This window comes from Paracoccus chinensis, assembly GCF_900102885.1.
In the GTDB taxonomy this organism is placed as follows: Bacteria; Pseudomonadota; Alphaproteobacteria; order Rhodobacterales; family Rhodobacteraceae; genus Paracoccus; species Paracoccus chinensis.
In genome coordinates this window covers 1-55,787 of record NZ_FNGE01000011.1, presented here as the reverse complement: position 1 = coordinate 55,787, position 55,787 = coordinate 1, and the positions used below count along the sequence as shown (strand labels likewise).

The following is a 55,787-nucleotide window of genomic DNA, read 5'->3' as shown; positions in this document are numbered from 1 at the left end:
GCCGCTGGACCTGTCCCCCTTGCAGGGCTAAACCCGCCGGGCCATTTCACCGCCCGGAGTCCCGCCATGCCCTATGATCCCGCCCATAGCGAAAAGCGCTGGCAAGAGGCGTGGGAAAAGGCCGGCAGCTTCCGGGCCGTCCGGGACGAGCGGCCCAAGTATTACGTGCTGGAAATGTTCCCCTACCCTTCGGGGCGCATCCACATGGGGCATGTCCGCAACTACACGATGGGCGACGTGGTGGCGCGCTACAAGCGGGCGCAGGGATTCAGCGTGCTGCACCCGATGGGCTGGGACGCCTTCGGGATGCCGGCCGAGAACGCCGCGATGGAACAGGGCGGCCATCCGCGCGACTGGACCTATGGCAACATTGCCACCATGCGCGACCAGCTGAAGCCCCTGGGCCTTTCGATCGACTGGAGCCGCGAGTTCGCCACCTGCGACGACGACTACGTGGCCCAGCAGCAGGCCCTGTTCCTCGATTTCCTCGACGCCGGGCTGATCTATCGCAAGAACGCCGTGGTCAACTGGGACCCGGTGGACATGACGGTTCTGGCCAACGAGCAGGTGATCGACGGCAAGGGCTGGCGGTCGAACGCGCCCGTCGAGCGGCGGGAACTGACGCAGTGGTTCTTCCGCATCTCGAATTACTCCGAGGAGCTGCTGGAGGCGCTGGAGACCCTGAAGGGCTGGCCCGAAAAGGTCCGGCTGATGCAGGCGAACTGGATCGGGCGGTCGCGCGGGTTGCAGTTCCGCTTCGATACCGTGAATGCGCCCGACGGTTTCGACCGGATCGAGGTCTACACCACCCGCCCCGACACGCTGATGGGGGCGTCCTTCGTGGCGCTGTCGCCCGATCATCCCTTGGCCAAGGCACTCGAGGCCGGGGATGCGCGGCTCGATGCCTTCGCCGCCGAGGCGCGCAAGATCGGCACCTCGGAAGAGGCGCTGGAGAAGGCCGAGAAGGTGGGCATCGACACAGGCATCCGCGTCCGCCACCCGCTGGACCCGAATTGGGAACTGCCGGTCTGGATCGCGAACTTCGTGCTGATGGACTACGGCACGGGGGCGATCTTCGGCTCGCCCGCGCATGACCAGCGCGACCATGACTTCGCCCGCAGATACGGGCTGCCGATCCGGGCAACCTTTGGCAAGCCCGGCATGACCGAGGCCGAGGCCGATGCGTTTGTCGCCGACGAACCCTACGTTCCGCTGAAATCCGAGACCGTCACCTATGTCCGCGGCTTCTCGGGCAAGCGTGACCAGACCGGAGAGGCGGCCGTGGACGCCGCCATCCAGCATGCCGCGACGCAGGGCTATGGCGAGGGCGTGACCAAGTTCCGCCTGCGCGACTGGGGCATCTCGCGCCAGCGCTACTGGGGCTGCCCGATCCCGGTCGTCCATTGCGAAAGCTGCGGCACGGTGCCCGAGGCCAAGCAGAACCTACCCGTCCTGCTGCCCCGCGACGTCAGCTTCGACGTGCCGGGCAACCCGCTGGACCGCCACCCGACCTGGCGGCAGGCGACCTGCCCGAAATGCGGCGGGCAGGCGAGGCGCGAGACGGACACGATGGACACATTCGTCGATTCGTCCTGGTATTACGCGCGCTTCACCGCGCCGCATGCGGCCACGCCCACGCTGCGCGAGGATGCCGACTACTGGATGAATGTGGACCAGTATATCGGCGGCATCGAGCACGCGATCCTGCACCTGCTCTATTCCCGCTTCTTCGCCCGCGCGATGGTCAAGACCGGGCACCTGCCCGAGACGGCGAAGGAACCCTTCGACGCGCTGTTCACCCAGGGCATGGTGACGCATGAGATCTATGTCGATCGGCCGAAAGGTGCACCAGTCTTTGGCACCGGTTTGGCAGCTGATCAGGAACTTGCCGAATCCAAACCCTATAGGCCTACTTACTATCTCCCTGAGGAAGTAGAGCGTCGTGAGAACGGGGTTTTCCTGCGTGCTACCGGCGAACAACTCGACGTCATCCCCTCAGCCAAGATGTCCAAATCCAAGAAAAACGTCGTGGACCCGGTGAACATCGTGCAAAGCTTCGGGGCCGATACGGCGCGCTGGTTCATGCTGTCCGACAGCCCGCCCGAGCGCGATGTGGAATGGACCGCCGCCGGGGCCGAGGCCGCAGCCAAGTTCCTGTCCCGCGTCCACCGGCTGGCCGAGGACAAGGGCGCCGGGGACCGCGAGGACGCCGACCTGATGCGCGCCGCCCATCGCGCCATCGACGAGGTGACCCGCGCCATCGAGGGCTTCGCCTTCAACAAGGCGGTGGCCAAGCTTTACGAACTGGCGAATGCCGTGTCGAAGTCGTCCGCCTCGGGCGAGCCGCGCCGCGCCGTCCTGCGGATCATGGCCGCGCTGATGGGGCCGATGGTCCCCCACCTGGCCGAGGATGTCTGGGCGCTGGCGGGCGGCGAGGGGCTATTGGTCGATGCGCCCTGGCCCAAGGCCGACCCTGCGCTGCTGGTCAGCAACGAGGTCACGCTGCCGATCCAGATCAACGGCAAGCGTCGGGGCGAGATCACCGTGCCCGCCGACATGGCTCAGGCCGAGGTCGAGCAGGCCGTGCTGGCCGACGAGACCGTGCAGCGGTTCCTGAACGGCCAGCCGCCGCGCAAGCTGATCGTCGTGCCGGGGCGGATCGTCAATGTGGTCGCGTAGGGCTGCGCTCGCTGCCGCCTGCGCGCTGGCCGCCTGCGGCTTCCAGCCGGTCTACGGGCCGGACGGCGCGGGCACGCGGCTGCAGGGCCAGGTCCACGTGGCCGATCCGCAGACGGTGGACGATTATGCCTTCCTGCGCCGCCTGACCGAGCGGCTCGGCCCCGAGCAGGCGGTGCGTTACGACCTCGGCTACCGGCTGCAGATCGCCTCGGTCGGGCAGGCGATCACGCCTGACGAGGTGACAACCCGCTATTCGCTGAACGGCACCGCCACCTACACGCTGACCGAGGCGGCCACGGGCGCGGTGGTGGCGCAGGGCGAGGTCAGCAACTTCTCGAGCTATTCGACCGAAGGCACGGTGATCGCCACCAACGCGGCCGAGCAGGATGCGCGGGGCCGGCTGGCCGTGATGCTGGCCGACCTGGTGGTGACGCGGCTTCTGGCCACGGTGCCCTGAACCCATGATCCTCAAGGGCGCCGAGATCGCGCGCTATCTCGCGCGCCCCGACCCGACCCGGCCCGCCCTGTTGATCTACGGGCAGGACGCGATGCGCGTGGCCCTGAAGCGGGCCGAGGCCGTGGCGGCCCTGACCGGCCCCGATGCCGAGGCCGAGATGCGCCTGACCCGGCTTGCCGGCGGCGACCTGCGCCGGGACGCGGCCGCGCTCATGGACGAGATCAAGGCCGTGGGTTTCTTCCCCGGGCCCCGCGTGGTGCTGGTCGAGGAGGCGAACGACGCCGCTGCCCCCGCCATTGCCGCGGCACTGGAGGCCTGGGCTCATGGCGACGCGGTGATCGTCGTGACGGCCGGAGGCCTGGGCAAGACCTCGGCGCTGCGCAAGCTCTTCGAGCCGCACAAGGCGGCTGTGGTTGCTCCCATCTACGACGACCCGCCGGGCGAGGAGGAGATTTCGCGCTGGCTGGCCGATGCCGGCCTGCGCGCCGTGCCGCCCGCCGCCATGCGCGACCTGACGGCGCTCGCGCGCGCGCTGGACCCCGGCGACTTCCGCCAGACGGTCGAGAAGATCGGGCTTTACAAATACGGCGACGAGAGCCCGCTGACCCCCGACGAGATCGCCGCACTGGCCCCAGCGACCGTCGAGACCGACGTGGATGAATTGGTCGAGGCGGTGGCCGAGGGCCGCTCGGACAGCCTGGGCGCGCTGATGCGGCGGGTCGAGACGCAGGGCATCCTGCCCGTCACGATCTGCATCGCGGCGCTGCGACATTTCCGGGCGCTGCACACGGCGGCCTCGGACCCCGGCGGGGCTGCGGCGGGAATCGGGCGGCTGCGTCCCCCCGTCTTCGGGCCGCGCCGCGACCGCATGGCGCGGCAGGCGCAGGCTTGGGGGATGCGCGCGCTCGAGGAGGCGCTGCATCTGCTGATCGACACGGACCTGACGCTGCGCTCGTCCTCGCGCGCGCCGGCCATGGCGGTGATGGAACGCGCGCTGATCCGGCTGGCGATGATGCCACGGGGGCGGCGGTGACCGAGGAGGTCCCGGCGCTGGTGATCGGCGCAGGTCCCGCCGGGCTGATGGCGGCCGAGGTGCTGGGCGCGGCAGGGCACCGGGTGGTGATCGCGGAGGCCATGCCCTCGCCCGCGCGGAAGTTCCTGATGGCGGGAAAGTCGGGACTGAATCTGACCAAGGACGAGCCGGCCGAACTGTTCGCGGCGCGGGTGGTCGGGGGCGCTGCCCCCGCGTCCCTGCGGGACGCTCCCCCGGGATATTTCGGCGAAGAAGAACTGCAGGCCGTCGTCGCGGGCTTCGGCCCGGCCGAGGTGATGGACTGGGCGCGGGGCCTGGGGATCGAGCTGTTCGCGGGCTCGACCGGGCGGGTGTTCCCGGTAGGCATGAAGGCCTCGCCCCTGCTGCGGGCCTGGTTGGCACGGTTGGCCTTGCAAGGGGCCGAGTTGCGGCTGCGCTGGCGGTGGAGGGGGTTCGAAGCCGAGGGATTGGTCTTCGACACGCCGGAGGGACCGCGCATCCTGCGCGCAGGCACTACGGTGCTGGCCCTGGGGGGAGCAAGCTGGCCACGGCTGGGATCGGATGCTGCCTGGGTGCCGTGGCTGCGCGCGACGGGCGTGGCAGTCGCGCCCTTCCGACCCGCGAACATGGGGTTCCGCGTGGACTGGTCGGCGGCGATGGCACCGCTGCATGGTGCGGCGGTCAAGGGCACGCGGCTGTCGGCGGGGGCGCTGGAAAGCCGGGGCGAATGGGTGCTGACGGCCGCCGGGATCGAGGGTGGCGCGGTTTACGAGATCTCGGCGGCGCTGAGGGATGGCGCAGAAGGCTTCGTCGATCTGGCGCCTGACCTGGATGCCGGGGCGCTGGCCGGGCGACTGGCGCGGCCGCGCGGGAAGCTCTCGGTCGGCAACTGGCTGAGGCGGGTCTTGGGCGATCCGGTCAGGGTCGCGCTGCTGCTGGAATGGGGACGTCCGCTGCCTGCGGGCCCGGCCGCTCTGGCTGCCCGGATCAAGGCGCTGCCCTTGCGGCACGCGGGACCCATGCCGATCGAACGGGCCATCTCCTCGGCCGGCGGCATCGAGGCCGGCGCGCTTTCGCCCGACCTGGAGCTGAAGGCGCGGCCGGGCGTCTTCGCCGCCGGCGAGATGCTGGACTGGGAAGCGCCGACAGGCGGCTATCTGCTGACCACCTGCATGGCCACCGGGCGGCACGCGGGACATGCCGCCGCCCGGCACCTGGATCAGGAGCTGTCGGCCGCCAGATAGGCCGGGCGCCGCCGCACACGCGCGAGATAGGCCCGCAGCCGCGCATCCTCGGGCATTGTCTGGTAGCGCTCGGCCCAGTGCAGGCAATGGCCCAGCACGATGTCCGCGATGGTGAATTCTTCCCCTGTCACCCAGGAAGTGTCGGGCAGGGACTCGGCCACGGCCGCGAAGCCTTCTGCCAGGCAGTCCGCCACCCAGGTGCGCACCTCGGGGACAGGAGGCGTTCCGTGGCCCTGCATGAAGGTCGTCCAGTTCATCAGCGGGCCGTCGATCCGTTCGCCCACGCGGTGGGTCCAGCCGTCCTGCACCGCCCGCTCGACCGAGCCGGGCGGATGGGTCAGCGCGCCGTAGCGATCCGCCAGAAACGACAGGATCGCCGTCGAGTCCTGCAGGATCGTCCCGTCGCGCAGTTCCAGCGCGGGCAGGCGGCCGCCCGGCACGGCATCGCGCGCGGCCTGGGTGAAGGGCATCACCCGGTCGTGCCGGTGAGGGATATGCAGTTCCTCCAGCATCCACAGCAGTCGGAAGGCCCGCGTGCCCCCGTAGCCGATCACCTTGTACATCCGTTCCTCGCCGTCCGACGCCTCAAGCGCTGCATCCTGCCATGCAGGCGTTAGCAAAGCGTGAAGGCAGGCCCGTTCCGTCGGCCCATTGACGGCCCGTCCGACGCAGTGTCATCTGCATCCCGTCCCCGAGGAGCGCCCATGTCCCAGTCCCGCCTGTTCACCCCGATCCTGGTCGGCGGGTGCCTGATCCTGCTGATCAACTTCACCCTGCGCGCCAGTTTCGGCGTCTTCCAGATTCCCGTGGCCGACACCTTCGGCTGGCCGCGGGCCGAGTTCAGCCTTGCCATCGCCATCCAGAACCTTGCCTGGGGCTTCGGTCAGCCGCTGTTCGGCGCCTTGGCGGAACGCTGGGGTGACCGGTGGGCGATCATCCTGGGCGCGGCGCTTTATTCGCTGGGGCTGCTGATGACGGCCGTCGCCACCACCCCCGAGGCGATGCAGCTGTGGGAAATCGCGGTGGGCTTCGGCATCGCGGGCACGGGCTTCGGGGTGGTGCTGGCGGTGATCGGCCGCGCCAGCAGCGACGAGAACCGCAGCCTCGCGCTGGGGATCGCCACGGCCGCGGGCTCGGCGGGTCAGGTCGTGGGGGCGCCCTTGGCGCAGGGGCTGCTGGCGTTCCTGCCCTGGCAGCAGGTCTTCATGGTCTTCGCCGTCCTGATCCTGGCGGTGCTGCTGTTCCTGCCGATGCTGGGCAACACCAGGCCCGCGCCCCAGCATGAGCTTGAGGAAAGCATGGGTGCCGTGCTGCGCCGCGCCTTTACCGATCCGAGTTACCTGATGATCTTCGCGGGCTTCTTTTCCTGCGGCTACCAGCTTGGCTTCATCACCGCGCATTTCCCCGCCATGATCACCGAGATGTGCGGCCCCATCGCCCCCGACGGCGGCCTTGCGGCACTGGGAATCACCACGACCTCGGCGCTCGGGGCTGTCGCGATCTCGCTGATCGGGCTGGCCAACATCGCGGGCTCGATCCTGTCGGGCTGGCTGGGGAAGAAATACACCCGCAAGTACCTGCTGGCCGGGATCTACACGCTGCGGACGGTGATCTCGGCCTGGTTCATCCTGACGCCGATCACGCCCGCGACAGTGGTGGTCTTCTCGCTGTCCATGGGCGCGCTGTGGCTGGCCACCGTGCCGCTGACCTCGGGGCTGGTCGCCCATATCTACGGACTGCGCTACATGGGGACGCTTTACGGCTTCGTCTTCCTGTCCCACCAGATCGGCTCTTTCCTGGGCGTCTGGCTGGGTGGGCGACTGTATGACGTTTACGGCGACTACACGATGGTGTGGTGGGTCGGCGTGGGCGTGGGCGCCTTCTCGGCCCTGATCCACCTGCCGGTGCGCGAGGCGCCTTCCCGCAGCCTCGCCGCCACGCCCGCCTGAGGCCTGGGCTTGCCCCAGCCGCAGGTCACGGTGCTGATGGCGCTTTACCAAGGCGAACGCTACCTGCGCGCGCAACTGGACAGCATTGCCGCGCAGACCGCCGACTGGAAGCTGGTGGTCGGGGATGACGGCTCGAATGATGCAGGGCCGCAGATCGTGCAGGAGTTCGCCCGCGAATGGCCCGGGCGCGTCGAGCTGCGCGCCGGGCCGTGCCAAGGCGCCGCCGCCAATTTCATGACGCTGCTGGCGGGCCTGCCCGAGGCGCCAAGACATGTGGCGCTGGCCGACCAGGACGACGTCTGGCACGCGGACAAGCTGTCGCGAGCCTTGGCGGCGCTGGAATCCGGCGGCGATCAACCGGCGCTTTATTGCAGCCGGGTCCAGATCTGCGACGAGGCTCTGGGGCCCTTGGGCCTTTCCCACCTGCCGGTCCGCCCGCCCTCGTTCCGGCACGCGCTGGTGCAGAACCTCGTGCAGGGGAACACGGCCGTCCTGAACCCTGCCGCTCCCGCGCTGGCCCGCGCGGGGGCGCAGGGCGCGGGAAAAGTCGTGATGCACGACTGGTGGCTCTACCAGCTGGTGAGCGGCGCCGGGGGGCGGGTGATCCACGATCCCTGGCCGTCGCTGCTCTATCGCCAGCATGGCGCGAATGTCGTGGGCGCGAATGACAGCGCAGGCGCAAGGCTGGCAAGCCTGAACCGGATGCTGAACGGCCGCCACCGCGACTGGAGCCGCGCGAACCTGCGCGAGATGCAGCGCCTGCGCAACCGGCTGACGCCCGAGAACCGCCCCCTTCTGGACGACTTCGCCGCGCTGGCCGGCCCCGGCGCATTGGCGCGGCTGCGGGCCCTGCGGCGCGGGGGCTTCTACCGGCAGGGGCAACTGTCGCAGGCCGCGCTGTGGCTGGCCGCCGCGCTGGGGCGGGTCTGACCTTGCAACCGCCTGCCCGCTGGCCCAGCCTCGCGCCGTCCTGTCCGGAGATCCGATGAGCCTGTTCCTGCACCCCGGCCTGGTGGCCCTGACACTGGGCTATGTCCTCAGCCAGTTCTACCGCGCCTTCCTGGCGGTGCTGAGCTCGACCCTGCAGGCCGAACTGGGGGCGAGCGCGGGCGATCTCGCCATCTCGTCAGGGATGTGGTTCATCAGCTTCGCGGCGGTGCAGGTTCCCGTGGGCTGGGCACTGGACAACATCGGGCCGAAGCGGACGGCGGCGGTCCTGCTGGCACTTGGCGGAGGCGGCGGCGCCGCGATCTTCGCGCTGGCCACGCAGGTCTGGCACCTGCATCTGGCGATGGCGCTGATCGGGATCGGCTGCGCGCCCGCGCTGATGGCGGCCTACTACATCCTCGCGCATGAATTTCCGCCGGCCGTCTTCGCGGGCATGACGGGGCTGGTCGTGGGCTTCGGCTCGCTAGGGGACATCCTCGGTACCGCGCCGCTGGTCGCGCTGATCCATTCGGCGGGATGGCGGAACGCGCTGTGGCTGCTGACAGGCGCCACGCTGCTGGTCGCGGGCCTGCAGATGTGGCTGGTGCGCGATCCGGCCCATGCGGCCGACGCCCCGCGCGGGCGGATAGCGGACGTGCTGCGGCTGCGCGTGCTGTGGCTGATGCTGCCGCTGATCGCCGGAAGCTATGCCGTCTCGGCCGCGATCCGGGGCCTTTGGGCCGCGCCCTACCTGCGCGACGTCTTCGACGCGGGCGACGCGGCGATCGGCAAGGCCACAATGGCCATGGGCATCGCCATGGTGGCGGGCAACCTTCTAGCGGGGCGCTTCGTCTGGCTGTGCCGGTCGCCGCGCCGAGCGGCGGTGGCGGGGCACGTGCTGGCGATCGGGGCGCTGGCGGGACTGTGCCTGCTGCCCGCGCTGTCGCTGGGGCTGTCGGTCGCGCTGCTGGCGGCGCTGGGGATGTGCGGCACCAACTACGCGCTGCTGATGGCCCATGCGCGCGGGCTTCTGCCGGTACATCTGGTCGGGCGCGGGGTCACCTTTCTCAACATGATCTCGGTCGGCGGGGTCGGGGTGATGCAGTTCGCCTCGCGCCCCGTGCACCACGCGACCGACGCGCTGTTCGCCCCGGCGCAATCCTATGCGCTGCTGTTCCTGTTCTTTCTGGTCCCCGTGGTGATCGGCATGGTCATTTACCTGAGAACGCCCGAGGCCGCGGATGCCTGACGCGAAGCAGATCGAGGTCGTGGCCCCGAACCTCAAGCGCCGGTTGTCCGGGGTGACGGCGACGGTGGTGCGGCTGATCCCCGTGCAGGCACGGATGATCGGGATCGTGGCGACCGGGCCAGGGCTGCCGCCGGACCTGCCGCATATCCCCCTGATCCGCGCGGCGACCCTGCCGCGCGAGTGCTGGCGGGTCTGGCACGCGCGGCGGAACACGGAAATGGCTTTGGGACTGATCCTGCGCCATGTCCTGCGCCGCCGCTATTGGCTGCTGTTCACCAGCGCGGCGCAGCGGCGGCACACGGGCTTTACCCGCTGGCTGGTCCGAAGGCAGGACGCGCTGATCGCCACCTCGCCCCAAGCGGCAGGCTACCTGGAACGCCCCGCGACGGTGATCCTGCATGGCGTGGACACGCAGGTCTTCCATCCTGCAAAGGACCGGGCGGCCCTGCGGCGCGAGATGGGGATGGACCCGGACGCGCTGCTGGTCGGCTGCTTCGGCCGGGTCCGGGCGCAGAAGGGCGTGGACCTGCTGGTCGAGGCTGCGCTGCGCGTCTTCCCCCGCCACCCTCGGGCACAACTTGTCTTCAGCGGGCGCATCACGGCGGATAACCGCGCCTTTGCAGATGATCTGGTGGCGAAGGCGAAGGCGGCAGGTCTGGGGGACCGCATCCGCTTTCTGGGCGAGATCCCTTGGGGCGAGGTCGTGAGGCTTTACCGCGCGCTCGACCTGTTTGCAGCCCCTGCCCGGTGGGAGGGCTTCGGGCTGACCCCGCTCGAGGCGATGGCCAGCGGCGTTCCCGTCGTTGCCGCGCGCGTGGGCGCCTACGAGACGCTGATCCGCGATGGCGAGACCGGCACGCTGGTTCCGCGCGAGGATGTGGATGCACTGGCCGCCGCGCTGGACCACTGGCTGTCCGACGATGCAGGCCGCGAGGCCGCAGGCCGCGCCGCCCGCGCCCATGTCGAGGAAAACCACGCCATCGAGTCGGAGGCGCGCGCAATCGTCGCCGTCTATCACCGCCTGCTGGATCAGGCGCGATGAACCGGCTGGGCTTTCACATCGCCCGGACATTGCGGAACGAGGCCGCCATTGCCTCGCTTTCCGTGCCGCAGGCCGAACTGCTGGCCGCCGCCGCAGGCAAGCGGGTCGCGCTGGTCGGCAACGCCCGCGCGCTATCGGACCGGCGGCATGGCGCCGCCATCGACGCGGCCGACCTGGTGGTGCGGGTCAACCGCGCGCCCATGACCTCGGCCGAAAGCCACGGGACGCGCACCGACTGGCTGGCGCTGGCCGTCCGGCTGCCCTTGGCCGACCGAGAGAGGCTGGACCCCCGGCGCATTCTGTGGATGTCGCCCAAGCGCAAGCGGCTGGACTGGACGACCGCGCGCGGCCCCGGCTTCTACCTGCATCCCCTGGACGACTATCACGCGCTTGCCCATGCCCTGGGCGCACCGCCCAGCACGGGGATCATGGCGATCGAGCTTCTGCTGCGCGCGCCCCTTGCCTCGCTGACCCTCTACGGCTTCGACTTCTTCGCCTCGCAATCGCTGTCCGGGTCGCGCAGCGCGGCGCAAGTGCCCCATGACTTCGCGGCCGAGGCCGAATGGGTCCGCGCCCGCGCCGGGGCGGACCCGCGGCTGCGGATCAGTTGAGGCCCTGCCGCTCGTCCCAGATCTCGGTCAGCGAGCGGTTGCCGATCCGCATCAGCCGCGCCAGCGTGGCCGACAGGCCGATCCCGTCGCGCCGCTCGGCACAGGCGGCCACATCGACGGCCACGCCCGCCAGAGAGGTCAGTCCCACCTGCCAGGCCAGCCGCGACAGCATCTCGGCCCGGGCCGTCAGCCCGGCCATGTCGCCCGCCATCGCGGCCTGCCGCGCATCCGCCAGCGCCTGCGCCAACTGTTCCAGCGCCACGCAGATCACGTCATTGGCCGCCGTCTCGCCCAGTTCGTCCACGATCTCGCTCAGGCGCCGCGCATCGACATGCACGGGCTCCTTCACGGCCAGAACCATCAGGTTCCCCATCACCTTGCCCCCTTCATTGTCTCACCCCGTGTCCCCACACGTTGGGCGCAGATTGCAGGGACGCGCCTAAGAAATCCTTGAGCGATCCCGCAGAAAACGCTCGAAGTTTAGGGATCGGGAGACTATCCAGTGGGCCGAGATCCGAGCCGAGGCCCTCATGACCGTCACACGTCCGCTGCCCAACTATCTCGTCCAGCGCTATCATGGCTGGCGCGCCACCTCTTTCGAGGAAAACCATGTCTGGTACCGACGACTGGCCGACGACGGGCAGAGGCCGCGCGCGATGGTGATCTCGTGCTGCGACTCGCGCGTGCATGTCACCTCGATCTTCGGGGCCGACAGCGGCGAGTTCTTCATCCACCGCAACATCGCCAACCTCGTGCCGCCCTATGCCCCCGACGGCGAGCAGCACGGCACCTCGGCCGCGGTGGAATATGCGGTCCGCAGCCTGCGGGTGGCGCATCTGATCGTCATGGGCCACAGCCGCTGCGGCGGCGTGGCGGGCTGCCACGCCATGTGCTCGGGACAGGCACCCGAGCTTGAGGACGCCACCAGCTTCGTCGGCCGCTGGATGGACATCCTGCGCCCGGGCTACGAGCGCGTGACGGGCCTGCCCCCCGAGGAACAGGTCCAGGCGCTGGAAAAGATGGCCGTCCGCGTGTCGCTGGACAACCTGATGACCTTCCCCTTCGTGGCCAGCGCCGTCGAGGCGGGCGAGCTGTCCCTGCACGGGCTCTGGCACGACATCCGCGACGGCGAGCTGATGATGCTGGCCGAGGACGACCGCTTCGTCCCGGTCTGACAAACGAAAAACGGCGCCCCTCGGGGCGCCCTTTCATTTCCACCTCGCCGGAAGGCGTCAGGCCGCGCCCAGGCCCTCGGTCGAGGCGAAGAACATCGCCTGCGACACGGCCGAACGGACCTGCTCTTCCGAATAGGGCTTGGAGATCAGGAAGGCCGGCTCGGGGCGGTCGCCGGTCAGCAGCCGTTCCGGGAAGGCGGTGATGAAGATCACCGGGATGTCGCCGAGCGAGCCCAGAAGCTCGTTCACCGCGTCGATGCCCGACGAGCCGTCGGCCAGCTGGATGTCGGCCAGGATCAGGTCGGGGCGGCGGTTGCCGGCCAGTTCGACGGCGGCCGTGTGGGTGCGGGCAACGCCCGTCACCTCGTGGCCCATCGCCTGCACGATGCCCTTGAGGTCCATGGCGATGATCGTCTCGTCCTCGATGATCATCACCCGGCCCCGGATCGCCCGGCCCATCTCGTTCAGGGCGATCTGGACCAGCTCCTCGGCCTCTTCCTGGTCGATCTGCATGATCTGGGCGATCTGGTCGTAGCGCAGCTCCTCGATCGTGCGCAGCAGCAGCGCCTCGCGCGAGTTCGCGGTCAGCCCGCGCAGGTGCGACTGGGCAACAGCCTCGCGCGAGGTCTGGTCGTCGCTGGCCACCGGCTGACCCGAGCTTTGCCAGATGGCATGGAAGGTGCGGAACAGGCCGATGCGGGTGTCGTCGCCGTTCATCAGGCTGCGGTCGCTGAGAATCGCCTCGAGCGTGGCGGCGGCATAGTTGTCCCCCGCCGTCTGGCTGCCGGTCAGGGCACGCGCATAGCGGCGCAGATAGGGCAGCTCGCGGCCGATGGATTGGGCAAGATCAGCAGCGGACATGGCGAAACCTCAAATTTATCCCCATCGGGAACCTTGACGTCCTGTAGCGGTTAGGCAACGTGCGCACAAGATTTCCGGGACCAACAAATACATGAACACGAGGCGGGAAGAACGAAAACGCGCCGCCCTTGAAAAGCAGATCGATGAGAATCTGCGGCGCGTCTATGAACAGGAAACGCAACAGGAAGTGCCTGATCGCTTTCTGACCCTTCTCGAGCGCCTGCGCGAGCAGGAGTGATGCGGATGGCAAAAGCGGCCGACAGCAAGGCCCAGTCCGGTCCCGATCCCCGCAACGAGCTGGTGGATCACCTTCCCGCGCTCAGGGCCTTTGCCCTGTCGCTGACCCGCGAAAGCGCGTCGGCCGACGACCTCGTGCAGGACACGATCGTCAAGGCATGGACCAACATCGAGAAGTTTCAGGCCGGCACCAACCTGCGCGCCTGGCTGTTCACGATCCTGCGCAATACCTTCTATTCCGCGCGCCGCAAGACACGGCGCGAGGTCAGCGATACCGACGGTATCCATGCCGCCCGCCAGGCCACCCGCCCCGAACATGACGGGCGGCTGGCGATGAACGACTTCAAGGTCGCCTTCGAGCAACTGCCGGACGAGCAGCGCGAGGCGCTGATCCTTGTGGGCGGCTCGGGCTTTTCCTATGAAGAGGCCGCCAGCATGACGGGCGTGGCCGTCGGCACCGTCAAGTCGCGGGCCAATCGCGGCCGGCGCCGTCTGGCCGAGCTGCTGCAGATGGCCGAAGGCGAGGAACTGGACATGACCGATCGCGCAACGCTGGCCGTCATGGCGGTGAACCAGCCCGTTTCCCGCTGAAGGGGAGCGGGATGCTGGGAACAGGTGCGTCCTTCACCCGGACACTCGGGTTCCGGCTGGGGATGCTGCTCAGCATTGCGATCTTGCCCATCGGCATGATCTCGATCCTGCAGACCATGCACCTGTCGCGCGAAGCGGAACGCTCGTCCGAGATCGCGATCCAGGGACGGACCGCGGCCGCCGCGGCGGGCGAACGGGCGCTGCTGCAGGGGGCCATCGGAACCGCGGATGCCCTGGGCAGTTCGGTGCTGGCGCTGCTGGGCGATCAGGCCGCCTGTTCCGAGATGATGCGCGACTTCGTCCAGCGCAGCGCCACCTTTGTTTATGCCGGCTTCACCAATATCGCGGGCCGCAACATCTGCTCGTCCGGCGATCGGGTGGTCGATCTGAGCGCCTCGCCGCATTACCAAGCCTTCATGCAGAACCCCGGGACGCTGATCACGGCCAGCCTGTCGGGTGCCGTGTCGCAGCAGTCGGTGGTCATCGTCTCGCAGCCGCTTTACCGCGACCAGGAACTGCTGGGCTATGTGGCGGTGTCGCTGTCTCATGACCTGTTGCTGTCCACCCATGCCACCGCCTACTGGACCGATGGCGCGCGGATCGTCACCTTCAACAGCGCGGGCCAGGCACTGGTCGGGGATTTCGGCAACGGCAGCGATCCGGCGTCGATCCTTCCGCAGGGCGTGACGCTGGATGCGCTGATCCCCCTGACCGACACCACCTTTCGCGCCACCTCGAACTCGGGCGAGCAGCGGGTCTTTTCCGTGGTCGCCGTCGTCCCCGACCTTGTCTATGCCATGGGCAGCTGGAGCCCGCAGCTGACCGGCATCGCCGGGCTGAACGTGTCGCGTTATGCCGCGGTGCTGTTTCCCGTGGCGCTCTGGATCGTGTCGCTGGCGGTGGCCTATTTCGCCGTCTACCGCCTGGTGCTGCGCCATGTGCGCGAGTTGCGCGGGCAGATGCGGCGTTTCGCGCTTGGGAACCGCGACGCCCCGCCGCCGATCCTGGAAAGCGCACCGGGCGAGATCCGGGATGTCAGCGAAACCTTTCACAACATGGCGCGCATCGTCATTCGCGACGAGGCCGCGCTGGAAGAAGCCGTGGCCGAAAAGACCGTCCTGCTGAAAGAGGTCCACCACCGGGTCAAGAACAACCTGCAGCTGATCGCCTCGATCATCAACATGCAGAGCCGGGTGATCGACGACACCGACGCCAAGCGGGTGCTGCGGTCTGTGCAGGACCGGGTGGCTTCGCTCGCGACGATCTACAAGAACCTCTACCAGGCCGAGCATCTGGAATCGGTCGAGGCCGACCGGCTGATCCGCGACATCATCGGCCAGATGTCCACGGCCTCGGTCGTGAACGACCAGTCCATCCAGATCGACACGCAGTTGGAACCGCTGGTGCTCCTGCCCGATCAAGCGGTGCCGCTGACGCTGCTGACCACCGAGGCTTTCACTAACGCACTGAAATATGCCGGAAAGCCGCCGGGGGCCGAGCGGGCCTGGGTCCGGGTGCAACTGCACCGCGACGAGGACGGCTGTGCGGTGATGACGATCGAGAACTCGCTTGGCAGGCCGCTCAACGAACTGGAAGGAACCGGCCTCGGCAGCCAGTTGATCGAGGCCTTCGCCATGCAGCTTGATACCGACACCGAGGTCACGACCGAAGGCAACATCTTCCGCCTGCACCTGCGCTTCCGCCCCGACACGCGCCATAACCTGCGCGAGCCGGAACCCCGGCGGGTGGTGCTGACCTCGGCCGCGCGCGAGGGCTCGCGGCACTAGGCTGCGTGCTCGGATGCCGCCTTCTTGCGCTCCTCGGTCATCTTGCGCGCCAGCGCGCGCGCCTTGCGCGCCTGCACCAGCCGCTTGTGTCGATCCAGTTCGACATTGATGAGCGCGCCCATCATCACCGAAAATCCCGCCAGGTAGAACCACATCAGCAACGCCACGACCGCTCCGATCGAGCCGTAGATGCGGTTGTAGCTGTCGAAGCGCGCCAGATAGAGGGAAAACGCCACCGAGGCCGCCGCCCAGGCCAGGGCCGCGAACAGCGCGCCCCAAGTGAAAAGCCGGGTGCGCGGGGTCTTCACGTTCGGGCCATAGCGGTACAGGATGCCGATCCCGATAATCACGATGAAGAACATCGCGGCCCAGGGCACGACGCCGATCAGCCAGCTGCGCAGCGGCCCGGGGTCCATGAAGTTGAAGGCCAAGGGCACGATGACGATGGTGGCAAGTCCCAGGATCACCACGCCCACGATAGCCAGCGTCAGCGCATAGGCCAGAACGAAGCCCACGATGGTCGAATGCGAGCGCACGCCATAGGCCGCGTTCAGCCCCCGCACCAGCGCATCCACCCCCGCGCGTGCCGCGACCGTGGCGATCACGAAGGAAATGGCCGAGGCCCAGCCCAGTTGCGTCCGCCCGCCCGAGGTCAGGGCGTCGATCTGGGCATGAAGGATCTCGGCGGCCTGACCGGGCACGAATTCATCGACGTAACGGTCGTATTCCTGAATGATCGCCGGGTCGAACCACAGACCCCACAAGGCGATCAGGGCGGCAAGGCCGGGAAAGACCGCGAACATGGCATAGAAGGCCACCCCCGCGGCGATCAGACCCATGTGGATCTTGTCCATCCGCTCGAAAATGGCGGCGACAAAGCCCCAGGACTCGCGCAGGTAGTTGATCATGCGGGGCGCCCCGGCACGCTGTGCCCGTCAACTCGCCGGGACATGGCGTTGCCACAGGGCCTTTGCGCCCATGCGGGCGACGAAGGTGGCATGGGCCTCGCGCTCGGCGGCGGTGATCCGGGGCGGCAGCGGCGCAGGCCGGGCCGAACGCGGACGGTGCTGGGTGGCGGCGGCGGGGCCTTCGGCGGTGCGCACAGGCTCGGCCACCAGCACGAGGTCGGGCTGACGGCCGCCGATAAGCTCCAGGTAGACCTCGGCCAGAAGCTCGCTGTCGAGAAGTGCGCCGTGCAGCGTCCGGTTCGAGTTGTCGATCCCCCAGCGCCGGCACAGCGCATCCAGCGACACGGGCGCGCCCGGAAACTTCTGGCGCGCCATCGCCACCGTGTCGAGCGCGCGCGACATGGGCATCGTCGGGTGACCCACGCGCCGCAGTTCGGCATTCAGGAACTTCATGTCGAAGGCGGCATTGTGGATGACCAGGCGGGCGTCGCCGATGAAGTCGATGAAGTCCGACGCGATCTCGGCAAAGCGCGGCTTGTCGGACAGGAACTCGGTCGAAAGCCCGTGGACCGCAAAGGCATCGGCCGGCATGTCGCGTTCAGGATTGATGTAGACGTGGAAGTGCCGGCCCGTGGGCAGGTGGTTCATCAACTCGACCGCGCCGATCTCGACGATGCGGTCGCCGGTGTCGGGGTCGAAGCCGGTGGTTTCGGTGTCGAGGACGATCTCACGCATGGGTCTTGGTCTTTCGCTCGGCGATCTCGGCCAGGATGGCGTCCACGGCGGCTTCCGCCTCGGCCAAGGTGGCGGTGGGGATGATCCATGTCGCGCGGGCGCGGCGGTCGGCGTCGCTGGTCTGGCGCGACAGGATCAGGGACAGGGTGCCTTCGTCCATGCCGGGACGGGCGAGGACGCGGGCATGCTGGATTTCGGGCGGGGCGGACACGACGGCAATGCCGTCCATATAGGCGTCGGCTCCCGTTTCGAACAGAAGCGGGATGTCGAGCAGGACCACGGGTGCCTCGGCGTGATCTGCAAGAAAGGCGGCGCGGTCGGCGGCGACCAGCGGGTGGACAACGGCCTCAAGCTGGCCCAGCCGGCCGGGAGCCTCGGCCAGCAGGCGCTTCAGCACGCCGCGATCAATGCCCTCGGGGCCCAAGGCCGAGGGGAAAAGCGCCGCCACCGGTGCGACGGCAGCGCCGCCCTTGGCATAAAGCCTGTGGACGGCGGCGTCGGCATCCCAGACCGGGACGCCCCGGCGCGCGAACATCGCAGCCGTCGTGGTCTTGCCCATGCCGATGCCCCCGGTCAGGCCGAGCTTGAAGCTCATCCCAGCACCGCCGCGCGCAAGGCCTCATCGACTTCGGGGCGGAGGCCGAACCAGCGCTCGAACCCCGGTGCGGCCTGGTGGAGCAGCATGCCGAGACCGTCCACCGTGGCGCAGCCGCGCGCCCGCGCAGCGCGCAGGAAATCGGTGTCGAGCGGGGTATAGACCAGGTCGGTCACCAGTGCCCCGGGCGACAGAGCATCCAGGGACAGGTCCAGCGGTGGTCCGCCCTTCATCCCCATCGACGTCGAATTGACGACCGTGGTGGCGCCTTCCAGCATCTCGTCGAGCTGCGACCAGTCATGGACGATAACGCGGGCGCCGAAATCCTCGCGGATCCGTTCGGCGCGAGCCCGGGTGCGGTTGGCGATGCGAAGTTCCGGCACGCCGGAGTCCAGCAGCGCCGCAACGACGGCGCGCGCAGCGCCCCCCGCACCGATCACCGCCGCCGGGCCAGAGGCGGGGCGCCAGCCGGGTGCCTGCTGCATCAGGTTGGCGATGAAGCCATGGCCGTCGGTATTGTCGGCATGGATCGTGCCGTCAGGGCGGAAGGTCAGGGTGTTGGCCGCCCCGATCAGCGCCGCGCGATCGGTCACGACGTCCGCAAGCGCCAGGACCGCCTCCTTGTGGGGGATCGTCACGTTGACGCCGACGAAGCCCGCGCGAGGCAGAGCATGCAGCACCTGGGCCAGATGCTCGGGCCGGACGGCCAGGGGAACATAGTGACCTGCCACGCCGTGGCGTTGAAGCCAGTGCCCGTGCAGCACGGGCGAGCGCGAATGCGCCACCGGCCAGCCCATCACCCCGGCAAGGGGTACCTGCGCCCCCGGTCTGGTTCGCCCTTCCACCACTTTCGACGCTGCGCTGTCGTCCATTCCGCACCCTCGCCGCCAAGTTCCCTTTGTCTAGCGCGCAGCGGATTTGAGGGAAAGCGCAGCATCGGAAGCGCAGCCTGTGGATAACTGCCCGGCAAAATGCAAGGCAGGCAGGGGGTGGGCTGCGGGGACAAGTTCAGGACGCATGAGGGCTGGGGATGGATGCCTGAGACAAAGAGAGAACACCTCATCTCTGTCCACAGGAAGACAACTATCCCCGATCAATCCACTGCCTGTGGATTAACAGAGTTATCCACAAGTCGATCTTGGGGTTCAAAATATTGATCTTGTTTCTTTTTCATGTGAGTCGCCGTTGCCGCTCCACAGGGTTTTCCCACAGGAAGATTCTCGGGGATTGAATCGGGCGACTCAGCAGTCTTCCGATGTCCACAGGCCCTACGACTCCATCTACCCTTCTTCTCTTTCCTTTTTTAAAGATAAGGCAGTGAAGAGAGGTCTGATGATCACCGATTGGCTTGCAAGCGTTTACCCGTGGACCAAGGCGTTCCACGTCATGGCGGTGATCTCGTGGATGGCGGGGCTGTTCTACCTGCCGAGGCTGTTCGTCTATCATGCCGAGCGCGGCACCGCGGCGGGCGAGCCGCGCGACAGCCTGCAGATCATGGAGTACAAGCTGCTGCGCGTGATCATGGGGCCCGCCTCGATCGCAACCTGGATCGCGGGACTGGCGCTGGTCTTCACGCCCGGCATCGTCGACTGGACGATGGTCTGGCCCTGGACCAAGGCGGCAGCGGTGATCACCATGACGGTGTTTCATCACTGGCTGATGATCGAGCGGAAAAAACTCGCACGTGGCGAAGGATCGACCGGTCGGCGCTACCGGATGATGAATGAGGTTCCGACCGTGCTGATGGTCGTGATCGTGCTGTCGGTGATCGTGAAGTTCTGAAGGTTTGACTCAGGGGCGCTTCCACCCTAAGTGACTCGGCGCGTCCCGTCCGGGGCGAATCTTTCCGACATGAGAACTGCCGCAGCGCCCAAACGGGCAGGTCCGGCGCATGGTGACATGATGACCGAAGAACGTCTCAACCTGGCCGACCTGAAGGCCAAGAGCCCCGCCGACCTGCTGTCGATCGCCGAGGAATGGGAGATCGAGAACGCCTCAACCATGCGCAAGGGCGAGATGATGTTCTCGCTGCTGAAGGAGCATGCCGAAGAAGGCTTCGAGATCGGTGGCGACGGCGTGCTGGAGGTCGTCCAGGACGGCTTTGGCTTCCTGCGCTCGCCCGAGGCGAACTACCTGCCCGGCCCCGACGACATCTATGTCAGCCCCGACATGATCCGCCAGCACAGCCTGCGGACCGGCGACACGGTCGAAGGCGTGATCCGCGCGCCGGGCGAGAACGAGCGCTACTTCGCGCTGACCAAGGTCGAGAAGATCAACTTCGAGAACCCGGAAAAGGCGCGCCACAAGGTGGCATTTGACAACCTGACCCCGCTTTATCCCAATGAGCGGCTGAAGATGGAACTGGACGATCCCACCCTGAAGGATCGTTCCGCCCGGATCATCGATCTGGTGGCGCCGATCGGGAAAGGGCAGCGCTCGCTGATCGTGGCGCCGCCGCGCACCGGCAAGACGGTATTGCTGCAGAACATCGCTCACTCGATCGAGAAGAACCATCCTGAGTGCTATCTGATCGTGCTGCTGATCGACGAGCGGCCCGAGGAAGTGACCGACATGCAGCGTTCCGTGAAGGGCGAGGTGATTTCCTCGACCTTCGACGAACCGGCGACCCGGCACGTGGCTGTCAGCGAGATGGTGATCGAGAAAGCCAAGCGGCTGGTCGAGCACAAGCGCGACGTGGTGATCCTGCTCGATTCGATCACGCGCCTCGGACGCGCCTTCAACACGGTGGTGCCCTCGTCTGGCAAGGTGCTGACGGGTGGTGTGGACGCGAATGCGCTGCAGCGGCCGAAGCGGTTCTTCGGTGCGGCGCGGAACATCGAAGAAGGCGGTTCGCTGACGATCATCGCCACGGCGCTGATCGACACCGGATCGCGGATGGATGAGGTGATCTTCGAGGAATTCAAGGGGACCGGTAACAGCGAGATCGTTCTGGACCGGAAGGTTGCCGACAAGCGTGTCTTCCCGGCCATGGACATTCTCAAGTCCGGGACGCGGAAAGAGGAGCTGCTGGTGGATCAGAAAGACCTGCAGAAGACCTATCTGCTGCGGCGCATCCTGAACCCGATGGGCACGACGGACGCCATCGAGTTCCTGATTTCCAAGCTGAAGCAGACCAAGACGAACGCCGACTTCTTCGAATCGATGAACGCCTGAGCATGGGATGGATACGATCTATGCCGAAGCGACGCCCCTTGGGCGAGGAGGGATCTCTGTTGTCCGCCTGAGCGGGCCAGAGGCGCATGGCATTGGCGAGGCGATTGCCGGGCCTTTGCCAGAGGCGCGCCGGGCCGAGCTGCGCTTGCTGAAGGACAGCGAGTTGATCGACAGTGGCTTGGTGATCCGATTCGATGAGGGTGCCAGTTTCACCGGGGAGCCGGTGGTCGAATTTCACCTTCATGGTGCTCCTGTCATCGTTCGACGACTTGAGGCGGCTTTGCGGAGTCGAGGAGCCCGCCTTGCCGAGGCAGGCGAGTTCACGCGGCGCGCTCTGCTGAATGGCAGTCTGGCGCTCAGCGAGGTCGAAGCGCTGTCCGATTTGTTGTCGGCCGAGAGCGAAGCACAGCGGCAGCAGGCGATGAAGATCGTTTCTGGCGATCTGGTACGCTGGACGGGGATGCTGCGGGATCACTTGATCCGGGCGGGTGCGCTGATTGAAGCTTCGCTGGACTTTGCCGACGAGGAGGTTCCTGAAGAGGTGCCTGCGGAGGTGTTCGAACTGCTTGCCCAAGTGCGGCGGGACATAAAGGTTGCAATCGCCGGCTATCCTGCTGCCGAGCGGCTGCGCGCGGGTTTCGAGGTGGCGATCGTGGGACCGCCGAATGCGGGCAAATCCTCGCTGCTGAATCGCATCGCGCAGCGTGAGTTGGCTTTGGTGAGCGAGGTCGCCGGAACTACGCGGGATGTGATCGAACTCCACACGGAACTTGGGGGCTTGGCCGTCACCTTCCTGGATACGGCGGGCTTGCGCGAAACGTTGGACATGGTGGAAGGCATGGGTGTCGAGCGCGCACTGGCACGGGCAAGTGCGGCTGATATCAGGGTCCATCTTTCCGAAGAAGGAAAGCCCGTGCCTGATCTATATCGAGACGGGGACCTCGTCCTACAGACCAAGGCTGACTTGGGCGGCGCAGGGATTTCCGCAGCGACTGGCGCGGGCGTCCGGGAAATGTTGGACGAGATCAGGAGCCGTTTGGCCGGACAAGTTGCCGGGGCGGGCCTGGTGACCCGCCAGCGACAGGCTCAGGCACTTGAGGACGCTGCGGCGGTGCTGGACGTGGGCCCGGATCAGCCTGCAGAACTGCTGGCGGAGGCAGTCCGCTCAGCATCCTATCGACTGGGCGAGGTGGTTGGACGCATCGCACCCGATGATTACCTTGACGAGATCTTCTCCCGCTTCTGCATCGGCAAGTAGGTGCTTCACGTGAAACATTATGATGTACTGGTCGTAGGCGCAGGTCACGCTGGTCTGGAAGCTGCGGCAGCTGCCGCGCGGATGGGAATCAGTGTTGCACTGGTTACCATGCGATTGGACGATGCCGGAACGATGTCCTGCAATCCGGCCATCGGAGGTCTTGGAAAGGGCCATCTCGTCCGTGAAGTTGATGCACTTGATGGCGTAATGGGCCGGCTTGCGGATGCGGCAGGCATCCAATTTCGGCTGCTCAATCGCCGCAAGGGACCGGCAGTTCAAGGTCCCCGTACGCAAGCTGACCGGACTTTGTATCGTGCTGCTGCAGGGGCAAGCCTTTCCCAGCTTGAGGGCATTGAGATCCTGCTGGGAGAGGTTTGTTCTCTTGTAATCGAGGATCACCAGATCCGGGGGGTTCTTCTTGCAGATGGTTCGCAGGTGGCCTGCGACTCAGCAGTCATTGCGGCCGGGACCTTCCTGAACGGCTTGATCCATGTGGGAGACAGTGTGCGTTCTGCCGGGCGGTGGGGGAATGATCAGGCAGCTACTCTTTCTGCAAGCTTGCTCGCGTTGGAACTTCCTCTTGGGCGGTTGAAGACGGGAACACCTCCCCGGCTGGCGCGAAACTCTATCGATTGGGAGAGCCTGCCTCAGCAGCCAGGCGATGAGGAACCGACCTTCCTGTCCTTCATGAGCGAAGAACTGACGGCTCCCCAAGTCTCTTGTGCCATCACACAGACCAACACGAAAACGCACGAGATCATCCGTAGTAATCTCGACCGTTCTGCAATGTATGGAGGCCATATCAACGGGGTCGGGCCACGCTATTGTCCGTCGATCGAGGACAAGGTGGTGCGTTTCTCGGAAAAGGAGTCCCACCAGATCTTTCTTGAACCCGAAGGGATCGACAGCGATCTTGTCTACCCTAACGGGATCTCGACCTCGATGCCGCTGGATGTGCAGCACGACTATGTTCGCTCTATCCGCGGTTTGGAGGAGGCGAAGATCGTCCAGCCGGGTTATGCCGTCGAGTATGACTATATTGACCCGCGGGCACTCCGCCCTACTCTGGAGACCAAGAACGTCAGGGGCCTCTACCTTGCGGGCCAGATCAACGGAACTACCGGTTATGAGGAAGCGGCTGCACAAGGCTTGGTGGCAGGCCTGAACGCAGCTCTTGCATCCCAAGGACGCCCTCCCGCGATCTTTAGCCGGACGGAAAGCTATATCGGCGTCATGATCGACGACCTGATTACCCGCGGGGTCACCGAGCCATACCGCATGTTCACCTCACGTGCCGAGTTCCGGTTATCGCTGAGGATCGACAATGCCGACCGGCGTCTTACCCCATGGGGAATGGAGATGGGGCTCGTGGGGCCAAACCGAGCGCACCGGTTCAGCGACAAGATGCAGCGCTTCACATCGCTAAAGAAGAAAGCCGAAGAGTTAATTTTCACCCCAAGACAACTCGAGACCAATGGCATTGCTGTCAGGCAAGATGGACGGCGGCGTTCGGCATTCGATCTTCTGGGTCAGGCCGATCTGGAGATGGAGAGGGCTTCTTCTTTTCTTCCTGCCGAGTTGACGAGCGACCGAGCTATGCTGGATCTCGTTCGAAATGACGCCTTGTACGCACAGTTCACGGATCGGCAGCAGCGTGACGCAGCCGACCTTCGGCGTCATGAAAACTGGGCACTTCCGGATGAACTCGACTACTCCGACGTGAAAGGACTTTCCCGCGAACTTCAGATCAAGCTCTCTGCTCTTCGCCCTGCGACTCTCGCCCAGGCTGCCACAATCGAAGGCATGACTCCGGCCGCCCTGACTTTATTGATCGCAACCTTGCGTAACGCACAGGATGCCGTGGCGTGAGTGCTTCACGTGAAGCAGATCTTGCAGTACTCGCCGCACTGATCCGCAAATGGAATCCGGTCATCAATCTTGTTGCTCCTTCTACTCTGAGCGACCTGGAAGAGCGGCATATCCGTGACAGCGTTCAACTAGCCAATTTGGTAGATAGACCTACTGGCCTCTGGCTGGACATCGGAAGCGGCGGTGGCTTGCCGGGGCTTGTCCTGGCTATCTGCCATCGTGATTGCGAGATCAGGCTGGTCGATTCTGACCGCCGCAAGGTTGCCTTCCTGCAGGCTGCCATTCGCGAACTCTCCCTTGAGAAATGTACTGCCGTTGCTTCGCGCATTGAGGATTTTCCCCCCGCTGCAGCTGAGAACCTTAGCGCTCGTGCGCTTGCTCCCTTGGTGCGCCTCATGCCATACCTCCACCGGCATCTTGCACAGAACGGGACGGCTTGGCTCATGAAAGGACGCAACTGGCAGGCAGAACTTGAGGCTGCCCGCGAGACCTGGAGGTTTGATGTTGTCGTGCACCCCAGTATGACTGACCCAGCCTCTGCGATCCTTGCCATCCGCGATGTTCACCATGGTTGAACGCCTGATCATTGCCGTTGCGAACCAGAAGGGCGGGGTTGGAAAGACCACCACGGCCATCAATCTGGGTGCGGCTCTAGCTGAACAAGGGCTGCCGGTCACCATTATCGACCTCGACCCTCAGGGCAACGCCTCGACTGGTCTCGGGATCGATGCCGAGAGCCGGGACATGACAAGCTATGACTTTCTGATCGGCGAATGCGATTGGGATGTGGCGCGGCGGGAAACCGCCCTCCCGAATCTTGCGGTTATCCCTGCAACGGCCGACCTCGCTTCGGCAGAGCTCGACATCGCCTCCCGTCCTCGCCGTACCCAGTTGCTTGCCGACGCACTCAGCTCGGCAGAAGGCGTGGTGCTGATTGATTGCCCCCCCGCCCTTGGTCTCCTGACCCTGAACGCGATGGTGGCAGCAGATGGCGTCATCGTGCCTCTCCAAGCGGAATTCTATGCGCTTGAAGGTCTGTCCCAACTCATGCTGACGATCCGGGAGGTGCGGGCCTCGGCCAATCCCCAGTTGCGGATCGAAGGTGTCCTGCTGACCATGGCGGACTCCCGCAACAACCTTTCGCAGCAAGTCGAGGCGGATGCGCGCAAGACGCTGGGTCCGCTGGTGTTCAAGACCGTGGTGCCACGCAACGTCCGCGTGTCCGAATCCCCCTCCTATGCCCTTCCGGTGATCCATTACGATCCAGCCTCCAAGGGCAGCGCCGCCTACCGTGCACTGGCGCAGGAACTTCTTGCCAAGGGCATCGACAGGAGAAAGGCCGCAAATGGCTGATCTGAAACCCCGCAAGGGCGGTCTGGGCCGCGGTCTTTCGGCACTGATGGCCGACGTCGAACTCGCCCCCAGCGCAGCACCGTCCAGCCCCGGCCGGGCTCCGCTTGTCGTTCCTGTCGAGCAACTCATTCCCAACCCCGACCAGCCCCGGCGCCAGTTCGAGCCCGAGGCGCTGGCCGAGCTTGCAGCCTCCATCCGCAACCGGGGCGTCCTGCAGCCCCTTATCGTGCGTCCCCATCCAACCGAACCCGATCTTTACCAGATCGTCGCCGGAGAGCGCCGCTGGCGGGCCTCGCAGATTGCCCAGTTGCACGAACTTCCAGTCCTTGTGCGCGAACTCAGCGATACCGAGGTGCTCGAGGTCGCGCTGATCGAGAATATCCAGCGCGCCAACCTCAATCCGATCGAGGAAGCCGCATCCTTCCGGCAACTAATGGACCGCTTTGGTCACACGCAGGAAAAATTGGCCGAAGCGCTCGACAAGAGCCGCAGCCATATCTCCAACTCGCTGCGCCTCCTGAACCTGCCTGATCAGGTTCAGGGCTTCGTGCGCGAAGGCAAGATCAGCGCAGGCCATGCGCGGGCGCTGATCACCGCGCCTGACCCCGTGGCCATGGCCCGCAAGGTCATCGACCGGAATCTTTCTGTTCGTGAGACAGAGGCGCTGGCGCGTCAACGGACCGAGCGGCCCGAACCGGTTGCCCGTGTTCGTGCCGAAAAGGATGCTGACACGCGCGCCCTTGAATCGGACCTCTCGGCTCATCTCAAGATGCGCGTGAGGATCGAACATGCTGGTCAGGACGGCGGGCGCTTGACGATCACATACCATGATCTCGAGCAGCTGGACCGCCTCTGCCAGCTTCTCGGCGCCGGTCTTTAAGGTTCAGGCCAAAGCCCGCAGGATCGCGTTCAGCACGGGGCGGCCTGCATCGGTCGCGCGCAGCCGCCCTTGGCTCAGATCAACCAAGCCAATTGCCACCAGATCCGCCACGGCTTCCTCGGGCAAGGGTGCGCCTGAAAGCCGCTCGTGGCGTGCGATGTCCATTCCTTCCGCCAGCCGCATCGACATCAGCAGATATTCGGTCGCCTGCTCCTCCACCGGAACAGCGACACGCGGCAACTCACCAGACCCACGCCGCACCGCCTCCAGCCAGGCTCCCGGTGCGCGGGGCGCCTCGGTCGCCCACCGGTGTCCCTCAAGCGTCAGCCGCCCGTGGGCGCCCGGCCCGATGCCGACCCAGTCGCCCTGCCGCCAATAGACGAGATTGTGCCGGCTTTCGGCACCGGGCCGCGCGTGGTTTGAAACCTCATAGGCAGGAAAGCCATGGGCGGAACACAGGTCCTGCGTATCCAGGTACATGTCAGCCGCAAGATCATCGTCGGGAAGGCCCTTCAACCTGCCCGCTGCAGCGCGCGCGCCGAAGGCCGTGCCGTCCTCGATGGTCAGCTGGTAAAGCGACAGGTGGTCCACAGCCATTCCCAAGGCTTCGCGCAGCTCGGTCCTCCAGCCTTCCCGCGTCTGGCCTTGACGTGCATAGATGAGATCGAAGCTCACACGGCCAAAGCAGCCGCGGGCCACGTCGAAGGCCGCTCGCGCCTCGGCCACGCTGTGCAAGCGTCCGAGACGCCGCAAGTCGTCGTCGTTCAGCGCCTGCACACCCATGGACAAACGATTGACACCTGCCTGCGCATAGCCAGCAAAACGCCCACGCTCGACGCTGCCTGGATTGGCTTCCAGCGTGATCTCCAGATCGTTGGAGAAGCTCCACCCCGCGCGCGCAGCCTCGATCACGCCGGCAACCACTTCGGGGTCCATCAGCGAGGGCGTTCCCCCACCGAAGAAGATGCTGCGCAACACCCGAGGCCCTGTCTCGGCCGCGAGCCGCAAGATTTCCAGCCGGTATGCCTCCAGCCAAGCACGCTGGTCGATTGAAGCCACGACATGGCTATTGAAATCGCAATAGGGGCATTTCGAGGCACAGAACGGCCAATGGACATAAAGCCCGAAACCGCCGTTCTGCCAGTCCTGATGATCGCTGTCCGACACTAGCCCAGGATCGCCTTCAGCTTGCCAAAGGCCTGTGCCCGATGGCTGATCGCGTTCTTTTCCTCGGCGGTCAGTTCCGCATAGGTGCGGTCGCCGCCCTCGGGCACGAACATCGGGTCATAGCCATGACCTAGTTGCCCGCGCGGCGGCCAGACCAGCCGCCCGGGAGCCACGCCCTCGAAGATTTCTTCATGTCCATCCGGCCACAGCATCAGCAGCGTGGCCCGGAACTGCGCCGTCCTGGGCTCGGGCACTCCGCGCGCGTCCAGTTCCGTCCATGTCCGCGTCATGGCCTGCATGAAGTCGCGGCCGTTTTCGGTTTCCGCCCAGTCCGCGGTGTAGACGCCAGGAGCGCCGTCCAGACCATCCACGGTGATCCCGCTGTCATCGGCCAGCACCGGCAGCCCGGTCGCCTTCATGGCCGCCCGTGCCTTGATGCGCGCATTGCCCAGAAAGCTCGACTCGGTCTCGGCCGGTTCATCCAGACTCATCTCGGCCGCACCCACGACCTCGACGCCATGGGGGGAAAACAGCGCCCGCATCTCCTCGAGCTTGCCGGCATTGTGGGTCGCGACCAGCAGCTTTCCTTTGGTGAACCGCCTCACGACACCGCCACCTTCTGCGCTTCGACCAACTGGGCAACACCGGCCTCGGCCAGATCCAGCAGGGCCACCATCTCGGCCCGCGAAAAGGCCGAGCCCTCCGCCGACATCTGCACCTCGACTAGGCGGCCTGCACCGGTCATGACGAAATTGCCGTCCGTGCCCGCCTCGCTGTCCTCGGCATAATCAAGGTCTAGCACCGGCTGCCCCGCATAGATGCCGCAGCTGACCGCAGCCACATGGTCCAGGATCGGGTCGCTCGTGACCAGCCGCGCTGCAAGCAACTTGTTCACTGCCAGCCGCAGCGCCACCCAGCCGCCCGTGATCGCAGCACAGCGCGTGCCCCCGTCGGCCTGGATGACGTCGCAGTCGATCACGATCTGCCGCTCGCCCAAGGCCAGCCGATCCACGCCCGCGCGCAGCGACCGCCCGATCAGGCGCTGGATCTCCTGCGTGCGGCCCGACTGCTTGCCCGCTGCCGCCTCGCGCCGGTTGCGGCTGTGGGTCGCGCGCGGCAGCATCCCGTATTCCGCAGTGACCCAGCCCTGGCCCGTTCCGCGCAGGAAGGATGGCGGTTTTTCCTCGATCGAGGCCGAACACAGCACATGCGTGTTCCCCATCCGGATCAGGCACGATCCTTCGGCATGCGCCATGATCCCCGTTTCAATTGAAATCGGGCGCAATTCGACTAACTTCCGGCCAGAGGGTCGCATATGTGGTCCTTTCTCGGCCCGATATGGGCCTTCGCCTTGATCGTCGCAAATTACAGGCCCCGTCCGGATCACCGCAACCCGAATGCCCCAGCCCGATCTGTTCGCCGACCTGAACGACCGCTCGCGCGAGGTTTTCCGCCGTGTCGTCGAGGCTTACCTGGACACCGGAGAGCCGGTGGGCTCGCGCACGCTGACGCGCAGCATGCCGGTGTCCGCCGCCACCATCCGCAACGTCATGCAGGACCTCGAACACATGGGCCTGCTGGAAAGCCCCCATGTCTCGGCCGGCCGCTTTCCGACCCAGTTGGGCCTGCGGCTTTTCGTGGACGGTCTGATGGAGGTCGGCCCCATCGGCCCCGAGGACCGCGCGCACATTGCCGAGATCATGGGCAACGTGCCCGCCGACACCGCGGCGATGCTCGACCGCGTGTCCACGGCGCTTTCCACCCTGACCCGCGGCGCCTCGGTTGTGCTGATGCCCCGCCAAGAAGAGGCGCCGCTCAAGCATATCGAGTTCGTCAGCCTTGCCCCCGATCGCGCGCTGGTGATCCTGGTCTTCGCCGATGGCCGGGTCGAGAACCGCCTGTTCACCCCGCCGCCCGGCCAGACTCCCAGTTCGCTGCGCGAGGCAGGCAATTTCCTGTCGGCACGGGGCGAGGGGCACACGCTGCACGAACTGCGCCGCGACATCGCCGATCATCTTACCCGCGCAAGGCAGGATCTCGACACGCTTGCGGCCCAGCTCGTGGAAACCGGTCTTGCCTCGTGGGATGCCGATGCCTCGGACCCCCGGCTGATCGTGCGCGGCCGTGCGAACCTGCTCGAGAATGAAGCCGCCGATCTTGATCGCATCCGCAGCCTTTTCGATGATCTGGAACGCAAGCGGGATATCGCCCGCTTTCTGGAACTGGCCGAAGAGGCACAGGGCGTGCGGATCTTCATCGGCTCGGAAAACGAGCTTTTCTCACTTTCGGGTTCCTCTCTGGTGGTTTCACCCTATATGAACGCTGATCGCCGGATCGTGGGCGCGGTTGGGGTAATCGGGCCGACGCGCCTGAATTACGGCCGTATCGTCCCGATCGTGGATTACACTGCTCAGCTGGTCGGCAAGGCCTTGTCCGACCGCAAAGGATGAAAGATGAACGACACGCTGACGCCTCATGATCTGTCCGATCTGCCGCTGGAGGAAGTTTCCGGCGACGCTCTTGCCGCGGATCCGCTGGCTGTCGAGTCCCTCGACGGCAGTGACGAGGATCCCCGCGTCGCGGTGCTGACGGCCGAGCGCGACGAGTACCGCGACCGATTCATGCGTGCGCTGGCCGATGCCGAAAACGCCCGCAAGCGCGCCGAAAAGGATCGCCGCGAGGCCGAGAACTACGGCGGCTCGAAACTCGCCCGTGACCTGCTGCCTGTCTATGACGCGCTGACCCGCGCCATCGAGGCCGCCGACCGCTCGGTTGCGCCCGAACTGGTGGAAGGGGTCGAACTGACCCTGCGCGAGCTGCAGAACGTCTTCGGCCGCCATGGCATCAAGGTCATCGCGCCCGCCGTCGGCGACCGCTTCGATCCCCTGCAGCACGAGGCGATGTTCGAGGCCCCGGTGCCCGGCACCCGCGCGGGCGACATCATCCAGGTCATGGCCAACGGCTTCATGCTGCATGACCGGCTGCTGCGCGCGGCCCAGGTCGGTGTCTCGTCTTTGCCCGCCAGCAACTGATTTCCGCTACTCCGCGGGAATACAACCTTCATCGGACTTGATCCTGCGATGATCGGCCCTAACCTTCCGGCAGGTCTAGGGAGGGCCGGTCATGGCAGACAGCGCGGGAATCAGGATCCACCCTTCGGTGGACAGCGGCGTCAGATCCGCAACGCAAGGCTTTTCGGGCGGTGAACTCACCTGCCGCTGCAGCTCGAATCCCGTAAGGGTCCGGATCAACGCGCAGACCGCCCACAACCATGTCTGCGGCTGCACCAAGTGCTGGAAGCCCGAAGGGGCGATCTTCAGCCAGGTCGCCGTGGTCAGCCGTGATGCAGTCGAGGTCGTGGAGAACGGCGACAAGCTGCAGGTCGTCAACAAGGACGCCCCGATCCAGCGCTATGCCTGCACCGCCTGCGGCACCCACATGTACGGCCGGATCGAGAACACCGAGCATCCGTTCTACGGCCTCGACTTCGTCCACACCGAGTTGTCGAACCAGGAAGGCTGGGCCGCACCCGAATTCGCGGCCTTTGTGTCCTCGGTGATCGAATCCGGCGTCAATCCCGACCAGATGCCCGCCATCCGTGCGCGGCTCAGGGAATTGGGGCTGGAACCCTATGACGCCCTGTCCCCGCCGCTGATGGATGCGATTGCAACCCACGTTGCCAAGAAGACCGGCAAGTTCAACACGTTGAACGTGTGACACCTGCCCAAGAACGCCGATTTCGGGGGCTGGCCATGCCAGCCCCTTCGGCGTGACACCCGGCCAGACGGCCCAATCTTTAAGGAGAACAGAATGAGAACTCGTGCCGCCGTCGCGCTGGAAGCCGGCAAACCGCTGGAAATCATGGAAGTGAACCTCGAAGGCCCCAAGGCCGGCGAGGTCTTGGTCGAGATCAAGGCCACCGGCATCTGCCACACCGACGAGTTCACCCTGTCGGGCGCCGATCCGGAAGGCATCTTCCCCTCGATCCTGGGACACGAGGGCGCGGGCGTGGTGGTCGAGGTCGGCCCCGGCGTCACCTCGGTCAAGCCGGGCGACCACGTGATCCCGCTCTACACCCCCGAATGCCGCCAGTGCGCGTCCTGCCTGTCGGGCAAGACGAACCTTTGCACGGCGATCCGGGCGACCCAGGGTCAGGGCCTGATGCCGGACGGCACCTCGCGCTTCTCGATGCTCGATGGCACGCCCATCATGCATTACATGGGCTGCTCGACCTTCTCGAACTACACCGTGCTGCCGGAAATCGCGGTGGCCAAGGTTCGCGAGGATGCGCCCTTCGACAAGATCTGCTACATCGGCTGCGGCGTGACGACCGGCATCGGCGCGGTGATCAACACCGCCAAGGTCGAGATCGGCGCCAAGGCGGTGGTCTTCGGTTTGGGCGGCATCGGCCTGAACGTGATCCAGGGCCTGCGGCTTGCGGGCGCCGACATGATCATCGGCGTTGACCTGAACCCCGACAAGAAGCCGATGGCCGAACGCTTTGGCATGACCCACTTCATCAACCCGAAAGAGGTCGAGAACGTCGTCCAGGAGATCGTCAACCTGACCAAGACGCCCTTCGACCAGATCGGCGGCGCGGACTACACCTTCGACTGCACGGGCAACGTCACCGTGATGCGGCAGGCGCTGGAATCGGCCCATCGTGGCTGGGGCCAGTCGATCGTCATCGGCGTGGCACCGGCGGGGGCCGAGATCAGCACCCGCCCGTTCCAGCTTGTCACCGGCCGTGTCTGGAAGGGCTCGGCCTTCGGCGGGGCGCGCGGGCGGACCGACGTGCCGAAGATCGTGGACTGGTACATGGACGGGAAGATCGAGATCGACCCCATGATCACCCACACCCTGAAGCTTGAGGACATCAACAAGGGCTTTGACCTGATGCAATCGGGTGAATCCATCCGGTCGGTCGTCATTTACTGATCCTTCAGGGATGCTTAGGTAAGACTGCGGCGGGGCCCGACCGGGCGTCCCGCCGCAATGCTGAAAGGATGATTCCATGCTGCGCCCCTTCCCGCCCCACCGCCTGAACGACGACGACGACGACGAGGAAGAGGACGAGCCGCGCGAGGACCGCCAGAAGGGCGAGGATCTGGGCCTTCCGCAAAGCCCCTCGATCGACAAGCTCTATTTCCAGTCGCGCACGGTGATCGTTGCGGGCACCATCAACGACAAGCTTGCGCAGCGCACCGTCTCGCACCTGCTGGCCTTGGCCGAGGACAGCGACAAGCCGATCAACATGCTGATCTCCTCGCCCGGCGGTCATGTCGAATCGGGCGACATGATCCATGACGTGATCAAGTTCATCCGCCCCACCGTCCGCACCATCGGCTCGGGCTGGGTGGCATCGGCGGGCGCGCTGATCTTTGTCGCGGCGAAAAAGGAAAACCGCTTCTGCCTGCCCAACACGCGCTTCCTGATCCACCAGCCCTCGGGCGGGATCGGCGGCACGTCCTCGGACATGATGATCCAGGCCGAGCAGGTGCGCCTGATGCGCGACCGCCTGAACCAGATCTTCTCCGAGGCCACCGGCCAGCCGGTCGAGCGGATCGAGAAGGACACCCAGCGCGACTTCTGGCTGAACACGCAAGAAGCGCTGGACTACGGCCTTCTGGGCCGCGTGATCCGCAACATGGATGACCTGAAATGAGCACGGACAGGGCGGATCTGCGCATCCGCCCCGCCACGCCTGCCGACCACGACGCAATCTGGGCCATTCTCGAACCCGTCTACCGGGCGGGTGAGACCTATTGCATCCCGCGGGACATCTCGCGCGACGACGCCCTGACCGACTGGTTCGCCGACCCCTTCTCCGCTTTCGTAGCCGAAGACGGGGGCCGGGTGCTGGGCACCAGCCATGTCGGCCGCAACCGCCCCGGTGGCGCTTCGCATGTCGCCAACGCCAGCTTTGCCACGGCGCCCGCCGCCCGGGGACGCGGCGTGGCGGCGGCGCTGGTTGCCCATGCCAAGGACTGGGCGCGGGCCCAAGGCTTCCGCGCGATGCAGTTCAACTTCGTTGTCGCCACCAACGCCGATGCCGTCCATTCGTGGCAGAAGGCGGGCTTCGCCATTGTCGGCCGCCTGCCCGGTGCGTTTCTTCACCCCGCGCAGGGCTATGTCGATGCCCTCGTGATGTATCACGACCTGACCGGAGGAGCCGAAACGTGACCCTTGAAACCCTGTCCGAGAACCGCAGCTTCGGCGGCACCCAGGGCGTCTATCGCCACAAGTCGCAGGCGACCGGCACCGACATGACCTTCGCGGTCTACCTGCCGCCCGATGCCGAGCGCGGCCCGGTTCCGGTCCTGTGGTATCTCTCCGGCCTGACCTGCACGCATGAGAATGCCATGACCAAGGCAGGCGCGCAGCAGCTCGCGGCCGAGGCGGGAATCGCGCTCATCTTCCCCGACACCTCGCCGCGCGGCGAAGGCGTGGCCAATGACGAGGCCTATGACCTCGGTCAGGGCGCGGGCTTCTACGTCAACGCCACGGAGGATCCCTGGAAGCCGCATTTCCGCATGTGGGACTATGTCGTGGACGAGTTGCCCGGTGTCGTCTTCGACAGCTTCCCGCTTGACCGCGAGGCGCAGGGGATCACCGGCCATTCGATGGGCGGGCACGGCGCGCTGACCATCGCGATGACCCATCCCGACCGTTATCGCAGCGTCTCGGCCTTTTCCCCCATCGCCAACCCCACCGAATCGGACTGGGGCCGCAAGCAGTTCTCGGCCTATCTGGGCGAGGACCGCACGACCTGGCGCCCCCATGACGCGACCCTGCTGATGGTGGAAAGGGGCTACCCGGGCGAGATCCTGATCGACCAGGGGGCCGACGACCAGTTCCTCGATCTGCTCAAGCCCGAATCGCTGGCCCAGGCGATGGCCGCGCGCCGTCAGCCCGGCTGGCTTCGGATGCAGCCGGGCTATGACCACAGCTACTGGTTCGTCCAGACCTTCATGGCCGACCATGTGCTGTGGCACGCCGAGCGGCTGGCCTGAATGACCCGGGCCGGCGGGGCTGTCATACCCGCCGGCCCGGCCTCGTGGATGCCCGACTAAGACTTTTCGCCTAGCCTTGGCATAGGTCGTTGACGGAAGGAAATTCACGGAGAACTCTCTCACATGCTCAGGCTGCCGTCCTGCGGCCCCTTGGGCGAAAAAAGGGGAGGGAGACGATGAAACTCACGCTGACCGGCGCCGGGGTGGCGCTTCTGCTGTCGAGTTCGGCCATCTGGGCCAATGACAGCGTTATGCAGGCGATTGCCGACCCGGGCCAATACGCTATCCAGACTCTCGACTACGCCAACACGCGCTATTCTCCGCTTGACCAGATCAACCGGGACAACGTCGGCGACCTTCGCGTCGCCTGGACCTTCTCGACGGGCGTCCTGCGCGGGCACGAGGGTGCGCCGCTGGTGATCGGGGACATCATGTATGTCCACACGCCCTTCCCGAACAACGTCTTCGCGCTCGACCTCTCCAACGACGGCCAGATCATCTGGCGCTACGAGCCGCAGCAGGACCCGGAAGTCATCGCGGTCATGTGCTGCGACACGGTGAACCGCGGCTTGGCCTATGCCGACGGCATGATCCTGCTGTCGCAGGCCGACACCACCGTTGTCGCGCTGGACGCCAAGACGGGCGAACAGAAATGGGCGACCAAGGTGGGCGATCCCGCCATCGGCGAGACGCTGACCGCGACCGTCATGCCGGTCAAGGACAAGGTCATGGTCGGCATCTCGGGCGGCGAATACGGCGTCCGCGGGCGGATGACCGCATTGAACCTCGCCGACGGCACCGAGGCCTGGAAGGCCTATTCGACCGGCCCGGACGAGGAGATGCTGGTCGATCCGCAGAACACCACCCATCTCGGCAAGCCCATCGGCGAGAACAGCTCGCTCAACAGCTGGGAAGGCGATCAGTGGAAGATCGGCGGCGGCACGATCTGGGGCTGGTTCTCGTATGACCCTGAACTGGACCTGATCTATTACGGCACCGGCAACCCCTCGACCTGGAACCCGTCGCAGCGTCCGGGCGACAACCGCTGGTCCATGACGATCATGGCCCGCGATCCCGACGACGGGATGGCCAAGTGGTTCTACCAGATGACGCCTCATGACGAATGGGACTTCGACGGCGTCAACGAGATGATCCTGACCGACCAGGAGTTCAAAGGCGAGCAGCGCAAGCTGCTGACCCACTTCGACCGCAACGGCTTCGCCTATACGCTGGACCGCGGAACGGGCGAGCTGCTGGTGGCCGAAAAGTTCGACCCGGTCGTCAACTGGGCGACCGAGGTCAACATGGACCCCAACAGCGACCAGTATGGACGCCCGCAGGTCGTGGCCGAATATTCGACCGCCCAGAACGGCGAGGACGAGAACACCACCGGCGTCTGCCCGGCGGCACTCGGCACCAAGGACCAGCAGCCCGCGGCCTTCTCGCCCAAGACCAACCTGTTCTACGTGCCGACGAACCACGTCTGCATGGACTACGAACCCTTCCGCGTGGCCTATACCGCCGGCCAGCCCTATGTCGGCGCCACCCTGTCGATGTATCCCGCCCCGAACAGCCATGGCGGCATGGGCAACTTCATCGCCTGGGACAACATCGCTGGCGAGATCAAGTGGTCGCTGCCGGAACGCTTCTCGGTCTGGTCGGGCGCGCTGGCGACCAATGGTGACGTGGTCTTCTACGGCACGCTGGAAGGCTACCTGAAGGCCGTCGATGCCGAAACGGGCAATGAGCTTTACCGCTTCAAGACGCCCTCGGGGATCATCGGCAACGTCATGACCTATGAACATGGCGGCAAGCAGTACATCGGCGTCCTGTCCGGCGTCGGCGGCTGGGCCGGCATCGGTCTCGCGGCAGGCCTCACCAACCCGAACGAGGGACTGGGCGCGGTCGGCGGCTATGCGGCGCTGTCGGACTTCACCGAACTGGGCGGCCAGCTGACCGTGTTCGAGCTTCCGGGTGATGCGCCGGCGGCCGCGACCACGCAGGCGGCGGCGACCACCACCGCACCGGCCGCGACGGATGCCTCCAGCGGGGGTGCTGCCGGCACCGCTGCGGCGGGCGCCGCGCCGTCCGACCCCTCGGCCCCGGCCGCAGGTCTGGGCGCCAGTGAGTCGACCGCCACCGGGGTCGTCCCGATGGAGCCTGCCGCGGATGCCGCGCTGAAGGCCGGAGGCTCGGCCGAGGAGGCCGCGCCTGCGGATCCGTCCGCTCCGGCGGAAGGCCTTGGTGCGGGCAAGTCCACCGCCACGGGCGGGGTCCCGATGGAGCCTGCGGCCGATGCCGCGGCCGGAGGCACCGCGCCTGCGTCGAACTGACGGTTTCCTGAACAGGACCAGGGTTTGACGATCCAGATGCCGCCCCGGGGACCAACCTCGGGGCGGTCCCCATCTGCAAGGATGGGACAACAATGGGAGAGAGAAAGAATGATCGCCACGACCGTACGCGCTACGGCAGCAAGCCTCGCCTTCGCCACCGCAGCCTTAGCGCAGACTGCCGCGCCGACCGCGGCACCTGCCGCCGCCGAAGCCACCCAAGCCCAGCCGAACCGCGGCTCGTCCACCCCCATTCCCGAAGGCGCCACCACGGTCGAGATGAAGGCCAACGCAGCAGGCTCGGCCGTGGCTACGGGCGCGGGTGAGGTCGCGGCCGGACAGTTCGTCGGTGTCGTCAAGCCCACGCTGGAAGGGCTGGACCTGACCCCGGACCACATGGAGAACGGCCGCTGGTACAATGCCGAGGGCATTCCGGTCCCCAATGTTCAAAACGGCCAGGTCGATTACGCCACCTTCTCGGGCTATCGCCGCTATCACGCGGAATGCCACGTCTGCCACGGCCCGGACGGCGAAGGTTCGACCTATGCGCCCGCGCTGAAGGACTCGGTCGTCCACGGGATGGACTACTACACCTATCAGGAAATCGTGGCCTCGGGAAAACAGGACGTGAACAGGGCGGCGAACCTGGTCATGCCGGCCTTCGGGACCAACCGGAACGTCTGGTGCTATGTGGACGACATCTATGTCTACCTGCTGGCCCGCGGCACCGAGGCGATCCCGCGCGGCCGTCCTGCCGACAAGGCCGACAAGTCCGAGGAGTTCGCGGCGCAGGAAGCCTCCTGCATGGAGGGCTGATCATGCGGGGCCTTCGCGCGGCTTGGATCTGCGCGGCGCTGGCGCTTGGCGCCGGTGCGGCCGGGGCGCAGGTCGCGGACCTGCGCTCGACCACCGCGCTGCGAGTCTGCGCCGACCCGGCGGCCGAGCCGATGTCCTCGGAGAACGGCACCGGCTTCGAAAACCGCATCGCCGAGCTGCTGGCCGACCGGCTCGGGCTGCCGCTGGAATATTTCTGGTTTCCCCAAGGGATGGGCTTCACCAGGAAGACGCTGCTGGACGGCAATTGCGACGTGGTGATCGGCTATGCCCAGGGCGACGAGCTGGTGCAGAACACTAACCATTACTACACCTCGGTCTATGGCATCGTGACGCGCAAGGATGGCGAGCTGGCGGGCGTCGATCGCCTGACCGACCCGGCACTGAAGGATCATGACATCGGCGTCGTTGCGGGCACTCCCCCGGCCTCGCACATGGCTCGCGCGGGTCTTGCCAAGGACATGCGGGGCTGGGACCTCTTCGTGGACCGCCGGGTGGAAAATCCGGTCGGCGACATGCTGAAGGGCGTGCGCGAGGGCACGCTGGACGCGGCCGTGCTGTGGGGCCCGCTCGCCGGCCCCCTGGTCAAGGCCGATCCCGAACTGCAGTTCACGCCGCTGCTGAAGGAGGAGAGCGCACCCAGGCTCTTCTACCGGATCACCATGGGCGTGCGTCCCAGCGACCAGGAATGGAAGCGGGAACTCAACAGCCTGATCCGCCGCAACCAGGAAGACATCAACGCCATCCTGCACGAAGCGGGTGTGCCCTTGGTCGATGACTACGGGCAGGAGATCCTGCCGTGAAGCGGTTGGCGGCCCTGGCGGTCCTGCTGATGGCAGGCACCACGGCCGCCGCCGCCCCGCCGCCCGAGCCGCAGGGCTACCGGGGCGAGCCTTATCGCGCCCCGGTACCCGCCACGCTGACCGGCGCCACGGTGCTGGACCTGGCCGGGCTGGAGGAATGGCGCGCCCGTGGCGCCGTGCTGATCGACGTGATGCCGCAGGTCCGCAAGCCCGAGAACCTGCCCGAAGGCACCCTGTGGCGGCAACCCTCGCATTACACCATCCCCGGCGCGGTCTGGTTGCCCGACACCGGTTACGAGGCCCTGCCGCCTCCGGACGAGGCCGCGTTCTTCGCCGCGCTGGACCGGCTGGCCGAGGGCGACAAGGCCGCGCCGCTGGTCTTCTTCTGCAAGGCCGACTGCTGGATGAGCTGGAACGCCGCCAAGCGGGCCGTTCTCGGCGGCTATACGCGCGTGGGCTGGTTCCCCGAGGGTACGGATGCCTGGTTGGCGGAAGGCGAGGATCTGGTCCCCGCAACGCCGCCTTAAGGATCGGGCCCCACGAACAACCCGAAGGATCGAGGACCGTCGGGCACCTCGATCACCTGCTCGACCCTCAATGTCTCGCCATCGATGATGGACAGCTCGTTGCTGTCCCAGCTTGCGACGGCAAGGCGGCGGCCGTCCGACAGGGACGCGATCCCCTCGGGGTAGTCCCCGATCTCGATGCTGCCCAAGGTTTCCAGCGATTGCGGATCGAAGACCGTCACCGTCGCCGCATACTGGTCGGTGACGAAACCCTTTCCCGCTGCGAAAGCCACGCCATAGGGATGGTCGCCCGTTTCCACCGAGCCGAGATGCGCGCCGCTGGTGGCCTCCAGCACGGTGACGCTGCGGGACTGGACGTCGGTCGTCCAGAAGCGGCCATCGTGAAAGGCGACCGCATAAGGATGGCTGCCGGTCGGGCTTGTCCACAAGGGCCGGCCGCTTTCCGCGTCGAAAGCCGAAACGCGATCATCGTCCCGTTCCGCCAGTGCGACGACCCGCCCGTCGCCCGACAGCGCCAGGCCCGCAGGCGCGCGGCCCGTCGGGGCCGACCACCGCTCGTGCCGCCCCGAGGGGTCGAGCCGCCGCAGCCGAGCCCCATACCAGTCCGCCACGAGCAGGTCCCCGCCGGGCGCGAAAGCGATGCCGAAGCTGCCTTCGCCCAAGGGCACCCGGTCCAGCACGGCGCCCTGGCTGTCCAGCAGCGTCATCTCGCCGCTGTCCGCCGCGATCACGGCGGCCCGGCCTGAGGCGGGATCATAGGCGACCGGCGCAGGCGCGCCCTCGACCGGGACCGTGGCGCGGATCCGACCCATGTCCAGATCCACGATCGCCACCCCGCCCGCGTTCTGCGCGGTGACAAAGGCAATGTCGCCGGCGCCCGCCATGCCCGCGGCCAGGGCCAGCAGCCCCGCCGCGGTGGCGCGGATCACTCGGCCCGCCCGAACTTCTCGGCCAGCGCGTCCAAGCCTCCCTGGTAGATGCCTGTGACGGCGGCGGTCGCGGCCTCATCGTTCAGTTCGGCCGGGGGATCGTTGTTGGGATAGCCCCGATAGAAGCCCCCCTTCCACACGACCTTGGCCTTGCCGCCCTCGTCATTGACGCACAGCGTCGCGGCATAGTTCGTGACCGGCAGCACTGCCACGTCCACCTGCGTGATCATGTAGCCGTAGCAGCGCTTTTCCGGCTGCCACTTGGTCAGTTGCTCGCTGATCGTGGGATCGCCGCTTTCGGCCTTCAGGTGCAGCACGCGGGTCGAGCCGTCGGGCGTAGTCGCGTCGGCCGAGGTCAGTTCGGTCCGCGCCACGGCCGGGTGCCAGCTCATGTCGTCGAATCGTCCCACCGTGGCCCAGACCTCGTCGGGCGTGGCATTCAGCGTTTCGGACAATTCGAGCTTGAGCCGCACGGGCCCGTGCGCCTGTGCCGTGCCACAGGTCAGGATCGCCGCGGCGGCCATCAGCGCCAGAACGGATTTCATGAAATGGTCTCCCGATGTCGTGAATTGCCAGCGGCCTCTCGGCATTCCGCCCCGCCCGCTGGCCTGCGGCGCCAGCTTACCCACAGTCGAGATCGCGTCCATCAGCCGAACGTCTTAGGCGCTTCGGAAAGAAATCACGACCTTGCGGGTTGAATTGGGACGCCCCGTCCTCAAGACTTCCAGGCGGAGGAGAGGCCCATGCGTTTACCCAACTGCCTGACGGCGCTGGCTTTGCTGGCGGTTGTTCCCATGTCTGCGCTTGCTCAGGCACCCGCGCCGCAAGCCGCGCCGCAGCTTGTCCGCGCCGCCGTCCTGCGCGTCGACACGCCCGAGCTGCCGCCGATCTCGCGGCTGGAGCTGCCGCCCGAGGACATCGGCTTCGCAGGCGCGCGGCTAGCCATCGACGACAATGACACCACCGGCCGCTTCATGGGCCAGGACTTCGAGGCCGTCGAGGTCGCCGCCACCCCCGACACCGCCGCGTCCGAGCTGGACCGCCTTCTGGGCGAGGGCATCCGGTTCGTTGTCCTGCTGGCCGACGACGCGACAACCGTGGCGCTGGCCGACCAGGCGGGCGACCGGGCGCTGGTCTTCAACGCCGCCGCGCGGGGCGATGCGCTGCGGGGCGAGCAGTGCCGCGCCAATGTCATCCACACCGCCCCCAGCCACGCGATGCTGGCCGACGGGCTTGCGCAGTTTCTGATGTGGAAGCGCTGGCCGCGCTGGTTCCTCGTCCACGGCAGCCACCCCGAGGATCTGGCGCTGGCCGAGGCCTATCGCCGGGCCGCCACCAAGTTCGGCGCCCAGATCGTCGAGGAACGCGAGTTCACCGACACCGGCGGGGCGCGTTCCACCGACTCGGGCCATGTGCAGGTGCAGGCGCAGTTGCCGGTCTTCACCCAGCGCGCGCCCGATTACGACATCATGATCACCGCCGACGAACACGGCGTCTTCGCAGGCTACATGCCCTATCACACCTGGGACGCCCGGCTGGTGGCGGGCTCTGCGGGCCTTGTCCCCCGCAGCTGGCACCCGGCGCTGGAGGCTTGGGGTGCGACCCAGTTCCAGAACCGCTTCGAGCGGCTGGCGAACCGCCCCATGCGCGAGGAGGATTACCAGAGCTGGCTTGCCCTGCGCATGGTGGGCGAGGCCGCGACGCAGACGAAGTCCGCCGATCCGGTCCAGCTGCGCGACTTCATGCTGTCCCCGGATTTCCAGGTCGCGGGTTTCAAGGGCCAGAAGCTGACCCTGCGCGACTGGGACCACCAGCTGCGCCAGCCGATCCTGCTGACGACCGGGCTGCTGACCGCCAGCGTCAGCCCGCAGGACGAATACCTGCACCAGACCAGCCCGCTCGATACGCTCGGCATCGACCGTCCCGAAACCGCCTGCACCTTCTGAGGAAACATGAGACACGCATTCGCCATCCTGCTGCTGACGACGATTGCCACGCCTGCGCTGGCCAACAAGGTCTATGTCTCGAACGAAAAGGGCAACGACGTGACCGTCATCGACGGCGACACGCTCGAGGTCTTGGGGTCCTATCCGGTCGGCAACCGCCCGCGCGGCATCACCATCAGCCCCGATGGAAAAGAGCTTTACGTCTGCGCCTCGGACGACAACCTCGTGCGCGTCTTCGATCCCGAGACGATGCAGGAACTGCACACCCTGCCGTCCGGCCCCGACCCGGAACTGTTCGTCCTGCACCCCTCGGGCAATCCGCTTTACATCGCCAACGAGGACGACAACCTCGTGACCGTGGTCGACACCAAGACCCACAAGGTGCTGGCCGAGATCCCCGTGGGGGTCGAACCCGAAGGCATGGGCGTCTCTCCCGACGGCCGCGTGGTCATCAACACGTCGGAAACAACGAACATGGCCCATTTCATCGACACCGAAAGCTTCGAGATCACCGCCAACGTGCTGGTGGACAGCCGCCCGCGCTTTGCCCAGTTCTCGGACGACGGCTCGCGCCTGTTCGTCAGCTCGGAAATCGGCGGCACGGTCAGCGTGATCGACCCGGCCACGCAGGAGATCACCAAGAAGATCACCTTCGAGATCCCCGGCGTCCTGCCCGAGGCGATCCAGCCCGTGGGCGTGCGCGTGACGGCGGACGGCAAGAAGATCTTCGTCGCGCTGGGGCCGGCGAACCGGGTCGCGGTGGTGGACGGCGACTCGCTCGAGGTGACGGACTACATCCTCGTCGGCCAGCGCGTCTGGCAGCTGGGCTTCACGCCGGACCAGAAGCATCTCTACACGACGAACGGCAATTCCAACGACGTCACGGTGATCGACGTGGCGACGAATACCGCGGTCAAGTCGATCCCCGTGGGCCAGCAGCCCTGGGGCGTCGTCGTCGCGCCGAACTGATCAACACCAAGGGAGAGAGACATGACCAGACTGCTAACCGTCGCCATGCTGGCGGCCCTGCTGGGGACACCCGCGCTGAGCCAGACCGAACCGGCCGCCTCGCCCGAGGTAGGGGCCGCCGCAGCCTCGGCCGAGGCGGAAGCGGGCGCCACCGCCCCGGCCGAGGACGGCGAGGATGACGACGACGAGGCAGAGGAAGAGGAAGCGGCCCCTGCGCAGGGATCGCAGGCGCAGCACCACGATTATGGCCCCTCGGGAATCATGACGCGCTCGAACCGCGCGGATCTGGCGCCGCTGACGCTCGCATCCGGCAAGCCGGTCGCGGCCGAGGAATATTCGCTGCAGTCGGGCGGCTATTATCGCCTGCAGATCGTGGCCGATGGCAGCGCGGAACTGGCGCTGTCGGGTGGGGACTTCTTCCGCTCCGTCTGGATCAACGAGATCGTCATCAACGACATCGAGATCCGTCCCATGGGCGTCCACTCGATCGAGTTCGACGCGGCGGGCGAGGCGCTGATCAGCTTCATCGCCATCCAGCCCGGCCGCTACACGCTGTCGGTGCCGGGTTCGTCGGGTGAAAGCCAGCAGGCGGTGTTCAACATCCGCTGAGGATGAACGGGCGGGCGGCGCGCGTCAGCGCCGCCCATCCCTTCGCCGCGCCATGACCACTCCCGCGCTTCTTGTCCAGAATGTCAGCCACAGCTTCGGCGCCACCCGCGCGCTGGATGACGTGTCGCTGTCCGTGCCGCGCGGGGGCTTCACCGCGCTTCTGGGGGTGAACGGGGCGGGCAAGTCCACGCTGTTCAACCTGGTGACGCGGCTTTACGCCAACCGCTCGGGCCTGATCGAGGTCGCGGGCCACGACCTGCGCCGCCAGCCGACCGAGGCGCTGCGGCGCCTGGGCGTCGTCTTCCAGTCGCGCGCGCTGGATGCCGACCTGACCGTCCGGCAGAACCTGATGTATCACGCGGCCCTGCACGGCATTGCCCGCGCCGAGGCGCGTTCCCGCATCGCCGAGGTGCTGGCCCAGGTCGATCTGGCCGACCGTGCGGGCGCCCGCGTCTCGGCCCTGTCCGGCGGTCAGGTGCGCCGGGCCGAGATCGCCCGCGCCCTGATCCACGCGCCCGAACTTCTGCTGCTGGACGAGGCGACCGTGGGCCTTGACGTGAAATCCCGCGCCGAGGTGCTGGCCCTGACCCGCCGCCTGATCGCCGAGCAGCAGGTCTCGGCGCTCTGGGCCACCCATATCCTCGACGAGATCGACCCCTCGGACGGCCTCGTGATCCTGCACCGCGGCCGCGTCCTCTTCACCGGCACCGCAGGTGAAGCCGCAGCCGCAACCGGGGGCGACCTGACCCGCGCCTTTCTCGACCTGACCGGGGTGCAGGCATGAGCGGCTGGTCCACCGCCTTCCGCGGCATCGCCTGGCGCGAGACGCTGCGCTTCGTCAACCAGCGCGGCCGCTTCCTCGCGGCCCTGGTGCGGCCGCTCGTCTGGCTCTTCATCTTCGCGGCGGGTTTCCGGGCGGTGCTGGGCCTCTCGATCACGCCGCCCTACCAGACCTACGTCCTATATGAGGTTTATGTCACGCCCGGCCTTTGCGCGATGATCCAGCTGTTCAACGGGATGCAGTCCTCGCTGACGATGGTCTATGACCGGGAAACCGGGGCGATGCGGACGCTGCTCGTCAGCCCCTTTCCGCGCTGGTTCCTGCTGGGGTCCAAGCTGGTGGCGGGGGTGATCGTCTCAATCATCCAGGTCTATGCCTTCCTGCTGATCGCCTGGTTCTGGGGAATCCACCCGCCGCTCTGGGGTCTTGTCGCCGTCCTGCCCGCGCTGGTCCTGTCGGGGCTGATGCTGGGGGCAATGGGGCTGTTCCTGTCATCCGCCATCCGGCAGCTCGAAAACTTCGCGGGCGTGATGAACTTCGTCATCTTCCCGATGTTCTTCGCCTCCTCGGCGCTTTACCCGCTGTGGCGGATGCGTGAATCCTCGATCCTTCTTTACGACATCTGCCGCTTCAATCCCTTCACCCATGCGGTCGAGCTGATCCGCTTTGCCCTTTACCTTCAGGTCAACTGGCTGTCCCTTGGCGTGGTGGGGGGCTGCCTTGCGCTGTTCTTCGGCGGCGCGGTGCTGATGTATGATCCGGCGCGCGGTTTCGGCGTCCGGCGAAAGGGGGGATGATGCGCTTTCTCATGCTACTGGCGGCGCTGGCAGCCACGCCGGCCTACGCCTTCACGCCCACGCCCGACTGGCCCTGCATCCAGGGGCGCCAGCCGCACCTGTCGCTGGGGCAGGTCTGGACCGGTCCGCCCCCGCCTGAAAGCGCGCGCGAGACGCCCGAGATCGCCGCACTGGCCGATCGCGTCGCGCAGCGCCGCCTGCCCATCGAGGAGGCCGCCGCCGCCATCGACGCCTTTGCCCAGGGGAAGGACGCCGGGACCTTGGCGGTGCTGATGCAGGCGATCTTCCAGCGCATCGACACGCAGCGCTCGGCGATCCTCGGCGGCATCTCGCGCTATGGTCACCGGCAGGTAGCACTGGCCGAGCGGGTCGAGGCGCGCCGCGCCCGCATGGCCGAACTGGAAGCGGCCGATCCCCCCGACTTCGACGCGATCGACGCCGAGGAAGAGGCGCTCGACTGGGACATGCGCGTCTTTTCCGACCGCCAGCAGAGCCTGACCTATGTCTGCGAGACGCCGGTGATCCTGGAACAGCGGCTTTTTGCCTTGGGCCGCGCGGTCGCGGCGCATCTGCAGCAGTAGGTGACGGGCGGAACCGCCGGTGCTAGTCTGGGTTTCCCAAGCGCCCCCGCCAGAAAGACCCAGCCGATGACCAAGCGCGCCCCTTACCTTCTGCTTACCGCCCTGCTGGCGGCCAGCCCCGCGCTGGCCCAGACGGCGGCGCCCGCGCCGGCAACCCCGACCGCCGGGGCCGCCGCGCCTGTCACCGCGCAGCCTGCTCCTGCGGCCCCACAGGCCACGAGCCCTGCCGCGACGCCCGTTCCACAAGCCCCGGCCGCACCGGGAACGACCACCGCGGCGGCCGAGCCACCTGCCTTCACCCCCGTTCCGACCAACGATCCCCAGATTCCTGCGGCCATCGCCGCGCGGGCCGTGGCGCCGGACTACACTCCTCCGCCCGCGCCGGAGGCCGCGCAGGCAGAGGCCGCCAACACCGCCACGACCCCGGCCCAGCCGACCCCGGCCGTGAACGGCACCCCGGTCGAGCCGGCGCAGACCGCCATGCCCCGGACGACGGCCGAGGCGCTGTCCACGCCGGCCCCGGCGGACACGAGCCCCGACCAGGCGCTCGCCAGCAGCAACACACCGCCCATCGAGACGGCGCAGGGCCCCGTGCCCGCCGGGACCAAGGCCGCCGCCGCGATCGAGCCTCCCTCGAACCAGGCCACCGCCGGATCGGAGGACGCGGACGCGGGTGTCGCGACCCCCGCCACGACGCCCGAGCGCGAGCGCGCCGACGGCACGGCGCCCGGCAACTCGGGAACCTCGGGCTGGACGGGGGGCCTCGGCGGCTCGCACCTGGGCACCAACACGGCGGGCGCGCTGCCTGAATCCAAGACCTGGCAGCCGCCGACGGCGCGCGGGCTCGACCTGCAGGGCTGATCCCGGATGCACAAAGGCCCCGCCGATCCGGCGGGGCCTTTCGTTCTTGGCGGAGGAGAATGGGAGTCGAACCCACCCGGGACAGGCGCGCTGCCCCAACCGGATTTGAAGTCCGGCCGCCCCACCGGGGACGATTCTCCTCCTCAGCCGAAAAGATCGGCGCGATGGGGATTGATGCGCCGCAGATCGCCGCGGCGCAAGGTGACTCCCTGCCGATCATAGAAGTCGAGGATCTCGATGGCCACCTTGCGGCCGTTCTGGACGCGGTCACGAAAGGCGGCGGCGGTGACCCAGCCATCCGGCGCCTGTGCCTGAATGTCGGAGATGATGCGGACCATCTCGGCCGTGGTCGCGCGCAGGAAAAAGTGGTCGGTGCGGATCTGGTCCACGCGCCCCTGACGCGCGGCCATCCGCAACACGCGGCGGATGTCGGCTTCGGGAATGTCCCATGCGGTTGCCATGTCGCGCACGCGCGGGGGGCGGAAGCGCGCCTCGCCCGACAGTTCCGGGATGATCCGGGCGTATAGCGCCTCGTCCTCCTCGGACAGGCGCACGACATGGCCGGGCAGGCGCAGAAAGGCGCCCTCGGCCACGATGTCGCCCGCCGCGATCCGCTCGGCGAGGAAGGCGGCAAAGGCCTCCTTGGGCAGGCGGGGGGTCAGCGTCAGGCGCAGGCGTTCCCGCCCAAGCCCCTGCATCTCGGGCGCTTCCTCGTGGAAGCGGGAAAGGGTGTCGAGCACCCCCGCCACCAGCCCGCGATGGGTCAGTGGCGAGAGCGCGACCGTCGCGGTGCCACCGTCCAGCACCGTGATCCCATCCGTCGCACGCCGTGCCTCGCCGGGGCCAAGGGCGCGATCGCGCAGGAAGGCGGTCAGATCGATCACGTAGGGCGGCGCGGCCAGCATGGTTTGCAGGGCCTCGGCCGGATCGGGCTTCGCCGCCGCCTGAAGCTGCGCCAGCCGCTCGGGCGTGCGGCGTCGGCGGGCGGGCGCGCGCAGGTCGAGGAAGACGCCACCGCCGATGGTGCGCCGGGCCGAGACGTCGCGCAGGATGAAGCGGTCGCCTACCGCCGCCGCGATGGGCTGGTCGAGCACGAGCTGCACCAGTCCCTTGGCTCCCGGATCGAGCGGGCCTTCCAGCGGCACGATCCGCGCGCCAACCTCGGCTGCGCCGCTGTGCAGGCGGGCGGGGAACCAGGTGCCGATCGGGCGCGGCTCGGACCCCAGCACCCGCAGATGCGCGTCGATCCGGTCGGTGGGCGCGTGCAGCACGGGGTCCACGACCATGTCGCCGCGCCGGACCGCCTCGCGGTCGATCCTTTCGCCGGCAAGGTTCAGCGCGCAGCGCTGGCCCGCAAGGCCGACCTGCACCGGCTGGTTCTGCGCGTGGATCGCCCGCACTCGCGCCGTCAGCCTCTGCGGCGAGACGGTGACCGTGTCCCCGACCGCCACCCGGCCCGACAGGACCGTGCCGGTGACGACCGTTCCCGCGCCCTTCAGCGTGAAGCTGCGGTCCACGCCAAGGCGGAAGCGCGCATCCGCCGCCCGAGCGCCCGTTTCGGCCTCGGCATCGGCCAGTGCGGCACGCAGGGTCCCGATGCCCTCGCCCGTGACGGTCGAGACGGGAAGGACCGGCGCACCTTCAAGCCCGGTCCCGTCCAGCAACACGGCAATCTCGGCAATGACAGCATCGCGGCGAGCCTGATCTGCCAGATCCGCCTTGCTCAGTGCGACGATGCCACGATGGACGCCCAGCAGGTCGAGGATCGCCAGGTGCTCGCGCGTCTGCGGCATGACGCCGTCATCGGCGGCCACCACCAGCAGGGCGAGGTCGATGCCGCCCGCGCCCGCCAGCATGGTATGGACGAAACGTTCATGCCCCGGCACGTCCACGAAGCCGGTAACCCGGCCAGTGCCGAGATCGGCATAGGCGAAGCCCAGTTCGATGGTGATGCCGCGCGCCTTTTCCTCGGCCAGCCGGTCGGCATCGACGCCGGTCAGCGCCTGGACCAGCGCCGTCTTGCCGTGGTCGATATGCCCCGCAGTCCCGACGATCATCGCGCGGCCAGCGCCCCCAGCAGCGCGCCGTCATCGTGCAGGCAGCGCAGGTCCAGCAGCAGCGCGCCCTCGCGGATGCGCCCGATCACCGGGACGGGCAGGGCGCGCAGGCGCGCGGCCAGCTTGTCGGGCGCATCGCCGCCCTCGCCAGTGAAGGCCAATGCCGCCGAGGGCAGGGTTTCCACCGGCAACGCGCCCGAGCCGATCTGGCTGGTGCAGTCCACGACCTCCACCCGGTACTCCGGAAGCATCGCCGCGACGGGGGCGAGCAGACGCTGCGCCTGTGCCACGATTTCCTCCCGTGGGCGGGTCAGCATCCGCAGTGTCGGCAGGCGCTCGGCCAGCCGATCCGGGTCGCGGTACAGCCGAAGCGTGGCCTCGATGGCGGCCAGGCGGATCTTGTCCAGCCGCAGCGCGCGCTTCAGCGGATTGCGGTTGATCCGGGCGATCAGGTCCGCCCGGCCGACGATGCATCCGGCCTGCGGTCCCCCCAGCAGCTTGTCGCCCGAGAAGGTGACGATATCCGCGCCCTCGGCGACGGCCTGCTTGACGGTGGGCTCGGGGGGCAACCCCCAGCGGGTCATGTCCACCAGCGTGCCCGAGCCGAGATCGTTCAGCATCGGGACACCCGCCGCCTTGGCCATCCGTGCGATCTCGGCCGGTGAGACGGCGGCCGTGAAGCCCTCGATGCGGTAGTTCGAGGGATGCACCTTCATCATCAGAGCAGTATCCGGCCTGACCGCATTCTGGTAGTCGCAGGGATGGGTGCGGTTCGTCGTGCCGACCTCGACCAGCCGGACGCCGGCGCGGGCCATGATGTCGGGGATACGGAAGGCGCCGCCGATTTCCACCAGCTCGCCGCGCGAGACAATGGCCTCGCGCCCTTCGGCCAGCGTGTTCAGCGCAAGCCACACAGCAGCGGCGTTGTTGTTGACCACCGTGGCAGCCTCGGCCCCGGTGAGTTCGCAGATCAGCGGGGCCACCAGTGTGTCCCGCTCACCCCGGCGTCCAGTCGCAAGGTCGAATTCCAGCGCCGCAGGGTGGCGCATGGCGGCCGACGCGGCCTCGATGGCGGCTTCGGCCAGCACGGCACGGCCGAGGTTCGTGTGCAGGACCGTCCCAGTCAGGTTCAGGACAGGGCGCAGGGCGCTTTCCGCCCCTGCCTCCAGCGTCTCGGCTGCGCGGGACGCAATCGCGGCGCCGTCAGGTGCCGCGCCCCCCTGGCGGACAGTCTCGCGCGCGTCCTCCAGCGCCATCCGCAAGGCGCCGGTGACCGCCGCACGGCCGTGCCGCTCGATCAGGTCTTGGCCCTCGGGCATCGACAGCAGGCGATCGACCGAGGGCAGGGCCCGCAGTCCCTGCATCAGTAGCCGATCAGGAAGGGATTGAACCCGGCGCGGCGCCACTTGCCGCCCTGCATCAGCGCGTCGAGCCCCAGGCTCGCCACGTCATCCGCAACGGGTTCCAGCGCGGGGTTCTTGTTCTGGGCCATCTGCTTGACCCAGGATTCGCATTCGTCACAGGTTTCGGCCTTGACCTGCGCGTCGCCCGAGCCGTCCTCCACCGCCTGGAAAGCGATGCCCTTGGTCGAGCCGCAGGACAGGCACTTGACCCGCACCTCGTTCCACAGCGTCTGGCAGCAGGCGCAGGCGGCATAGCGGGCGCCCTCGGCCCCCATGACGCCGGTGACGATCGAGGTGGCGGGCTTGCCGCCGCAGGCCGGGCAGACGCCCGTGCGGATCGGAACCAGCTGGTCCGCCTCAAGCGCGGCGGCAAGGCGCGCCATGTGGACCTGCACGGCGGCGGCCACGAACAGGTGCGGCGCCGCGCTGTCGGCGGGCACCAGGTCGTCCATGATGTTCGAGAAAAGCCAGCGCCGGTCCTCGGGCGTGGCCGCCCGCAGCGCGTCCAGCGCCAGCCGGGCCTCGGGGGGCATCTCGATCTCGCGCGCGCCGTCCAGCAGAGCGTCCAGCGTGGCGGCGAGCCCCGCATCATCAACCAACGCGCGCCGGTCCAGCGGCGGCATACGCGAGGCACGCGCCAGCGCAATGCGGTCTGCAGAGGGCGCCTGCGGCTCGGGCAGCTCGACGCTCAGCCGCGCCTGCAGGCGGCAGAGGGCGGCCAGAAACTGAAGATAGGGGGAAAGATTGGACTCTTCGGCCAGCCGCTCGAAGCGTTCGGCGCGCTGGGTAAACAGCCGTTCGGGCTTGGGCAGAATGGCGAGCGGCGGCGTCGGAACGCCGCCGATCATGTCGGGCCGGGCCTCGATGGTGTCGGACATTGTGCCTCCTTGGACCGGACCGGCCACGTGATAAAGGCGTTACTCTGCCGGTTTGGTGCGCTGGCGTCTAGCCAGTTCCCGCAGCCATTTCCGGTGGTGCCGCCACGACCATCCGCCGGTCACGGTGCCCCGCGTCATTGCCCGCAGGGTGCCGCGGGTCCAGAGCGCGGCGAAGATGTGCAGGATGAAGACCAGCACGATCAGCACCGCCGAGACCGCATGCACGAGGATCGCGATCCGCCGCGTCTCGATCGACACGAGATGCGGGAAATACTGGTACCACATCATCACGCCGGTGATCAGCAGGGCGAGGATCAGCCAGAACATCCCCCAGAAGACGGTCTTCTGGCCGAAGTTGTACTTGCCGAGTTCGGGCAGCCGTTCCTCGTGGCCCGTGATCACGTCCTTGATGTTGCGGGTCCAGACCAGGTCCTCGCGCCGGATGATGTTCAGATGCACCAGCTGGAAGAACATCCCCAGGAAGCTGACCGTCAGCGCGATGCCCACGAAAGGATGCAGCCAGCGTGTCATCTGCCCGCCGCCGAACAGGGCGGTCAGCCCGTAAAGCGAGGGGTGGAAGAAGGCGAAGCCGGACAGCATCAGCACGATGAAGCAGATCGCCGTGAACCAGTGGTTCCAGCGGGTGAAGGCGATGTATCGCCTCACCTCGACCGGTTCCAGCTGGACGATCTCGTCCGTGGGTTCAGAGAACTTGCGTTCCACCATCAGGCATTCCCTTTGTCATGGGGCCGCTCGACAGGGGCGCCGCGCAGTTCTTCCTGGACCAGTTCGCGGGCCTCGGCCTCGTCTTCCTGGCTGACGCTGTTGCCGCGGTGGAACAGCGCCATGGCAGCCGCACCGATGGCCGCAAGGCCGACGGCGGCGATGCCCACGGGCTTGGCCGGTCCCTTCCAGTTCTGCACGACGTCCGAGATCTTGGGATCCTCGGGCAGCCCGTCGTAGACCTGCGGCTTGTCGTTGTGATGCAGCACATACATCACATGCGTCCCGCCCACGCCCGCCGGGTCGTAAAGCCCCGCGTTCTCGTAGCCGCGCGACTTGAGGTCCTCGATCCGCTCGGCGGCCAAGGCCTTCATGTCGTCCTTGGTGCCGAAGGTGATCGCATGAGTCGGGCAGGCCTTGGCGCAGGCCGGACCCTGTCCCACCGCCACGCGGTCCGAGCAGAGCGTGCATTTCTTGGCGACATGCGTCACCGGGCTGATGCGCGGGATGTCGAAGGGACAGCCCGAAACGCAATAGCCGCAGCCGATGCAGTTCTCGCTGATGAAATCCACGATGCCGTTGGAATACTGCACGATGGCGCCGGGGGCCGGGCAGGCCTTGAGGCAGCCCGGTTCCGCGCAATGCATGCAGCCGTCCTTGCGGATCAGCCACTCGAAGTCGCCCGTGTCCGGGTTGTCGAACTCGGTGAACCGCATCAGCGTGTACATCTCGGGCGTGAGGTCGTGGGGGTTCTCATAGACCCCCACGTTCACCCCGACTTCCGGCTGCGTGTCGTTCCACTCGATGCAGGCGGACTGGCAGGCCTTGCAGCCGATGCACTTGCTGACGTCGATCAGCTTGGCGACCTCGGTCAGCGGCTGCGGGTTTTCCGCCACCGGCCCCCCGGCCGACGACCGGACGACATTCGCCTGGCCGAGGTTCGGGGGAACCGGATGCGTCGGCGGGTTCGCCGTCGCCGTGCGGGGGCTGTCCATGTTGGGTGCAATGGTCACGACACGGCCTCCCCGACGGCAGGTTCGATGTTGACGAGGAACGCCTTGAACTCGGGCGTCTCGATGTTGGCGTCACCCACGAAGGGCGTCAGGCTGTTCGGCCCCCAGCCCTTCTTGGCGGCGCCCACGAAGCCCCAGTGCAGCGGGATGCCCACGACATGGACGGTCTTGCCGTCGCAGATCATCGGCTTGATCCGCTTGGTGACCAGCGCCTTGGCCCAGACCTCGCCACGCTTGGACCAGACACGGACGCGGCCGCCGCGCTCGATGCCCTTCTCGGCGGCCAGCTGTTCGCTGATCTCGACGAAGAACTCGGGCTGCAACGAGGCGTTCACCTTGTTGTGCTTGGTCCAGTAGTGGAAGTGCTCGGTCAGGCGGTAGCTGGTCGCCACGAACGGGAACTCGTCCGAGGTGCCCATCTTCTCGACGTCGGACGCGAAGACCCGCGCCACCGGGTTGCCGCGCATCCGGTCGTTGAAGACGTTCTGCACGGGGCTCTCGAAGGGCTCCATATGCGTCGGGAAGGGCCCGTCGCGCATCATGCCCCGCGAGAAGAGGCGCGAGACCCCTTCCTGGTTCATGATGAACGGCATGACCTCGCCGGGCTTGGCGGTCGGCGAGATGTCGGGAATGTCGTTCCCTTCCCACCGCTCGCCGTTCCAGGCGATGATCGGACGCGACGGATCCCACGGCTGGCCCTGAAGGTCCGCCGAGGCCCGGTTGTAGAGCGTGCGGCGGTTCAGCGGCCAGCTCCAGGTCCAGTTCGAATAGACGCCCATGCCGCTCGGGTCGGAATTGTCCCGCCGCGCCATGTTGTTGCCGTCCTCGTTGTAGCTGCCGGCATAGATCCAGCAGCCCGAGGCCGTGGTGCCGTCGTCGCGCAGTTCCGCAAACGACTTCACCTGCTTGCCGGCCGCGGTCAGCAGCTTGGTGTTGTCCGCGAGGTCGTACACGTCCGCCAGAGCCTTGCCGTTCATCTCGCGCGCCAGTTCGTCGGGCGAGGGCTCGTGCTCGTCGGCATAGTCCCAGGTCAGGTTCAGGATCGGGTCCGGGAAGGCCCCGCCTTCCTTGCGGTACAGTTCGCGCACCCGCAGGAAGATCTGCGCCATGATCCAGGTGTCGTACTTCGCCTGGCCGGGCATGTCCGACGCCTTCCAGTGCCACTGCAGCCAGCGGCCCGAGTTCACCAGCGCGCCCTCGTCCTCGGCAAAGCACGAGGTCGGAAGCTGGATCACCTCGGTCTGGATCGAGGCCGTGTCCACGTCGTTGTAGGCGCCGTGGTTTTCCCAGAAGCGGGCGGTCTCGGTTTCCAGCGGGTCCATGACGACCAGCATCTTCAGCTTGGACAGGGCCGAGGTGTTCTTGTTGCGGTTGGCCAGCGCCAGCAGCGGGTTGAACCCTTGGCAGAAGTAGAGGTTGACCCTCCCTTGGTCCATCAGCTCGAACATGCGCAGCATGTCGTAGGCCGGCACGTCCAGCTTGGGCAGGTAGTGATAGGCCCAGTCGTTGTCCTTCTGGGCGGCCTCACCCCACATGGATTTCATGAAGGAAACCATGAATTTGGGATAGTTCTGCCAGTAGCTGGTCTGACCCGGAAGCAGCGGCTTGAAGGCGCGCGACTTCATGTAGGTGGCCCAGTCGGGTTCCTTTTCCGTCGGGATGTTCAGGTATCCCGGGATCAGGTTCGACATCAGCCCCAGGTCGGTCAGGCCCTGGATGTTGGAATGCCCGCGCAGCGCGTTCATCCCGCCACCGGGCACGCCGATGTTGCCCAGGATCAGCTGCAGCATGGCCATGCCGCGGATGTTCTGGGCACCCTTCGAGTGCTGGGTCCAGCCGAGCGCATACATCGAGGTCATGGTCTTCGTGGGCGAAGAGCATTCCCCGATCATGGCGGCGACCTTGAGGAAGCGATCCTGAGGCGTGCCGGTGATCCGCTCGACCATCTCGGGCGTGTAGACGTCCACATGCGCCTTGAGCAGGTTCCAGACGCAGCGCGGGTGCTGCAGCGTCGGGTCCGTCAGCACATAGCCGTCGGGGCCGACCTGATAGTCCCAGCTCGACTTGTCGTAGTCGCGCTTTTCCTCGTCATAGCCGGTGAAAAGCCCGTCGGACCAGCCGAACTCCTCCTTCACGAGGAAGGACGCGTTGGTGAAGGCCTTCACATATTCCCACTGCACCTTGTCGTTCTCGATCATGTAGCGGATGAGGCCCATGAGGAACGCGATGTCGGTGCCGGGACGGATCGGCGCGTAATAGTCGGCAACGCTGGCCGTGCGCGTGAACCGGGGGTCCACGACGATCAGCTTCGCGCCGCGATGGTGCTTGGCCTCGGTCACCCATTTGAAGCCGCAGGGGTGCGCTTCGGCGGCGTTGCCGCCCATGACGATCACGAGGTCGGTATTCTTGATGTCGGTCCAGGAGTTCGTCATCGCTCCACGGCCAAAGGTCGGGCCCAAACTGGACACCGTGGGGCCGTGTCAGACGCGCGCCTGGTTGTCGAAACCTACAATACCCATCGACCGGACGACCTTGTAGGTCAGCCAGGCCGTTTCGTTGGTGGTCGCCGACGCCGCCAGAAAGCCGGTCGTCGTCCAGCGGTTCACCGGCACGCCAAGCTCGTTGGTGGCCAGGAAGTTCGCGTCGCGGTCGTCCTTCATCGCGCGGGCGATCTTGTCGAGCGCCTCGTCCCACGAGATCGGCTCGAACCGGTCGGACCCGGGACGGCGGACCATGGGTTCGGTCAGGCGCGTTTCCGCGTTGACGAAGTCCTTCAGCGCCGCGCCCTTCGGGCAGAGCGTGCCGCGGTTGGTCGGATGGTCGGCGTCGCCTTCGATATGGACGACCCGGCGCGCGCCGGTGTCATCGGGACGCGCATAGATGATGATGCCGCAGGCAACCGAGCAATAGGGGCAGGTGTTGCGGGTCTCGGTGGTCTGGGCCAGCTTGAAG

Annotated in this window: 56 protein-coding genes, 1 tRNA gene and 1 pseudogene; 38 read left to right on the top strand and 20 right to left on the bottom strand. The window is 67.0% G+C overall.

The genetic code is table 11. The features are described 5' to 3' along the window. The first annotated feature begins 66 nt into the window (after positions 1–66). From leuS to BLQ03_RS12155, 4 genes are read left to right on the top strand one after another with little or no spacing between them, the layout of a single operon-like run. A complete protein-coding gene (gene leuS / locus BLQ03_RS12170; RefSeq protein ID WP_090756479.1) occupies positions 67–2,679 on the top strand; it encodes a leucine--tRNA ligase in 2,613 nt (870 codons plus the stop codon). Further along, positions 2,666–3,136, top strand: coding sequence for an LPS assembly lipoprotein LptE (lptE, locus tag BLQ03_RS12165; RefSeq protein ID WP_090756477.1), 471 nt, complete (start codon positions 2,666–2,668; stop codon positions 3,134–3,136). Before leuS ends, lptE begins: the two co-directional genes overlap by 14 nt. A gap of 4 nt (positions 3,137–3,140) precedes the next feature. Beyond that, complete coding sequence (gene holA, locus BLQ03_RS12160; protein ID WP_090756475.1) at positions 3,141–4,169, top strand: DNA polymerase III subunit delta; 1,029 nt, start codon at positions 3,141–3,143, stop codon at positions 4,167–4,169. Continuing rightward, a complete protein-coding gene (locus BLQ03_RS12155) occupies positions 4,166–5,413 on the top strand; it encodes a BaiN/RdsA family NAD(P)/FAD-dependent oxidoreductase (protein WP_090756473.1) in 1,248 nt (415 codons plus the stop codon). Before holA ends, BLQ03_RS12155 begins: the two co-directional genes overlap by 4 nt. On the opposite strand, the gene BLQ03_RS12150 is transcribed toward BLQ03_RS12155, so the two are convergent. Then, positions 5,389–5,976 (bottom strand): glutathione S-transferase family protein, encoded by a 588-nt coding sequence (locus BLQ03_RS12150; RefSeq protein WP_090756471.1) that lies wholly within the window; start codon positions 5,974–5,976, stop codon positions 5,389–5,391. The genes BLQ03_RS12155 and BLQ03_RS12150 overlap by 25 nt on opposite strands. Positions 5,977–6,117: 141 nt before the next feature. On the opposite strand from BLQ03_RS12150, the gene BLQ03_RS12145 reads away from it, so the two are divergent. Genes BLQ03_RS12145 through BLQ03_RS12125 form a run of 5 tightly spaced genes read left to right on the top strand, consistent with a single transcriptional unit; the run spans position 6,118 to position 11,191 of the window. Beyond that, complete coding sequence (locus tag BLQ03_RS12145; protein WP_090756470.1) at positions 6,118–7,362, top strand: MFS transporter; 1,245 nt, start codon at positions 6,118–6,120, stop codon at positions 7,360–7,362. A gap of 9 nt (positions 7,363–7,371) precedes the next feature. Then, the gene (locus BLQ03_RS12140) at positions 7,372–8,292 is read left to right on the top strand and encodes a glycosyltransferase family 2 protein (protein WP_245688873.1); all 921 of its coding nucleotides are present in this window, start codon (positions 7,372–7,374) and stop codon (positions 8,290–8,292) included. 55 nt (positions 8,293–8,347) lie between these two features. After that, positions 8,348–9,538: an MFS transporter gene (locus tag BLQ03_RS12135; RefSeq protein ID WP_090756468.1), complete on the top strand. Its 1,191-nt coding sequence runs from the start codon at positions 8,348–8,350 to the stop codon at positions 9,536–9,538. Then, positions 9,531–10,580, top strand: coding sequence for a glycosyltransferase family 4 protein (locus BLQ03_RS12130; protein WP_090756466.1), 1,050 nt, complete (start codon positions 9,531–9,533; stop codon positions 10,578–10,580). Before BLQ03_RS12135 ends, BLQ03_RS12130 begins: the two co-directional genes overlap by 8 nt. After that, positions 10,577–11,191, top strand: a complete 615-nt coding sequence (locus BLQ03_RS12125; RefSeq protein WP_090756463.1) for a glycosyltransferase family 29 protein — start codon at positions 10,577–10,579, stop codon at positions 11,189–11,191. Before BLQ03_RS12130 ends, BLQ03_RS12125 begins: the two co-directional genes overlap by 4 nt. Here BLQ03_RS12125 and BLQ03_RS12120 read toward each other — a convergent pair. Further along, entirely contained in the window at positions 11,184–11,564 is a 381-nt protein-coding gene (locus tag BLQ03_RS12120; protein WP_090756462.1) for a hypothetical protein, read from the bottom strand. The two genes, BLQ03_RS12125 and BLQ03_RS12120, sit on opposite strands and share 8 nt — an antisense overlap. A gap of 157 nt (positions 11,565–11,721) precedes the next feature. Between BLQ03_RS12120 and BLQ03_RS12115 the strand changes: the two genes are divergently transcribed. Further along, on the top strand, positions 11,722–12,366 hold the full coding sequence (locus tag BLQ03_RS12115) for a carbonic anhydrase (protein WP_090756460.1): 645 nt from the start codon (positions 11,722–11,724) through the stop codon (positions 12,364–12,366). Between the two features lie 57 nt (positions 12,367–12,423). On the opposite strand, the gene BLQ03_RS12110 is transcribed toward BLQ03_RS12115, so the two are convergent. Next, on the bottom strand, positions 12,424–13,227 hold the full coding sequence (locus BLQ03_RS12110; protein ID WP_090756458.1) for a response regulator: 804 nt from the start codon (positions 13,225–13,227) through the stop codon (positions 12,424–12,426). Between the two features lie 91 nt (positions 13,228–13,318). Here BLQ03_RS12110 and BLQ03_RS12105 point away from each other — a divergent pair, with 91 nt between their 5' ends. From BLQ03_RS12105 to BLQ03_RS12095, 3 genes are read left to right on the top strand one after another with little or no spacing between them, the layout of a single operon-like run. Further along, positions 13,319–13,465, top strand: a complete 147-nt coding sequence (locus BLQ03_RS12105; RefSeq protein WP_090756456.1) for a NepR family anti-sigma factor — start codon at positions 13,319–13,321, stop codon at positions 13,463–13,465. A 5-nt stretch (positions 13,466–13,470) separates the two neighbouring features. After that, positions 13,471–14,055 carry an RNA polymerase sigma factor gene (locus BLQ03_RS12100; RefSeq protein WP_175558859.1) on the top strand — a complete coding sequence of 195 codons (585 nt, stop codon included), beginning with the start codon at positions 13,471–13,473 and terminating at the stop codon, positions 14,053–14,055. 11 nt (positions 14,056–14,066) lie between these two features. Continuing rightward, entirely contained in the window at positions 14,067–15,842 is a 1,776-nt protein-coding gene (locus BLQ03_RS12095; RefSeq protein WP_090756452.1) for a sensor histidine kinase, read from the top strand. On the opposite strand, the gene BLQ03_RS12090 is transcribed toward BLQ03_RS12095, so the two are convergent. The 4 genes from BLQ03_RS12090 to BLQ03_RS12075 are packed head-to-tail and all read right to left on the bottom strand — an operon-like array spanning position 15,839 to position 18,952. Beyond that, positions 15,839–16,750 (bottom strand): YihY/virulence factor BrkB family protein, encoded by a 912-nt coding sequence (locus BLQ03_RS12090; protein ID WP_090756450.1) that lies wholly within the window; start codon positions 16,748–16,750, stop codon positions 15,839–15,841. The two genes, BLQ03_RS12095 and BLQ03_RS12090, sit on opposite strands and share 4 nt — an antisense overlap. A gap of 27 nt (positions 16,751–16,777) precedes the next feature. Next, positions 16,778–17,485 (bottom strand): DNA polymerase III subunit epsilon, encoded by a 708-nt coding sequence (dnaQ, locus tag BLQ03_RS12085; RefSeq protein WP_090756448.1) that lies wholly within the window; start codon positions 17,483–17,485, stop codon positions 16,778–16,780. Then, on the bottom strand, positions 17,478–18,080 hold the full coding sequence (coaE, locus tag BLQ03_RS12080; protein ID WP_090756446.1) for a dephospho-CoA kinase: 603 nt from the start codon (positions 18,078–18,080) through the stop codon (positions 17,478–17,480). The genes dnaQ and coaE overlap by 8 nt, the downstream gene beginning before the upstream one ends. Next, on the bottom strand, positions 18,077–18,952 hold the full coding sequence (locus tag BLQ03_RS12075; RefSeq protein ID WP_090756444.1) for a shikimate dehydrogenase: 876 nt from the start codon (positions 18,950–18,952) through the stop codon (positions 18,077–18,079). The genes coaE and BLQ03_RS12075 overlap by 4 nt, the downstream gene beginning before the upstream one ends. Before the next feature lie 463 nt (positions 18,953–19,415). Here BLQ03_RS12075 and hemJ point away from each other — a divergent pair, with 463 nt between their 5' ends. The 7 genes from hemJ to BLQ03_RS12040 all read left to right on the top strand — a co-directional run bounded on the left by hemJ (position 19,416) and on the right by BLQ03_RS12040 (position 26,614). Beyond that, the gene (gene hemJ / locus BLQ03_RS12070) at positions 19,416–19,862 is read left to right on the top strand and encodes a protoporphyrinogen oxidase HemJ (RefSeq protein WP_090756606.1); all 447 of its coding nucleotides are present in this window, start codon (positions 19,416–19,418) and stop codon (positions 19,860–19,862) included. 120 nt (positions 19,863–19,982) lie between these two features. Then, the gene (gene rho / locus BLQ03_RS12065) at positions 19,983–21,254 is read left to right on the top strand and encodes a transcription termination factor Rho (RefSeq protein ID WP_217629728.1); all 1,272 of its coding nucleotides are present in this window, start codon (positions 19,983–19,985) and stop codon (positions 21,252–21,254) included. A gap of 7 nt (positions 21,255–21,261) precedes the next feature. Next, the gene (gene mnmE / locus BLQ03_RS12060; protein ID WP_090756440.1) at positions 21,262–22,512 is read left to right on the top strand and encodes a tRNA uridine-5-carboxymethylaminomethyl(34) synthesis GTPase MnmE; all 1,251 of its coding nucleotides are present in this window, start codon (positions 21,262–21,264) and stop codon (positions 22,510–22,512) included. Beyond that, on the top strand, positions 22,513–24,381 hold the full coding sequence (mnmG, locus tag BLQ03_RS12055; protein ID WP_175558858.1) for a tRNA uridine-5-carboxymethylaminomethyl(34) synthesis enzyme MnmG: 1,869 nt from the start codon (positions 22,513–22,515) through the stop codon (positions 24,379–24,381). Further along, on the top strand, positions 24,378–24,956 hold the full coding sequence (rsmG, locus tag BLQ03_RS12050; RefSeq protein WP_090756438.1) for a 16S rRNA (guanine(527)-N(7))-methyltransferase RsmG: 579 nt from the start codon (positions 24,378–24,380) through the stop codon (positions 24,954–24,956). Before mnmG ends, rsmG begins: the two co-directional genes overlap by 4 nt. Next, on the top strand, positions 24,949–25,734 hold the full coding sequence (locus tag BLQ03_RS12045; protein ID WP_090756602.1) for a ParA family protein: 786 nt from the start codon (positions 24,949–24,951) through the stop codon (positions 25,732–25,734). Before rsmG ends, BLQ03_RS12045 begins: the two co-directional genes overlap by 8 nt. Continuing rightward, complete coding sequence (locus tag BLQ03_RS12040; protein WP_090756436.1) at positions 25,727–26,614, top strand: ParB/RepB/Spo0J family partition protein; 888 nt, start codon at positions 25,727–25,729, stop codon at positions 26,612–26,614. Before BLQ03_RS12045 ends, BLQ03_RS12040 begins: the two co-directional genes overlap by 8 nt. A 3-nt stretch (positions 26,615–26,617) precedes the next feature. Here BLQ03_RS12040 and hemW read toward each other — a convergent pair whose 3' ends face one another. Genes hemW through rph form a run of 3 tightly spaced genes read right to left on the bottom strand, consistent with a single transcriptional unit; the run spans position 26,618 to position 29,096 of the window. Beyond that, on the bottom strand, positions 26,618–27,781 hold the full coding sequence (gene hemW, locus BLQ03_RS12035) for a radical SAM family heme chaperone HemW (RefSeq protein ID WP_090756434.1): 1,164 nt from the start codon (positions 27,779–27,781) through the stop codon (positions 26,618–26,620). Then, positions 27,781–28,386, bottom strand: coding sequence for an RdgB/HAM1 family non-canonical purine NTP pyrophosphatase (gene rdgB / locus BLQ03_RS12030; RefSeq protein WP_090756432.1), 606 nt, complete (start codon positions 28,384–28,386; stop codon positions 27,781–27,783). The genes hemW and rdgB overlap by 1 nt, the downstream gene beginning before the upstream one ends. After that, entirely contained in the window at positions 28,383–29,096 is a 714-nt protein-coding gene (gene rph / locus BLQ03_RS12025; protein WP_090756430.1) for a ribonuclease PH, read from the bottom strand. Before rph ends, rdgB begins: the two co-directional genes overlap by 4 nt. 82 nt (positions 29,097–29,178) lie before the next feature. Here rph and hrcA point away from each other — a divergent pair, with 82 nt between their 5' ends. The 11 genes and pseudogenes from hrcA to BLQ03_RS11970 all read left to right on the top strand — a co-directional run bounded on the left by hrcA (position 29,179) and on the right by BLQ03_RS11970 (position 39,288). Then, entirely contained in the window at positions 29,179–30,231 is a 1,053-nt protein-coding gene (gene hrcA, locus BLQ03_RS12020; RefSeq protein ID WP_090756428.1) for a heat-inducible transcriptional repressor HrcA, read from the top strand. A gap of 3 nt (positions 30,232–30,234) precedes the next feature. Then, positions 30,235–30,813 (top strand): nucleotide exchange factor GrpE, encoded by a 579-nt coding sequence (locus BLQ03_RS12015; RefSeq protein WP_090756426.1) that lies wholly within the window; start codon positions 30,235–30,237, stop codon positions 30,811–30,813. A gap of 91 nt (positions 30,814–30,904) precedes the next feature. Beyond that, positions 30,905–31,498 (top strand): S-(hydroxymethyl)glutathione synthase, encoded by a 594-nt coding sequence (gene gfa, locus BLQ03_RS12010; protein WP_090756423.1) that lies wholly within the window; start codon positions 30,905–30,907, stop codon positions 31,496–31,498. A 93-nt stretch (positions 31,499–31,591) separates the two neighbouring features. Beyond that, positions 31,592–32,719, top strand: coding sequence for an S-(hydroxymethyl)glutathione dehydrogenase/class III alcohol dehydrogenase (locus BLQ03_RS12005; RefSeq protein WP_090756421.1), 1,128 nt, complete (start codon positions 31,592–31,594; stop codon positions 32,717–32,719). Between the two features lie 76 nt (positions 32,720–32,795). After that, positions 32,796–33,446 carry an ATP-dependent Clp protease proteolytic subunit gene (locus tag BLQ03_RS12000; protein ID WP_090756418.1) on the top strand — a complete coding sequence of 217 codons (651 nt, stop codon included), beginning with the start codon at positions 32,796–32,798 and terminating at the stop codon, positions 33,444–33,446. Beyond that, positions 33,443–33,964, top strand: coding sequence for a GNAT family N-acetyltransferase (locus tag BLQ03_RS11995; protein WP_090756415.1), 522 nt, complete (start codon positions 33,443–33,445; stop codon positions 33,962–33,964). Before BLQ03_RS12000 ends, BLQ03_RS11995 begins: the two co-directional genes overlap by 4 nt. Continuing rightward, entirely contained in the window at positions 33,961–34,794 is an 834-nt protein-coding gene (gene fghA, locus BLQ03_RS11990) for an S-formylglutathione hydrolase (RefSeq protein WP_090756413.1), read from the top strand. Before BLQ03_RS11995 ends, fghA begins: the two co-directional genes overlap by 4 nt. 176 nt (positions 34,795–34,970) lie before the next feature. After that, positions 34,971–36,767, top strand: a pseudogene (locus BLQ03_RS11985) (methanol/ethanol family PQQ-dependent dehydrogenase); the annotation flags it as partial. 468 nt (positions 36,768–37,235) lie between these two features. Further along, positions 37,236–37,940, top strand: a complete 705-nt coding sequence (locus BLQ03_RS19195; protein ID WP_425415736.1) for a c-type cytochrome, methanol metabolism-related — start codon at positions 37,236–37,238, stop codon at positions 37,938–37,940. Between the two features lie 2 nt (positions 37,941–37,942). After that, positions 37,943–38,761: a substrate-binding domain-containing protein gene (locus BLQ03_RS11975; RefSeq protein ID WP_090756409.1), complete on the top strand. Its 819-nt coding sequence runs from the start codon at positions 37,943–37,945 to the stop codon at positions 38,759–38,761. Continuing rightward, the gene (locus BLQ03_RS11970; protein ID WP_342672021.1) at positions 38,758–39,288 is read left to right on the top strand and encodes a rhodanese-like domain-containing protein; all 531 of its coding nucleotides are present in this window, start codon (positions 38,758–38,760) and stop codon (positions 39,286–39,288) included. Before BLQ03_RS11975 ends, BLQ03_RS11970 begins: the two co-directional genes overlap by 4 nt. On the opposite strand, the gene BLQ03_RS11965 is transcribed toward BLQ03_RS11970, so the two are convergent. Together BLQ03_RS11965 and BLQ03_RS11960 are read right to left on the bottom strand one after the other, a co-directional pair. Next, positions 39,285–40,217 (bottom strand): YncE family protein, encoded by a 933-nt coding sequence (locus BLQ03_RS11965; protein WP_090756406.1) that lies wholly within the window; start codon positions 40,215–40,217, stop codon positions 39,285–39,287. The two genes, BLQ03_RS11970 and BLQ03_RS11965, sit on opposite strands and share 4 nt — an antisense overlap. After that, complete coding sequence (locus BLQ03_RS11960; protein ID WP_090756405.1) at positions 40,214–40,762, bottom strand: SRPBCC family protein; 549 nt, start codon at positions 40,760–40,762, stop codon at positions 40,214–40,216. Before BLQ03_RS11960 ends, BLQ03_RS11965 begins: the two co-directional genes overlap by 4 nt. Before the next feature lie 198 nt (positions 40,763–40,960). Between BLQ03_RS11960 and BLQ03_RS11955 the strand changes: the two genes are divergently transcribed. The 7 genes from BLQ03_RS11955 (at position 40,961) to BLQ03_RS11925 (ending at position 46,761) form a co-directional block, all read left to right on the top strand. Further along, positions 40,961–42,163, top strand: coding sequence for an ABC transporter substrate-binding protein (locus BLQ03_RS11955; protein ID WP_090756403.1), 1,203 nt, complete (start codon positions 40,961–40,963; stop codon positions 42,161–42,163). Positions 42,164–42,169: 6 nt separating this feature from the next. Continuing rightward, positions 42,170–43,132 (top strand): YVTN family beta-propeller repeat protein, encoded by a 963-nt coding sequence (locus tag BLQ03_RS11950; protein WP_090756402.1) that lies wholly within the window; start codon positions 42,170–42,172, stop codon positions 43,130–43,132. A 21-nt stretch (positions 43,133–43,153) separates the two neighbouring features. Then, complete coding sequence (locus BLQ03_RS11945; RefSeq protein WP_090756394.1) at positions 43,154–43,741, top strand: cupredoxin domain-containing protein; 588 nt, start codon at positions 43,154–43,156, stop codon at positions 43,739–43,741. 52 nt (positions 43,742–43,793) lie between these two features. Beyond that, complete coding sequence (locus BLQ03_RS11940; protein WP_090756390.1) at positions 43,794–44,525, top strand: ABC transporter ATP-binding protein; 732 nt, start codon at positions 43,794–43,796, stop codon at positions 44,523–44,525. Further along, positions 44,522–45,319, top strand: a complete 798-nt coding sequence (locus tag BLQ03_RS11935; protein ID WP_090756375.1) for an ABC transporter permease — start codon at positions 44,522–44,524, stop codon at positions 45,317–45,319. Before BLQ03_RS11940 ends, BLQ03_RS11935 begins: the two co-directional genes overlap by 4 nt. Then, positions 45,316–45,900 carry a hypothetical protein gene (locus BLQ03_RS11930; protein ID WP_245688871.1) on the top strand — a complete coding sequence of 195 codons (585 nt, stop codon included), beginning with the start codon at positions 45,316–45,318 and terminating at the stop codon, positions 45,898–45,900. Before BLQ03_RS11935 ends, BLQ03_RS11930 begins: the two co-directional genes overlap by 4 nt. A 66-nt stretch (positions 45,901–45,966) precedes the next feature. After that, a complete protein-coding gene (locus BLQ03_RS11925; RefSeq protein WP_090756370.1) occupies positions 45,967–46,761 on the top strand; it encodes a hypothetical protein in 795 nt (264 codons plus the stop codon). A gap of 47 nt (positions 46,762–46,808) precedes the next feature. Here the strand turns inward: BLQ03_RS11925 and BLQ03_RS11920 are convergent. From BLQ03_RS11920 to BLQ03_RS19300, 8 genes are all read right to left on the bottom strand, one after another. Next, positions 46,809–46,904 (bottom strand) — tRNA-Sec (locus tag BLQ03_RS11920). After that, complete coding sequence (selB, locus tag BLQ03_RS11915; RefSeq protein ID WP_090756369.1) at positions 46,905–48,818, bottom strand: selenocysteine-specific translation elongation factor; 1,914 nt, start codon at positions 48,816–48,818, stop codon at positions 46,905–46,907. Next, complete coding sequence (selA, locus tag BLQ03_RS11910; protein WP_090756364.1) at positions 48,815–50,182, bottom strand: L-seryl-tRNA(Sec) selenium transferase; 1,368 nt, start codon at positions 50,180–50,182, stop codon at positions 48,815–48,817. Before selA ends, selB begins: the two co-directional genes overlap by 4 nt. Further along, positions 50,182–51,099, bottom strand: a complete 918-nt coding sequence (fdhE, locus tag BLQ03_RS11905; protein WP_090756361.1) for a formate dehydrogenase accessory protein FdhE — start codon at positions 51,097–51,099, stop codon at positions 50,182–50,184. The genes selA and fdhE overlap by 1 nt, the downstream gene beginning before the upstream one ends. A gap of 39 nt (positions 51,100–51,138) precedes the next feature. Next, entirely contained in the window at positions 51,139–51,825 is a 687-nt protein-coding gene (locus BLQ03_RS11900) for a formate dehydrogenase subunit gamma (protein WP_090756359.1), read from the bottom strand. Beyond that, positions 51,825–52,835: a formate dehydrogenase subunit beta gene (fdxH, locus tag BLQ03_RS11895; RefSeq protein WP_245688869.1), complete on the bottom strand. Its 1,011-nt coding sequence runs from the start codon at positions 52,833–52,835 to the stop codon at positions 51,825–51,827. The genes BLQ03_RS11900 and fdxH overlap by 1 nt, the downstream gene beginning before the upstream one ends. Beyond that, complete coding sequence (gene fdnG / locus BLQ03_RS11890) at positions 52,832–55,303, bottom strand: formate dehydrogenase-N subunit alpha (RefSeq protein WP_217629725.1); 2,472 nt, start codon at positions 55,301–55,303, stop codon at positions 52,832–52,834. The genes fdxH and fdnG overlap by 4 nt, the downstream gene beginning before the upstream one ends. Before the next feature lie 12 nt (positions 55,304–55,315). Next, the coding region (locus tag BLQ03_RS19300) for a molybdopterin-dependent oxidoreductase (RefSeq protein ID WP_217629724.1) at positions 55,316–55,787 on the bottom strand (472 nt) is incomplete at its 5' end.

Coding starts and splice junctions, on each gene's coding strand:
- BLQ03_RS12145 (WP_090756470.1), top strand. CDS start 6,118: ATGTCCCAGTCCCGCCTGTTCACCCCGATCCTGGTCGGCGGGTGCCTG.
- BLQ03_RS12015 (WP_090756426.1), top strand. CDS start 30,235: ATGAACGACACGCTGACGCCTCATGATCTGTCCGATCTGCCGCTGGAG.
- selB (WP_090756369.1), bottom strand. CDS start 48,818: ATGATCGTCGGGACTGCGGGGCATATCGACCACGGCAAGACGGCGCTG.
- BLQ03_RS12125 (WP_090756463.1), top strand. CDS start 10,577: ATGAACCGGCTGGGCTTTCACATCGCCCGGACATTGCGGAACGAGGCC.
- hrcA (WP_090756428.1), top strand. CDS start 29,179: ATGCCCCAGCCCGATCTGTTCGCCGACCTGAACGACCGCTCGCGCGAG.
- mnmE (WP_090756440.1), top strand. CDS start 21,262: ATGGATACGATCTATGCCGAAGCGACGCCCCTTGGGCGAGGAGGGATC.
- BLQ03_RS19195 (WP_425415736.1), top strand. CDS start 37,236: ATGATCGCCACGACCGTACGCGCTACGGCAGCAAGCCTCGCCTTCGCC.
- leuS (WP_090756479.1), top strand. CDS start 67: ATGCCCTATGATCCCGCCCATAGCGAAAAGCGCTGGCAAGAGGCGTGG.
- BLQ03_RS12075 (WP_090756444.1), bottom strand. CDS start 18,952: ATGGACGACAGCGCAGCGTCGAAAGTGGTGGAAGGGCGAACCAGACCG.
- BLQ03_RS12135 (WP_090756468.1), top strand. CDS start 8,348: ATGAGCCTGTTCCTGCACCCCGGCCTGGTGGCCCTGACACTGGGCTAT.
- BLQ03_RS12130 (WP_090756466.1), top strand. CDS start 9,531: ATGCCTGACGCGAAGCAGATCGAGGTCGTGGCCCCGAACCTCAAGCGC.
- dnaQ (WP_090756448.1), bottom strand. CDS start 17,485: ATGCGTGAGATCGTCCTCGACACCGAAACCACCGGCTTCGACCCCGAC.
- BLQ03_RS11975 (WP_090756409.1), top strand. CDS start 37,943: ATGCGGGGCCTTCGCGCGGCTTGGATCTGCGCGGCGCTGGCGCTTGGC.
- BLQ03_RS12090 (WP_090756450.1), bottom strand. CDS start 16,750: ATGATCAACTACCTGCGCGAGTCCTGGGGCTTTGTCGCCGCCATTTTC.
- BLQ03_RS12105 (WP_090756456.1), top strand. CDS start 13,319: ATGAACACGAGGCGGGAAGAACGAAAACGCGCCGCCCTTGAAAAGCAG.
- BLQ03_RS12045 (WP_090756602.1), top strand. CDS start 24,949: ATGGTTGAACGCCTGATCATTGCCGTTGCGAACCAGAAGGGCGGGGTT.
- BLQ03_RS11945 (WP_090756394.1), top strand. CDS start 43,154: ATGACCAGACTGCTAACCGTCGCCATGCTGGCGGCCCTGCTGGGGACA.
- BLQ03_RS11940 (WP_090756390.1), top strand. CDS start 43,794: ATGACCACTCCCGCGCTTCTTGTCCAGAATGTCAGCCACAGCTTCGGC.
- BLQ03_RS11930 (WP_245688871.1), top strand. CDS start 45,316: ATGATGCGCTTTCTCATGCTACTGGCGGCGCTGGCAGCCACGCCGGCC.
- fdhE (WP_090756361.1), bottom strand. CDS start 51,099: ATGTCCGACACCATCGAGGCCCGGCCCGACATGATCGGCGGCGTTCCG.
- BLQ03_RS11995 (WP_090756415.1), top strand. CDS start 33,443: ATGAGCACGGACAGGGCGGATCTGCGCATCCGCCCCGCCACGCCTGCC.
- BLQ03_RS11900 (WP_090756359.1), bottom strand. CDS start 51,825: ATGGTGGAACGCAAGTTCTCTGAACCCACGGACGAGATCGTCCAGCTG.
- holA (WP_090756475.1), top strand. CDS start 3,141: ATGATCCTCAAGGGCGCCGAGATCGCGCGCTATCTCGCGCGCCCCGAC.
- BLQ03_RS11955 (WP_090756403.1), top strand. CDS start 40,961: ATGCGTTTACCCAACTGCCTGACGGCGCTGGCTTTGCTGGCGGTTGTT.
- BLQ03_RS12120 (WP_090756462.1), bottom strand. CDS start 11,564: ATGGGGAACCTGATGGTTCTGGCCGTGAAGGAGCCCGTGCATGTCGAT.
- BLQ03_RS12100 (WP_175558859.1), top strand. CDS start 13,471: ATGGCAAAAGCGGCCGACAGCAAGGCCCAGTCCGGTCCCGATCCCCGC.
- BLQ03_RS11960 (WP_090756405.1), bottom strand. CDS start 40,762: ATGAAATCCGTTCTGGCGCTGATGGCCGCCGCGGCGATCCTGACCTGT.
- selA (WP_090756364.1), bottom strand. CDS start 50,182: ATGCAGGGACTGCGGGCCCTGCCCTCGGTCGATCGCCTGCTGTCGATG.
- rph (WP_090756430.1), bottom strand. CDS start 29,096: ATGCGACCCTCTGGCCGGAAGTTAGTCGAATTGCGCCCGATTTCAATT.
- gfa (WP_090756423.1), top strand. CDS start 30,905: ATGGCAGACAGCGCGGGAATCAGGATCCACCCTTCGGTGGACAGCGGC.
- lptE (WP_090756477.1), top strand. CDS start 2,666: ATGTGGTCGCGTAGGGCTGCGCTCGCTGCCGCCTGCGCGCTGGCCGCC.
- BLQ03_RS12115 (WP_090756460.1), top strand. CDS start 11,722: ATGACCGTCACACGTCCGCTGCCCAACTATCTCGTCCAGCGCTATCAT.
- BLQ03_RS11925 (WP_090756370.1), top strand. CDS start 45,967: ATGACCAAGCGCGCCCCTTACCTTCTGCTTACCGCCCTGCTGGCGGCC.
- BLQ03_RS12150 (WP_090756471.1), bottom strand. CDS start 5,976: ATGTACAAGGTGATCGGCTACGGGGGCACGCGGGCCTTCCGACTGCTG.
- rho (WP_217629728.1), top strand. CDS start 19,983: ATGACCGAAGAACGTCTCAACCTGGCCGACCTGAAGGCCAAGAGCCCC.
- BLQ03_RS11935 (WP_090756375.1), top strand. CDS start 44,522: ATGAGCGGCTGGTCCACCGCCTTCCGCGGCATCGCCTGGCGCGAGACG.
- BLQ03_RS12005 (WP_090756421.1), top strand. CDS start 31,592: ATGAGAACTCGTGCCGCCGTCGCGCTGGAAGCCGGCAAACCGCTGGAA.
- coaE (WP_090756446.1), bottom strand. CDS start 18,080: ATGAGCTTCAAGCTCGGCCTGACCGGGGGCATCGGCATGGGCAAGACC.
- BLQ03_RS12095 (WP_090756452.1), top strand. CDS start 14,067: ATGCTGGGAACAGGTGCGTCCTTCACCCGGACACTCGGGTTCCGGCTG.
- BLQ03_RS11950 (WP_090756402.1), top strand. CDS start 42,170: ATGAGACACGCATTCGCCATCCTGCTGCTGACGACGATTGCCACGCCT.
- BLQ03_RS12000 (WP_090756418.1), top strand. CDS start 32,796: ATGCTGCGCCCCTTCCCGCCCCACCGCCTGAACGACGACGACGACGAC.
- BLQ03_RS12110 (WP_090756458.1), bottom strand. CDS start 13,227: ATGTCCGCTGCTGATCTTGCCCAATCCATCGGCCGCGAGCTGCCCTAT.
- BLQ03_RS12040 (WP_090756436.1), top strand. CDS start 25,727: ATGGCTGATCTGAAACCCCGCAAGGGCGGTCTGGGCCGCGGTCTTTCG.